Raw genomic sequence first — 57,671 nt, forward strand, 5'->3', positions numbered from 1 at the left:
GGCCGCCATTACAGACCCGACTCCTGAGTCTTGAGCGCGGCGGCATTGGTCGTATCGCGGTTCGTGAACGCGTCCGCGACAGCGGTCAAGTTCGAACTGGTGGTACCGAAAGCATCGATCGCGGCCTGGATCGCGTCGATGCCATCGGTCTCGACCGCATCCACGAACAACGGACCCAGAAACGCACACAGCTTCCCGAACGCATCCGACGGGGCCGAAACAGCCTGGGCCGCTTCGAGGGCTTCGGTCAACCCCGAACCAGCCGAGGTGACATTGGTGGCGTGAGTTTTGATCTTGTCCGGGGAGATGCTCAGTTCCCCGCCCGCACTGGTCATCTTCGGTACCCCGCCCTCGTGTGATGCCACCCCGGGTCGGCGGGCACTCCCTGCCCGCGACCTGTGGTGTCGAACCTGATCGACCAGGCCGTAGCCACCGGAAGATCCGGTGCGTCAGACCTGCGGCACGCAGTGCCAATGGTCGAGCGTAGCGGATACGGCAGGGTCGGTAGGCGCGGTGAAATCGATGGAACCGGAACCGGCTTCGGTGCGTCCAATGGTGTAGAGCAGTGCCATCTTCGTGGCCGATTGTGCGTGATGTGCAGCGAGGTGAGCAGCGGTGCTCGGCCAGGTGGCGTGCTCTATCGTGCGACACCGTGGGTTGCCGACGAGGGTCGGCAGAACTCTGACACGGCGGAACTCGTTGGGGTTGTGGGGGTTTCATCAGGCAGGGGCAGTGAGGTGAATTGAGCGGGGCGGTGTCGTAGGCTGTGCGGAACGACGGGGTGGCCGATCGCGGGGAGCGTTCGGGCGACTGTGGGGTTGGTGCGGGCTCGGCCGGACGGTGTGGCTCGGTGATCGGGGAAGACGGAGGATGCTCGTGCGGCGAAGGTCTGTAGTGCTGACGACGGTGTTGTGCGGAGCGCTTGCAGTGGGGGGATGTTCCACCACTGAGACCGGGAACGCGCAGCCCAGTTCGACGACGGACTTGTCGGCGGCTACTGCGGCGTTGTGGGACCCATGCAGTCAGATCCCGGATTCGACGCTGCGGAGCCTCGACATCGATCTTGCGTCGAAGCGTTCAGGCATCCTCGGAGCGGAAGAACCGGGATGGAAGATCTGCCTGTGGGAAGAAGCCGATTTTCCGCCGAATTACGGAATCAGCGTCGCTACGACTATTTACACTGTCGACCAAGTCCGTGCGAAGCCCAACAATGTCGATTTCAAAGACATCACGGTCGCCGGCCGCTCCGGCGTGCAATTCCGCCAGAGCAACTATGACGTAGACGAGGAGTGCAACCTCGTATTCCCAACTGCTTCGGGATCGGCTCAGTTCGGCGTAATCAACACCACTTCAAAATCTAAGAGCATGGCGCCTTGCGACCGGATACGAAAAGTAGCCGAGGCGATCCTTCAAGATATTCCCAAGTAGGACACGGAGAAAGGGGGGTCGGCGGTGGCTCCATCCGACGAGAAGAGTCGATGGCAGTATCTCAACGAAGAGGCCAAGGCGGGCAGACTGTACTTGGACCCGTCGGTGGCCACGAGCTGCCGCGACGCCAGCAATAAACAGATAGCGCTGTTCGGACAGCTCAAGAACGACCTGCGGATATTGTCCACTGTGACCGGACTCGGCCGGTTCACTGCCGCAGACGAACTCGCCAAGATGCTCGGCATGAAAGCCATTGGCGGAGAACGTGACTTCGACACAGCTTTCAAAGAGCACATCGAAGTCCTCACGCTCATCCGCGACACCATCGAGATCTCGGTGAAGAAGTACGAAGATCAGCAGATTGCCCAGGCGCAAGCGCTGACGTCGCAGGGCGCGAATATCCCCAGGAGTAACTGATGTCGTTCACGGATGCCCTCGGCAGGGCCGTCGTCAGTTCCATACCGGGCGGCAGCAGCTACCTTGCCTTGAAGGATTACGCCGACGGCAGCAAGCCGACCCGGTCGACGGACGAGAGCCCGGACGCGTCCGTGGCACGGAATCGCTTGACGCAGTTGGAATCCACGTTCGACGGCACCTATCAGAAGTCGAAGGTTCTTCCGGCCTCCTACGAGGATCCCAGCGGGTTGTCCGACCTCTACGAGCGGGTCTCCGCGATGTCGATGAGTGATGTGAACACTCTGCACACCCGCTGGGAGACGCTGCGCAACAAGCTCGAAGAAGGATTCAAGACCTATGACGCCGAGATCGCGAAGGCGATCTCGGAGAAGTGGACCGGTAACGCCGCGGCCAGCGCCGGCAAGGGGATTCAGGAGTACGTCGAGAAGTCGGGCAATCTGCTCGGGTCGGCGCAGATGATGGCCGAGAAGGTGAAGCTCGTCGAGTCGGCGATGCAGATCACCAAGGACCGGGTGAAGCCGCACGAGGGTTCCACGATCAGTGGGATCGCGAGCTATATTCCCGGGCCCACGTGGAAGATGGACAGCCACAACGCCGACACCGCTAAATCCGAAGGGGCGGAAGTGGTCAGGGGCGTTTACTACACGGCGATCGGCGAGGCGGATACGAAGGTCCCGCTCGTCCCCCAGCCGTACAACCCCCTCGACACAAGCTCGAAGCCGGGCGACGACCCAGGTAGCAAGGGCGACACCACGAGCACGAAAACGACCACGCTACAGCTCACAACTGAACAACCCACCACCGAGCAGCCCACGACCGAACAACCGACCACCGAAGAGCCGACGACGGAGGACCCGTCCGACGACGACACCGGGGACGACACCACACCGTCGAGCACGGAGCCCGCGGCGACCACACCGCAGTCCGCCGTGCCGACCACGCCGGCCGGGACCACTCCCGCGTCGACGACGCCGATGGGAACCGGTGGCTCTCCCGGTGGAGGTTCGCCTGGATCAGGGACGCCTGGCTCCGGTGTTCCGGGGGCGGCCGTTCCGGGTACACCGGGTGGCGCGACCGCGGGCAAGGGCGGTGCCGGTACAGCAGGCGCGGGTTCCGGCGGTTCCGGCCGTGGGATGTCGGGCATGGGCGGTATGGGTGCCGGTGCGGGCAAGGGCGGCAAGGGCGACGACGAGAAGGAATCCGGGACGAAGGACTATCTGATCAATCAGGAGAACGGTGAGGAACTCACCGGGCTCAGCGAGGATCAGCGAGCCAAGACGGTGCCGCCGGTGATCGGCGCATGAGCCAGGGACAGTGGCAGTTCAGTGCGCTCGGGTTCACGGTGCTGTGGCGTGCGGCGGACCGCGATGTACTGCCGTATCCGCTGCAGACGCACGCCGACGCGGTGACCGTGGACGACTACGACCGGCTGTGGCAGAACGAGGCACAGCGGATTCTGCCGACGTTCGATCACTCGTTGGAAGCGGCCTTGCGGATTCTGCTCGAGCCGGAAGCGCGGTTCGAGCTCGCCGGGTACGGCGACGGGGAGAAGCTGCGCTCGTTCGCGGCGGTGCGGGAAAAGCAGGCAGTGCTGGTGGAACAGCAGCGGGTGCCGCTCGACCACGAGGGCGGCGATATCCGGATGAGCGTGCTCGAGATCGAACAGCTGCCCGACAAACTCCTCGCCCGGCTGCCGAAGACGGCGGCGGCGGGCGGAGAGGTGTTCTCGATGAACAGCAATGATCTGGACGAGGAAACACCCTACGATCCGTGGGCGGCCGATCGCCGCACGCCGCAGCAGAAGGCGGACGAGTTCTTCGGCCGGGCACGCTCGACGCTGGTGTATGTGGCGGGGTATCCGGGAGCCGCGGTGGACAACCGGCCGCAGCACGGCCAGGGCTTCCATGTGATGGATTTCCCGGAGGGGCGCTACCTGGTCACCGAACGCGGCTCGATGATCGAGGCGCGCCCGGGTGATGCGAGTGACGCGCGAGGGTCGTTGGTGCGGTTGATGAAGTCGGCGCTCGCGATCTATCGCGAGGACAACGAACCGGCCTACCGCTGAACGTGCACTGACCCTGCCGCGCGCTATGGCAGGGTCAGTCGAGCGGTGGTTCACGGGGCGTAAAACCAGTCGACCCGATGTGCGGTGCGGCACTAGCGTTGGTACTCGCCAACATATCGTCGTCGAAGGGTCACGCCGTGCTCGAAGCCGAAGCGATCGCCGACAACCGCGCGAACTGGGATGATCGCGCCGATGTCCACGCGCGCTCGCGGATGTACGACGTCGATGCCTTTCTGACCGACGCGGACACGATTTCCACTGTCGTGCGTAACGATCTCGCGGTCCTGGGCCCGCACCTGCCGGAATCCGGAATTCGGGGACGGTCACTGCTGCATCTGCAATGTCATATCGGCACGGACACGGTGTCGTGGGCGCGGTTGGGCGCGGTCGAGGTACACGGACTCGATCTGTCACCGAACTCGCTGCGGCACGCGGCGCGGATCGCCGAGGCCGACGGTCGCGACATCACCTGGGTCGAAGGGGACGCACGGTTCGCCTCGACGGTACTCGACCGGCGCTTCGACACCATCGTGACCAGTACGGGAACCATTGTCTGGTTGCCGGAGCTCACCGCGTGGGCACGGTCGATCCATGACCTGCTCGAACCCGGTGGGGTGTTCGTGATCCGCGACGACCATCCGATTCTGGGCGCGATGCAGTACGAACCGTGGGAGATCGACGACGATTACCTCGGCGGCGGCGGTGCGCGCAGCTACTCGGACTCGGGTACCTACACCGAGGAATCCGAGGGGCAGATCGCGCACACCGCCAATCACGAGTGGCACCACGACCTGGAGGAAATCGTCACCGCGCTACTCGGCGCCGGGCTCGTTATCGAGGCGTTGCGGGAACTGCCCTATATGGACTGGCGCGCGTTCGCCGATCTCGTACCCTGTGAGCAGGGGTGGACGTTGCCCGAGAGCGCGCCACGCATCCCGTTGAATTTCGCCGTCGTCGCCCGGCGGCCTCGCCACTAGGCACGTTCGTCGCAGGCGTTCGCACCGAGGGCGTGCGGGATCCTCGCCGGGCAGGCACGCCTCGCTCGTCATTGCTGTAGGCGACGGCTCCAGCCGGACAACGCGCGGCGGGCGTTGTCCGGCTCCGATCAGCGAGATCGCAGCCAGCCGCCGATTCGCTGGGCGATGGCGTCGGGGGTGAGGCCGAGTTCCTCGAGGATCTCGTTGCGGGAGGCGTGGTCCAGGAATTGCTGGGGCACACCGAGATCGCGGGTGGGGACGTCGAGGCCCGCGTCGCGCAGGCGGGCGGAGACGGTGGAGCCGATGCCGCCGTGCAGGCCGCCGTCCTCGACGGTGACGACGAGGCGGTAGTTCTCCGCGAGCTTGACCAGGGTGTCCGACACCGGGATGACCCAGCGCGGATCGACGACGGTGACCGAGATCCCTTGCGGCTCCAGGAGTTCGGCGACCTTCATCGCGGTGTCGGCGAAGGGGCCGACAGCCACGATCAGCACATCGCCGTGCTGGGACTGCGCGGAACCGGCGCTGGGCACGGCGAGGCGGAGCACGTCCAGCCCGTCGAGTCGTTCCACCGCGGTGATGTCTTCGGCGACACTGCCTTTCGGGAACCGCAGCACGGTCGGCCCGTCGGAGACAGCGAGCGCTTCGGCCAGTTCCTCCCGCAGCGTGGCACCGTCGCGGGGGGCGGCGACGCGGATGCCGGGGATGATGCCGAGCAGCGAGAAGTCCCACATGCCGTTGTGGCTGGCGCCGTCGGGCCCGGTGACGCCCGCGCGGTCGAGCACGACCGTCACCGGCTGCTTCAACAGGGCCACGTCCATCAGGAGCTGGTCGAACGCGCGGTTGAGGAACGTGGCGTAGATGGCGACCACGGGGTGCAGGCCACCCAGCGCCAGCCCGGCGGCCGAGGCCATGCCGTGCTGCTCGGCGATGCCGACGTCGAACATGCGCTCGGGGAAGCGTTCACCGAACGCGGCCAGGCCGGTGGGGCCGGGCATGGCGGCGGTGATGGCGACGATGTCCTCGCGACGCGAGCCGTGTTCGATGAGCTCCTCGGAGAACACCGCGGTCCAGCCCTTGGCCTTCTTGCCCGCCAGCGGGCGACCGGTGAGGGGGTCGATCGGGTCGCAGGCGTGCATCTGGTCGGCCACGTGGTTCTCGGCGTGCTCATAACCGTTGCCCTTGCGGGTGACCACGTGCACGACGACCGGACCACCGAAGTCCTTGGCGCGCCGCATCGCCGCTTCCAGGGCGAGCAGATCGTGACCGTCGACCGGGCCGACGTACTTCATGCCCAGATCGGAGAACAGTTCCTGCGGACTCACCGCGTCCTTGATCCCGGCCTTGAGCGCGTGGACCATCGAGTAGGCCGAATCCCCCACGCCGGGAATGCTTTTCAGAATGCGTTTCCCGGCGTCGAGCGCGTGCTCGTAGGCGGGCTGGGTGCGCAGGGCGGTCAGGCGGTCGGCGAGTCCACCGATCGTGGGGGCATAGGAACGACCGTTGTCGTTGACCACCACGACCACCGGGCGATCGGGTGCGCCCGCGATGTTGTTGAGCGCCTCCCAGCACATGCCGCCGGTGAGCGCGCCGTCACCGACGATCGCGACCGGGGTGCGGTCCTGATCGGTGAGCGCGAACGCTTTCGCGAGGCCGTCGACGTAGGACAGCGCCGCCGACGCGTGCGAGGACTCGACCCAGTCGTGCTCACTCTCGGCGCGGCTCGGGTAGCCCGACAGACCGTCCCGGCTGCGCAGCGAGTCGAAGCGGTCCTTGCGACCGGTGAGGATCTTGTGCACGTAGGCCTGGTGACCGGTGTCGAAGATCAGCGGATCGGCCGGCGAATCGAAAATCCGGTGTAGGGCGATGGTCAGCTCGACCACCCCGAGATTGGGGCCGAGATGGCCTCCGGTGGCGGCTACCTTCTGCACCAGGAACTCGCGGATCTCGTCCGCCAGTTCCCGCAGTTGCGGCACGCTCAGCCGGCGCAGATCTTCGGGTGAATCCACCCGCGACAGCACTCCCACCTGAACTCGCTCCCTCCGGACTACAGTGTGATCAGCCCAGTGTATTTGCCCGCGTGACGGGCACAGGCTCGCGGGCCCTTCCCAGCACGGGCGCGGCGAGGTCGACAGTTTCGACGACGATACCGCCGCATGCCCGATGAACAGGACGCGCGGCCCGAAATCGGGTCCGACCAAGGCTTACCTCACCACGTTCTCGGCTGTGAGGACAATCTCCCCCGCGCGTCCAGGACCGGGCCCCCTCGCGCCGACCTACAGTGACGCTGTGACCTCACCGCACGACACGACGCGCACGATCGACCCCGGTGTGGTGGCGGGAATGCTCGACGAGGTGTACGCGGTCTGCCGCGACGACACCTCCGGCGCACCCGCCGACTACATCCCCGAGCTCGCCGCCGTCGCACCCGATTCGTTCGGCCTGTGCCTGGCGACCGCCGACGGACTCGTCTACCAGGTCGGCGACACCGATATCGGATTCACCATCCAGTCCATCTCCAAGCCGTTCACCTACGCGCTCGCACTGGCCGACCGCGGGCTCGACGGGGTGGCCGAGCACATCGATGTGGAGCCGTCGGGCGAGCCGTTCAACGAGATCAGCCTCGAACCCGACACCCAGCGTCCGAGCAATCCGATGATCAACTCCGGGGCCATCACCGCGGCCTCGCTGATCGCCGGGCGCGACACCGCCGACAAGTTCGAGCGGGTGCGTCGCTGCTATTCCCGCTTCGCCGGGCGCGAGTTGACGATGAACGAGGCGGTCTACGAATCCGAGGCTCGCACCGGGTACCGCAATCGGGCGATCGGTTACATGTTGCGCTCGGTCGGCATCATCGATGTCGATCCGGATGACGTGGTCGACCGGTACTTCCGTCAGTGCTCGATCGAGATCACCTGCGCCGACCTGGCCGTGATGGCGGCGACGCTCGCCGACAACGGGGTCAACCCGAAGACGCGCGAACGGGCGCTGTCGACCGCGCTCACCGAACGAGTGCTCAGTGTGATGACCACCTGCGGCATGTACAACGCCGCAGGCGACTGGGTGACCACGGTCGGGCTGCCCGCCAAGAGCGGGGTCGGCGGCGGGATCATCGCCGTGCTGCCGGGCCAGCTCGGGATCTCGGTGTACTCACCGAGGCTGGACGGACACGGCAACAGTGTGCGCGGGGTCGCGGCGTGCCGGGAGCTGTCGCGGCGGCTCGAATTGCACTTCTGTCACGTGACCCGATCGGCGCGCACCGCGATCCGCGCCGACTACTCGGTGGCACAGCTGCCGTCGCGACTGCGCCGCACCCCAGAGGACGCCGAGGTACTGGCCGCCCACGGGGACCGGGCGCGGGTCTACGAGCTGCACGGCGACCTGTTGTTCGCCGGTGCCGAGCGAGCGGTCCGCGCGATCGAGGGCAATGCCGACGAACTCGACGCGTTGGTGATCGACGTGCGCCGGGTCGGTGAGGTGAGTCGGGTGGCTCGCGGCATGATCGAGCAGTTGCAGACCGGACTGGTGCGCCGGGGCAGCCGGGTGGCACTGGTCGACCCCGACGCGAAGCTCGGTCACGAGACGTCGAGTCTGGATCCCGACGATCCGAGCGGGCGGGTGTTCGTCGATCGCGACACCGCGACCGAATGGTGTGAGGACATCGTGCTCGACCGGCATCGGCCGCCGGGACAGCGCGTCGCTACCTCGATCGACCTCGACGAGCATCCGCTGCTGGTGGGGCTCGCCGCCATGGATCGCGACCGGCTGTGCGCGGATTTCGTGGCCCACACCTTCGCCCGCGGTGAGGTGATCGCCGAGCGCGGCGATCCACGGTCGGGGCTCTACCTGATTCTCGCCGGGCGGGTGCGGGCCACGTTCTCGGGCACCGACGGGCGGGTGCACCGGTTGGTGACGTTGTCGTCGGGGATGTCGTTCGGCGAGATCCCGATGCTGACCGGCGAGAAGTTCGTCAACGACATCGTCGCCGAGACCGAATTGCGAGTGGCGGTGCTGAGCGCGGCCGTGTTCGACGAACTCGCCCAGCAGCACCCCCAGCTGAAACTCGCTCTGCTGCAACGACTCGCGGCCGGGGCGTACGCGCAGATGGAAGCCACGGTCCGAACCATCTCGGGCAACGCCGAGAACTACTGACGGAACCCGGTTCGACCGCGAGACGTTGAGCAGCACAGCAGCCTTCGACCGACAGGAGTATCGCGGTGAGCAAGAAGTCCTGGCAGGCGAGCACGACCACCTTCGGGCGCGGCGTGGTGCGCGTGATCCCCGATCTGATCCGGTTGACGTTGTCGGTGGAATCGAGAGCCGACACCGTCGCCGGGGCCTACGGACGTGCCGGTGATCGGGTGAGCGCCGTCGTCGCGGCGCTGCGCACCGCCGGGGTGAGCGACGCGGACATGGCGACCAGTGGCCTGAGCGTGCGCACCGAGACCGTCTACACCGACAACGGGCGCACCGAGATCGCCGGGTATCTGGCATCCACCGGCCTCAGCGTGTCGCTGCGCGAGGACACCGGCGCCGACCCCGCCGCGACGGTCGCCGCCGCGGTGAACGCCGGCGGTGACGATGTCCGCCTCGGCGGCCTGACCCGGGGCATCGCCGACCCGGCTCCGCTGCTCGAGCAAGCCCGCGACGCGGCCTTCGACGACGCGAAGGCGAAAGCCGAGCAGTACGCGACCCGCGCCGGAGTGAGCCTGGGCGCCGTCCTGCAGATCACCGAGGACACGGCCGCCCCCGCCACCCGCGCCTACGACATCAGCGCGGAGATGGACTCCGCCCCCATGCTGATGGCCCGGGCCGGCTCCCCCGTTCCCGTGGTCCCCGGCGAAACCGAAGTCGCAGCGAGCGTCCGCGTCACCTGGGCCCTCGACTGACGTTCTACTCGGGCAGCGCGAGCAGCGCCTCGACGGCGCGTTCGGCGCTCTGGATGGCGCTTTCCATCGTGGCGGACCAGTCGGTGGCAGTCCAGTCGCCGGCCAGCATCAGGTTCGGTACCGACGTGCGCTGATCGGGGCGCAAGTTGTCGGTGCCGAGAACCTGGGAGAAGGTCGCCTTCGGCATCTTCACCACATGGCCGGTGACAACCTCGGCGTCGGCGGCTTCCGGGTAGTAGCGGCGCAGCAGATCCATCTGCTCGGCGACGATCTCGCTGTTGCTCCGGTGGATCTGCTCGTAGGCGCCGCTGGTGGTCAGGCAGTACAGCCAGGTGCCATCGGGGGTGCGCTGGTGCATGCGCTGGCGGTCGAAGACCTGGTCGATCACCCCGCCGCCGCCGATCAGCGCCTCCATGGCCGACTTCGTTTTCAGCGGCCGGTCCAGGTACAGATTCGTGCTCACGATCGGGGTCACGCCCAGTTTGTCCGCGGCAGCGTAGATTTCGGCGTGTTCGGGCAGGTCGTCGAGGAGCCCGCCGATCGTGGAATTGGGGACCGCGCAGATCACCGCGTCGGCCTCGATGGTCGAGCCGTCGGCCAGCAGTACCCCGGTCGCCTTCCCGTCGGCGATGACGATCTTGCGAGCCACCGCCCGGTAGCGCACGTCGACGCCGTGGCGTTCGAAGACCTTTTCGGCACCGGTGACGAAAAGGGTGTCCAGATCCACGGTGGGATAGCCGATCGTCACGCCCTTCCTGGTCCGCGCGCCGATCCGGACTCCGGTGGCCAGCACATCGGCGAACACCTTCGCCGACTCCTTGTCCACCGGTTCCGCGGCGATGCCGAGCGCGAGCCAATCCCACAGGGCCTCACGCGCTTTCGCGGGCATCGCCAGGCGCCGGAACCATTCGTCGGTGGTGATGTCGGCGAGGTACGCCGGTTGCCACAGTGCCTGCCGGATCATCATCAGCGCCGCACGCAGCGCGCGCAGCCGCTCCAGCGGTCCCGCGTCGGGATGCGCGCCCATCAGCGTGCGCAGGGCCCGGAAACCCTTGGTATGCAACATGACTGTGCGACCGCCCGGCCAGCGCAGACTCCCGGCGCCGGGGAACTCGATGTGTCGCAGCGTGCCCACGCTCTCCAGATACCGCCACATACTGCCGTACCCGCTGGCCACTACGTGCTGACCGTTGTCGGCGAGGTCGTTCACCTCGGCGACCCGCATGGCCTGCGTGCGGCCGCCGAGCCGACCGCGTCGTTCCAGCAGGGTCACCTGTACACCGGCCTCCGCCAGCCATACGGCGGCGGCCAGTCCGGCCAGCCCACCTCCGATGACTACGAACCGGCGAGAGTCGCTCACGTCCACCATTGAGACAATGTAGCGCGAACTCTCTCTTTCTATCGGCCGAATCGTCAGGGACTGCCGAACGGTCAGCGGTCGAGCAGTGCCACGCACTCCACATGGTGCGTCGCCGGGAACGCGTCGAAGGCCCGCAATTGCGCCAGGTGATATCCGGCGTCCAGGTACAAACCCACGTCACGAGCGAATGCCGCTGGGTCGCAACCGATGTGAACGATCCGGCGCGGGTCGGCATCGGCGACGGCGGCGACGACATCCTTGCCCGCACCCGCCCGCGGCGGGTCGAGCACCACGACATCGGGCCTGCCGGAAGCATTGCGCGCCCACCGCTCGACCCGCTCGCTACGCAGTTCCAACCACGGCAGATCCCCCAGCGCCGCCACCCCGTCGACCACCGCCGACCGCGCCGATTCGACGCCGGTCACCGCACCGGTCTGGCCCGTCTGCTCGGCCAGGCGGGCAGCGAAGACACCCACACCGGCGTAGAGATCCCAGCCGGAACCACCGGGAGCGAGCCCGGACCACTCCGCGATCAGATCCGAATAGCATTGCGCCGCACCATGATGCGCCTGCCAGAACCCCGTCGCCGACAACTCCCAGCGACGCCCGGCCACATACTCGACGACGCGACCCGAACCCTCGACCACACACTCCTCACGCGGCGCGTTCATCGCCGACTTCCGCGATGCCGCGCGGTCCCGGATCGCCCCACGCTCGTCGACCACCGGCGGCGCCGACTCGCGACGACGCCCCGGACGCTGCCCACGACCACGGCTCGCACCGCGCGGGGTCTGCGGCCGCCCGGGTGGCCCACCGGCCGCGGTCTCGGCCAGTTCCACGATATGACGTACCCCGTCGCCGTCGATCGCGACGACCAGATCGGCCCCCGGCGTCCACACCCGATCCGCGACGCCGTCGAGCGCACCGTCGACCGGCTGCGGGCAGCGCAGATCCGTGATGACCTCGGTACTGCGGTAACGGTGCACGCCGGCCCGTCCGGCGCCGTCCACGACCAAGCGCACCCGGGTGCGCCAGCCGCCGGTGACCACACCCGAATCGCCGGCGATCGGCTCGACCGTCACCTCGCGCTCGATCTTGGCCAACCGACGCAGTTGCTCTTCCACCACGGTGGCCTTGAGCGCACGCTGCGCCGCGGGGGTCGCGAAGGAGAAATCACAGCACCCCGCACCGCCCGGCCCCGACACGGGGCAGGTGGCGGGCACCCGGTCCGGGGACGCCTCGATGATCTCGACCGCGTCGGCGCGGAAGAACGACCCGCCACGATCCTCGGTCACCCGCGCCCGCACCAGCTCGCCGGGCAACCCGTGTCGCACGAACACGACCCGGCCCTCGTGGCGCCCGACGATGAACCCGCCGTGCCCGGGCGACCCGAGGCGAACCTCGAATTCCCGTCCGCTCCCATCACTCACGGCCACACCCACTCTCACCTTCGACCGGCGCGCCGCTCATCGGCAGCGTCCTGGTCATTCGAAACCTCGGCGCACCGAACCCGGTGCGTTCCCCTCGGCCGCCTGCTTGGCCCTGGTGGAGGAGCTGAGCTGCCACGGCACGCTCGTCACCATCACCCCGGGCTCGAACAACAACCTGCCCTTCAGCCGCAGCGCGGACTGGTTGTGCAGCACCTGCTCCCACCAGTGGCCGACCACGTACTCGGGGATGAAGACGGTCACCACGTCGCGCGGGGCATCCTTGCGGACCCGCTTGACATATTCGAGCACCGGTTTGGTGATCTCGCGATAGGGCGATTCGATCACCTTCAACGGCACGTTGATCTCGCTGTTCTCCCATTCGCGCACCAGCTTGCGGGTGTCGGCGTCGTCGACGTTGACCGTCACCGCCTCCAGGGTGTCCGGGCGGGTGGCGCGGGCGAAGGCCAGCGCGCGGCGCGTGGGCAGATGCAGCTTGGACACCAGGACCAGCGAGTGGGTACGGCTGGGCAGCACACCGTCCCAGTCGGATTCCTCGAGTTCACGCGAGACCGAGTCGTAATGCCTGCGGATCAGTTTCATCACGACGAAGATCGCCACCATCGTGAGGATCGCGATCCAGGCTCCGGCGAAGAACTTGGTGACCAGCACGATCAGCAGCACGGCGCCCGTCGCGGTCAAACCGATCGCGTTGATCACCCGCGAACGCGTCATGTGCCTGCGCTGTGCCGGATCGGTCTCGGTGCGCAGCAGGCGCGTCCAGTGCCGCAGCATGCCGGTCTGGCTCAGTACGAACGAGACGAACACGCCCACGATGTAGAGCTGGATCAGCTTGGTCACCTCGGCGCCGAAGACCACCACAAACGCGATCGCGGCACCCGAGAGGAACAGGATGCCGTTGGAGAACGCGAGCCGGTCGCCGCGAGTGTGCAGCTGACGGGGCAGGTAGCGGTCCTGTGCCAGGATCGAACCGAGGACGGGAAAGCCGTTGAACGCGGTATTGGCGGCCAGCACCAGGATCAGCGCGGTGACGATGGTGATGAAGAAGAAACCGATCGGGAAGCCGTGGAACACCGCTTCGGCGATCTGCGCTATCAGGGTCTTCTGGTGATAGTCGGCGGGCGCGCCGATCAGATGCGCCGGGTCGTGCGCGTACACGACGCGGATCTTCTGCGCCAGGATGATGATGCCCATCAGCAGCACGATCGCGATGGAACCCAGCAGCAGCAGGGTGGTCGCGGCATTGCGGGACTTGGGCTTACGGAACGCGGGCACCCCGTTGCTGATCGCCTCGACACCGGTCAGCGCCGCACAGCCGGAGGAGAAGGCGCGCGCGATCAGGAAGGCGAAGGCCACGCCGTAGAGGTGCTCGTCTTCGGCGTTGAGCCCGAAACCGGCGGACTCGGCCTGGATGTCGTCGCCCAGCACGTACGTACGGAACAAGCCCCAGGCCAGCATCGCGAACATGCCGAAGATGAACGCGTAGGTGGGAATCGCGAAGGCCGTCCCCGATTCGCGGATGCCACGCAGGTTGATCGCGGTGAGGATCGCGATCGCCACGACCGCGAACAACACCTTGTGCGTGGCGACGAACGGGATGGCCGACCCGATATTGGACGCCGCCGAGGAAATCGACACCGCCACGGTGAGCACGTAATCGACCAGCAGCGCGCTGCCGACCGTCAAACCCGCGTTGGGCCCGATGTTCTTGGTCGCGACCTCGTAGTCACCGCCGCCGGACGGGTAGGCGTGCACGTTCTGCCGGTAGCTGGCGACGACCACCGCCATCACCAGTGCCACGGCGAGACCGACCCACGGCGCGTACACGTAGGCCGAAATGCCCGCCGCCGACAGCACCAGGAAGATTTCCTCCGGAGCATAGGCGACCGACGACATCGCATCGGAGGCGAAGACCGGAAGAGCGATACGCTTGGGCAACAACGTGTGGCCGAGCGAATCGCTACGGAACGGCCTGCCCAGCAGCACTCGCTTGGCTGCCGTCGTCAACTTGGACACCGGGCTGAGCATAGAGGAGTTCACCAGTACCTTCGCGCGCACGTTCACCGGCGTCACGGCGATGTCCGGATTGTTTGCCCCGCGTCGGCGCGGGGAAAATGGGCGATGGGAGCATCCGGCGGGTACGGTCCTTGCCGGACGCCACGGGTAGGCAAGGAACGAGGGTGCACGGTGTACGTAGTGATCATGGGGTGCGGGCGTGTCGGCTCGTCACTGGCGCGTGCGCTGATCCGGGTGGGTCACGAGGTCACGGTCATCGACCGCGATCCCACCGCGTTCCGCCGCCTCGGTGAGGGCTTCACCGGGCAGGAGGTGATCGGCGTCGGCTTCGACCGCGAGGTGCTGACGCGGGCGGGGATCGAGCGCGCCGACGCCTTCGCCGCGGTGAGCTCCGGTGACAACTCCAACATCATCTCGGCGCGGGTGGCCAGGGAGATGTTCGGCGTCGAACGTGTCGTCGCCCGTATCTACGACGCCAAGCGCGCCGAGGTGTACGAACGGCTCGGCATCCCGACCATCGCCACCGTGCCGTGGACCACCGATCGGTTCCTGCGCACCCTCATCGGCGACAACTCGACCACCACCTGGCGCGACCCCACCGGCGCGGTCGCGGTGACCCAGCTGACCCTGCACGAGGACTGGTCCGGGCGCACAGTGCGCGACCTGGAACGCGACCTGCAGGTGCGGGTGGCGTTCATCCTGCGCTTCGGCCAGGGCCTGCTGCCCGAATCCAAGACGATCGTCCAGGCCGACGACGTCGTCTATGTCGCGGCCACATCCGGCACAGTCGGCGAGGCGATCGCCCTGGCCGCCAAAGCCCCACTGAGCGAGGACTGAACACATGAAGGTCGCCATCGCCGGAGCGGGCGCGGTCGGGCGCTCGATCGCCAGGGAACTGCTACGCGGCGGGCATCGGGTGATGCTGCTCGAACGCCAGCTCGATCACATCGACCCGGCCGCGATCCCCGACGCCGTCTGGGTCCATGCCGATGCCTGCGAGCTGTCGCTGCTGGAGAACGCCGACCTCGAGACCTACGAGGTGGTGATCGCGGCCACCGGCGACGACAAGGCGAATCTGGTGCACGCCCTGCTCGCCAAGACCGAATTCGGCGTGCGCCGGGTAGTGGCGCGGGTCAACGATCCGCGCAACGAATGGCTGTTCAACGAGTCGTGGGGCGTCGACGTGGCGGTGTCGACGCCGCGGCTGCTCGCCTCGCTCGTCGAGGAGGCCGTGTCGGTGGGTGATCTCGTGCGGCTGATGACGCTGCGTCAGGGGCAGGCCAACCTGGTCGAGATCACCCTGCCCGCCGACACCCAGCTGGCGGGCAAGCCGGTGCGAACCTTGAAGATGCCGCGCGATACCGCGCTGGTGACGATCCTGCGCGGCGGCCGGGTGATCGTGCCGCAACCCGACGATCCGTTCGAGGGTGACGACGAACTGCTGTTCGTCACCTCGGTGGAGGCCGAAGAGGATCTGCGGCTGACGCTGGCGACGCACGGCGTGCGGCCGTAAATCCCTACGCCACCTTCAGTTCCGCGCGCAGCTTGTTGAGCGCGCGGTGCTGCATCACCCGGACGACGCCCGGGCTGGTGCCAATGGCCTCGGCGGTCTGGGCCGCGCTCCAGCCGAGCACGATGCGCATGTGCAGAACCTCACGGTGATTCGGCGCGAGCACCTTCATCAGTTCAAGGGTGGCGGCGCGACGTTCGAAAGCGAGCACCCACTCCTCCGGGCCCGCCGAGGTACTGGCGGTGTCGGGCAGTTCGGCCGTCGGGTAGGCGGTGTGCATGCCGCGACGGAACGCGTCGGAGACCTTGTTGGCGGCGATGCCGTAGACGAAGGCCAGGAACGACTTACCCTGATCGCGGTAGCGCGGGATGGCGGTGACCGTGGCGATCAGCACCTCCTGGGTGACATCGTCGGCGGTGACGGTGAGGTGTCCGGTGGCGCCCATCCGAGCCGAGCAGTACCGCCGGACCACGGGGTGCACCAGACGCAGGATGTCGGCGACGGCCTCGCGGTCACCGCGGGCGGCAGGCCCGATCAACGCGTCGAGTTCGGCGCCGATGCGCTTGCTCTCCGACAGCGCGGGCGCCGGGGTCTTGGCGGCGGCGCGGCGTGCGGTGGTGGCCGGTCGCTCATTTCGGTGCTCGGTTGCCATCATGGTCGCCGGTCCTCTCACGATCATCGCGTATTTCCTACGCATTGATCGTGCGACGAACCGGCCGTCGCGACCAGATACCCCAGGGTGGGTACTTACCCACCTCCGGCGGAGGCACTGCCCACCCTACGAGGGCGCGGGTTCCGTTCCGGCGCCGGACTTCTCGGCGGGCAGATGTCCGGCGCGGCGCACCGCCCACACGGTGACCACCAGCGCGAGGGCGGTGAGCGGCCAGCCCATGCCGATCCGTGCCACGGCCAGCCAGGTGGTGTGGTCGGTGTCGTAGAGCTGGGACTGCACCAGGTAGCGGGCGCCGAACACGACCACCCAGACGCCGGTGGCCAGGTCGTAGAGCTTGCGGATGCGCTTGTCGGTACGCCAGCGGTGGCCGTGACCGTTGAGCGCACCCCAGATCACCCCGACCAGCGGTCTGCGCAGCAGGATCGACACCGCGAACACACCCGCGTACACCAGGCTGGTGTAGATGCCGAACAGGAAGAAGCCCTTGGCCTCCCCCACCCGCTGGGCGATGAGCGCGCACAGGCCGACGCCGAGGAAGCCGGAGACCGCGGGCTGGATGGGGCTGCGCTGCACCAGCCGCCAGATCAGGATGGCGGCGGCGACGCCGAGGGCGGCCCAGATGGCCACGGTGAGGCCCGCGAAGGTGTTCACCGGGACGAAGACCAGTACGGGAAGGGTGGAGTAGATCAGGCCGCTGAAACCGCCGAGCTGCTCGAGCAAGGTCTGTTCGGCCTTGCCGACCTCGGTATCGATCTCCGGGTCCACCCGGTCATCGGTGACCACGGGCAACGCCACGGTGGCTTCGGGGTCCGCGGCAGTGCGGTACTCGTTGCTGGAGGGCATACGTCAGCTGTTCCCGCGCAATTCGTAGTAGGGGTTGAAGATCACTTTGCGGCCGTCGCGGTCGCCGACGCGACCACGGACCAGAATGCGCCTGCCCGGTTCGATACCGGGAATGCGCCTTCGCCCGATCCACACCAGGGTGATGGCATCGGTGCCGTCGAAGAACTCGGCCTGCACGGTAGCGCCCGCCGCCTTGGGACACGCCTCGACACTGCGGAGTCTGCCCAGAATCGTCGCCTCTTCGCCGCGACAACAATCCTTGGCCCGCCGGGCACCGGACGCATCGGCCGTCTCGGCTAATTCCTCGGCGTCGAGCTGGTCGATATCGGCGGTGAGACGACGACCGAGTCGACGAAAATATCCCGAGTCCGGACCCGATCCCGACTTGTGTCCGCCCGTGGATGACGACATGTCACGCTTCTCCCGCTAGTTGGCCGTACAACGCCACTGTAGATGGGCAAACGCCCGGCCGCTACGCTCGGTCGGTGTTGCGCACCCCACCCCAGGTCACCGTGGTCGCCCTGCCGGGGACCGGCTCCGACGCCGATTTCGCGGCCCGCGCGTTCGGGCCCGCCGCCCGCGCGCGCGGACTCGCCTTCCACGCCGTCGAACCGGACCCACAGGCCGTGATCGCGAGCTGTACAGCGGCGTTGAACGCCGCCGCCGCGCGCGGTCCGGTCCTGGCCGCAGGCATCTCCCTCGGCGCCGCGATCGCACTCGGCTGGGCAGCCGAGCACCGCACCGCGGTGGTCGGTGTCATCACAGCATTACCCGCCTGGACGGGTGCCGAAACCGCCGCGTGCCCGGCCGCGGCGAGCGCCGCGGTTACCGCCGAGCAACTGCGAGCGGACGGTTTGGAGGCGGTGATCGAGCGGATGCGCGCCTCGAGTCCGCCATGGCTGGCCGACGCGCTGACCCAGTCGTGGCGCGGGCAGTGGCCGCATCTGCCCGCGGCCCTGGACGAGGCCGCCGGATACGCGTGGCCGTCGCAAGCGGAACTGGCCGCCACCGACGTTCCGGTGGCGGTGGTCGGCGCGATCGACGACCCGATCCACCCGATCGCGGTCGCCGAGGAATGGGCGGCAACTCTGCCGTCGGCCCGACTGCACCGGGTGACACTCACCGAGCTCGGCGCCGACCCCGCAATACTCGGACATGCCGGATTCGCGGAGTTGAGCGCGTTGCTAGCGGCGACCACACAGGCAACGAACAGCCTTGCCGGACAACCGATTTCGCAAGTACACGGGTAACTCGCCGGGCCCCGACACCGGACCCACCTCGAACCGCGGGCCCGGCCACCAGCGAAACCGCCTCCCCACGACCGGCAGAAGTCGCGGAGAGGCGGACGAGCCTAGTTCAGGCCGAGTTGCTGCATGGCCGAACCGTCCGCGCCGCGCCGCGGCTCGTCCGGCAGCTTCGGCGGCAACGCCGAGGGCGGCGGGGCGGCCGCCGCGGCGGCCTGCGCCTCCAGCGCGTCCTGCTGGGCCTGGACCTGCTGCTGGTGGGCCGCGGCCAGCTGTTCGGCGAGTTCCTGGGGCAGAACCACCGGAAGCGGGTCGCGCACGGGCAGCGGGTCGGTGCCGCGGCGCACCACGGCGTCGGCGAGGACGGCCCGCGCGGCGGTGATCAGCGGGCTGCGGTCGTCGACCGCGCCCTTGGGACCCGCGGCGACCAGCCGGATCATCCAGCGCGGGCCGTCGACGCCGATGAAGCGCAGATCGGCGCCCTCGGTGATCGCCTTGACCTCACGGCCCCACGGGCCCTTCTCGACGGCCACGCTCGCGCCGTCACCACGCAGCGACTCCGCCAGATCCGCGGCGACCGTGCGCCACTGACCCGCCGACTTGGGCGCCGCGTAGGCGGCGACGGTGAGCCTGCCGTGCTCGGTGGCCAGGTGCACCGCCTGCGGCGTGCCGTCGGGACTCATCTCCACCTGCAACTGCCCGCCCTGCGGAACCGGGATGAGCACCGAACCCAGGTCGAGGCGCCGCGCGATGGCCTCGTCGGAGACCTCGCTGATGTCGTACGGGCCGGCGGCCGCATCGGGGGCATGGTCGAAATTGCCGTAGATGCGCTCGTCGGTCGGCGCGTCGTCGAAGTCGAGGCGCGCGAAGTCGGGGCGCTGGAACTCGTCGGTGTCGTAGTCGTCGGAGTCGGCGTCCAGGTCGTAGTCCGCCTCGTCGTACTCGACCTCGTCGTATTCGACGTAGTCGTCCTCGCGCGCGCGCTTCTTCTTACCGAACAGACCCATCACGCCTCCTTGTCGGCCAGGCTGGCATGCCCGCCGCTCGACCCGTACCCGCCGGTGCCACGGGCGGTGTCGTCGAGATCGTCGACCTCGGCGAAATCGACCAGCTCGACCCGCTGCACCAGCAACTGCGCGACACGGTCGCCGCGACGCAATTCGATGGCGGTACGTGGGTCGTGATTGATCAGGCACACCTTGATCTCACCGCGATAGCCCGCATCGACCGTGCCCGGCGTGTTGACCACCGACAGACCCGCCTTCGCGGCCAAGCCGGACCGGGGGTGGATCAAGCCGACCGTGCCCATCGGCAACGCGATCGCGATCCCGGTACCGACCAGCACCCGCTCGCCCGGTTCGATGATCACATCCTCGGTGGTACAGAGGTCGACGCCCGCGTCACCCGGATGGGCACGCGTCGGCACAGGGATGCCGGGATCGAGCCGCCGCAGCGGAATCGGTGCAAGTGCGTTCACATCGGTCGAGACTACGCGGTCGAGGCCGGACCTTCTCGTCGCAGCCCTGGTGCGGTGACCTAGTGTTGAGGGGTGCCCGACCAGCCCCATTCCCCGACGACCGCGCCTACCGACACCGACCACCCCGCGCCGAGCGCGCAGGGTCCCTCGCCCTACTCCGAGCGCCTGTGGGTGCCGCTGTGGTGGTGGGCGATCGGCTTCGGAATCGCGGGACTGCTCGCGGCCGAGATCCACATGGGCGCGCCGGGGTTGCGGGCGTGGCTGCCGTATGTGTTGATGGCGCCGGTCCCGGTCTGGATTCTGTTGTGGATGAGCAGGCATCGTCTCGATGTCACCGTGTCGGACGACGGCACAGCGGAACTGCGCGTCGACCGTGCCCACCTACCGGTGAGCTTCGTCGCGCGCGCCACGTCGGTCGCGCCGACGGCGAAGAGCGCGGCCCTGGGCCGACAACTCGACCCCGCCGCCTATGTGCAACATCGGGCCTGGATCGGTCCGATGGCATTGCTGGTACTCGACGATCCGGACGACCCGACGCCGTACTGGTTGGTCAGTACGCGACGGCCGGACCTGGTCTTGGCCGCGCTCGGACTCCCGAGCGCGGGCTGACCCTTCCTCGCTGATCCCTACGGATCAGTGTGCGCGAGCCCGTGCGGGTCGATGACCGCACGGTGGGCGCGCACCGCCTGCTTCTAGAGCGCGCAATCCATGCAGATGAGCTGTCCACCCTTCTCGGTGGCCAGTCGGCTGCGGTGATGCACGAGGAAACAGCTCGAGCAGGTGAACTCGTCCGCCTGCTTCGGGACCACCCGAACGCTGAGTACCTCGTCGGACAAGTCCGCGCCGGGAAGCTCGAACGATTCCGCTGTATCGGATTCGTCGATGTCCACGACGGCGGACTGCGCCTCGTTGCGGCGGGCCTTCAGCTCCTCGAGCGAATCCTCCGACACCTCGTCGGATTCGGTGCGCCGCGGTGCGTCATAGTCGGTTGCCATGTCGTCTTCCCCTCAGTCCTTACTCCGTATATCCCGGATCAGTCGATTGCCGTAACCCTGCAGGGTTCCGGCGTTCGTACCGCCCCGCCGGTGGTGCACCTCACACGTGCACCGGTCGTCTATCAGGTTCGATCGGTGAGCGATCTACTCCGACAGCGTTCGGTAAACGCAGGACATGCCCTTGTTGTTCCCGCGACCGACCACCGTTTCACCGGTAAATATTCGATCTGGGCGGCCAGACAATAGCGGACCGATGAGCGAAAGTCGCAATCACACCCACGCCGAGCCGAAACCGACGACGAATCGTCACCTGCCGGGAAACTCGCGGAGACCTCCCCGACTCGCGGACCGCCGCGGGACTCGTAGAGTGAGCGCGTGGTTTCACTGATCACCGAAGGTAGCGCGACTGATCGCGACGGCAAACCCTTTCCGCGGCGGCGGCCCGAGCTCTGGCTCGCGCTCGTCCTCGTGCTGGCTCTGGTGAGCCTGTTCGTCTGGATCACGGCGTTCCGAACCCGTGACGACAGCAACGAACCGATGGCGTGCAACGCGCCGAGCACACCGACGGCGACCAGCGCGCCACAGCCCGCGGCCCTCGGTACCCGGGTGGGCCAGACGCGACTCGCGGAGGTCGACCCGGCGGCCCTGTCGGAGTCGCGCGTGCGGGTGTTCAACGCCAACGGCAAGAGCGGCCAGGCTGGCAACATCGCCTCGGCACTGGCCGACCTCGGCTTCGCCGGCGCGCCGGGGACACAGGTCGGTAACGATCCGGTCTACGTCAGCGGCGACCTCACCTGCGCCGGGCAGATCAGGTTCGGCGTGAACGGTCGACCGGCCGCCGCCTCGGTGCAGCTGATCGCGCCCTGCGCCGAGCTGATCGAGGATCCGCGCACCGACGACACTGTCGATCTGGTCCTCGGACAAGCCTTCGGCGAATCGCTGCGCCCCGGCGCCGACGCCGAGGCCGTGCTCCGGTCGCTGAAGAACCTGGCCCCCGGCGCGAGTTCGTCGTCGATCGACCCGGATCTCCTCGACGCCGCGCGCGAAGTCAAGTGCTGAGGATCTAGTCCGGTAGCGCCGTCGGCGCGCCGACCCGGTCGAGCAGATCGGTGAGGTCGGCGGCGATGCCGGGAGCCGCGACGACCGTCAGTTCGCCCGCGGCGCCGCCGACGGTGACCGGGGGAACGCGCACGACGGCACCCGCTTCGGCGGCGATGAGAGCGCCCGCGGCCCAGTCCCAGGCGTTGAGGCCGTGCTCGTAGTAGGCCTCCAGCCTGCCCGAGGCGACATGGCACAGATCCATGGCCGCGGCGCCGAGGCGGCGGATGTCGCGGATCCTGGGCAGAATCTCGGTGAGCAGCTGGGCCTGGCGGGCGCGACGCGCGCTGCCATAGGCGAAGCCGGTGGCTACCAGGGCCACCGAGAGCGAATCCTCACGACTGCAGCGCAGTGTCACCCGGGTCCCGTCCGGTCGCACAGCGTGCGATCCAGCGCCCAGTGCGGCGCTGTAGGTGGTCGCGGCGGCGACGTCGACCACCGCGCCCGCCACGGGCTCGCCATCGACCACCGCGCCCACCGAGACGGCGTAGCCGGGCAGCCCGTAGAGGAAGTTCACGGTGCCGTCGATCGGGTCGACGACCCACGTGACCGCGCCCGGCGCGGTGGCGCCCACATCGCCGCCGCCCTCCTCCCCCAGAATCGCGTCGTCGGGCCTGCGCTCGGCAAGCAGCCCTCGGATCAGCTGCTCGGATTCGGTGTCGACGACCGTGACCGGATCGGTGATGTGTCCCTTGGTGGCCACCGCGCCCGCGACGGGTCCGTCGTCGGCGAACACCTCGGGCCTGCGGGCGCGCACATGCGCGGCGGCCGCTTCGGCGAGCTCGACGGCGAGGCGCCGCAACTGCTCGTAATCGGCGGATGTGGCGGGGGCAGTGACAGTCTCGGGCTCGGTGTATTCGGGCACCCACCCATCGCATCACATGTCGTGGCTCGTCGCGCGCGTGGTGACTACCGCTACTCTTCTCCCTGGTGTCTGCCAGGCACATCGACCACGTCAGCAAGGGGTTGAATCATGTCCACTCGGGGGCACGCATTCGGTATCGATATCGGCGGCAGCGGTGTGAAGGGCGCCGAGGTCGATCTGGCCACCGGCCTGCTCACCCATGACCGCATCAAGATCGCGACACCGCAGCCGTCGACGCCCGCAGCCGTCGCCGGGGCGGTCGCCGAACTGGTCGCGCAGGCGGGATGGGAAGGTCCGGTCGGCATCACCATGCCGTGTGTGGTGCTCGACGGCCACACCAGAACCGCGGCCAACATCGACCAGGCATGGATCGGCACCGACGCCCACGCGTTGTTCGCGAAGGCGCTGGGCGGGCGCGATGTCACCGTGCTCAACGACGCCGACGCGGCGGGCCTGGCCGAGGACTCCTACGGCACCGCGCGCGACCTCGACGGGCTGACCCTGCTGCTCACCTTCGGCACCGGTATCGGCTCCGCGCTGCTCTACAACGGCGTGCTGGTGCCCAACTCCGAGCTCGGCCATCTCAAGATCGAGGGCGTCGACGCCGAGGATCTGGCAGCGGCCTCGGTCAAGGACAACGAGGACCTCACCTACCCGGAGTGGGCGCAGCGGGTGAGTCGCGTGTTGCGACACATCGAGGATCTGTTCTGGCCGAAGGTGATCGTGGCGGGCGGCGGCATCAGCCGTGATCACGAACAGTGGATTCCCCTGCTCACCAACCGAACTCCCGTGATTCCGGCCGTATTGAAGAACACCGCGGGTATCGTCGGCGCGGCGATGGCCATCGACGCGGGCCTCGCGCCGTAGTCCGGCGCGGCGGGCGACGCAACGCCTGGGTGGCATCGTGCCATGAGTACCCTGGTTGGATCGTTACAATGGAACACGTCCGGCGGTGAGCCGGTGAAACCTTCCGGCTGCGGCCGGTCGCGAGAAGGTCGGTGAACCAGCGCCGACTTCACCCGGCCGCCGCATCGCCGGTGCAACCCGACCGACCGCTCCGCCGGAAAACCACTCTGGCGTGACGCCGCACGAGACCGTCACGAAAGGGCGTACGTGGTAGCCACGAATACCCGTCAGACCGCCGACTCGGCCTCCGACGCCGATGCCGACGACGCCGTAATCCCGGCCAAGAAGGCGCCGGCTAAAAAGGCCGCCGCCAAAAAGGCGCCGGCGAAGAAGGCTGTAGCCAAGAAAGCGCCTGCGAAGAAGGCCGCCGCCAAGAAAGCTCCGGTCAAGAAGGCCGCCGCGAAGAAGGCGACCTCGGGCGAGGGCGGCGAGGACCAACTCGACGACGAGTCGGTCGAGGTCGACGATCTCGGTGATCTCGAAGTCGGCGAGGACGAACTCGTCGGCGAGGAAGTCGTCGTCGAGGACGTCGCCGAGGACACCGCCGAGGTCGCCGACACCGCGGAGCCGTCCGAGAAGGACAAGGCTTCCGGCGATTTCGTCTGGGACGAGGAGGAGTCCGAAGCGCTGCGTCAAGCGCGCAAGGACGCCGAGCTCACCGCGTCCGCCGACTCGGTGCGTGCCTACCTCAAGCAGATCGGCAAGGTCGCGCTGCTCAACGCGGAGGAGGAGGTCGAACTCGCCAAGCGGATCGAGGCCGGCCTGTTCGCCGCCGAGAAGATGCGCGAGTTCGCCGAGGCGGGCGAGAAGCTCTCGGTCACCACGCGCCGCGACTTCAACTGGATCGTGCGCGACGGCAACCGGGCCAAGAACCATCTGCTCGAGGCCAACCTGCGACTGGTCGTCTCGCTGGCCAAGCGCTACACCGGTCGCGGCATGGCGTTCCTCGATCTCATCCAGGAAGGCAACCTGGGTCTGATCCGCGCGGTCGAGAAGTTCGACTACACCAAGGGTTACAAGTTCTCGACCTACGCGACGTGGTGGATCCGCCAGGCCATCACCCGCGCGATGGCCGACCAGGCCCGCACCATCCGTATCCCGGTGCACATGGTCGAGGTCATCAACAAGCTCGGCCGTATCCAGCGTGAGCTGCTCCAGGACCTGGGCCGCGAGCCCACGCCGGAGGAGCTCGCCAAGGAAATGGACATCACGCCGGAGAAGGTCCTCGAGATCCAGCAGTACGCGCGTGAGCCGATCTCGCTCGACCAGACCATCGGCGACGAGGGCGACAGCCAGCTCGGTGACTTCATCGAGGACTCCGAGGCGGTCGTCGCGGTCGACGCGGTGAGCTTCACCCTGCTGCAGGATCAGCTGCAGTCGGTGCTGGAGACGCTGTCCGAGCGCGAGGCGGGCGTGGTGCGGTTGCGCTTCGGCCTCACCGACGGTCAGCCGCGCACCCTCGACGAGATCGGCCAGGTCTACGGAGTCACGCGTGAGCGTATCCGGCAGATCGAATCGAAGACGATGAGCAAACTGCGCCATCCGAGCCGTTCGCAGGTTCTGCGCGACTACCTCGACTAGCGATTCCCGGAAAAGGTCGGCACCACCGAATCGGTGGTGCCGACCTTTTTTTCGTTTCGCTTACTACATTCCTGGCGGTCTGTTTTATCCAGTTGACGATGGTCTAATCTTTTCGTGATCAACCACACACTGCTTGATTGCACTGTGGAGGACACGAATTGGCGAACTTCACCGTATCGTCACACCCAGTTTTTCGTTCTACCGCCTCAGGTCCGCGGTATCGGCATTGAGAGTTTTTCGCGCGTGCTCGATATTTATCACTTCAGCTACGGCTGGATCACCCCTGTCCTCGCCTACTTCATGTCCGTCACCGGCTGCCTGCTCGGGCTGCAGTGCGCGGCTCGCGGTCGCAATGCCACCGAAGGACGGGTCGGCTGGCTCATCGGCGCCGCTATCGCGATCGGCGGTACCGGGATCTGGGTCATGCATTTCATCGCCATGCTCGGCTTCACCATCCGCGGCACCGAGATCCGCTACGACATCCCGCTGACCCTGTTCAGCGCGGTCACCGCGATGGTGGTGGTCGGAGTCGGGCTGTTCATGGTCAACAAGCCGCAGCCCACCCTGCGCTCGCTGCTCTCCGGTGGCACGATCACCGGCCTCGGCGTCGGGACCATGCACTACACCGGCATGTACGCGATGAAGTCCAGCGCGATCGTCCGATACGACGCGGCGATGGTGGCCCTGTCGATGGTGATCGCGGTGGTGGCCTCGATCGTGGCGCTGTGGTTCACGTTGCGCGTCAAGGGTTTCCTCGCCACCGTGGGTGCGGCACTGATCATGGGCGTTGCCGTCTGCGGCATGCACTACACCGGCATGGCGTCGATGCACGCGCACACCGGGCATCAGACCGCCCCGGGATCCGGGACCCAGGCGATGGAACTACTGGCGCCGCTGATCGGGGTGAGCAGCATCGTCACCATGCTCGTGTTGATCAGTGTGTGCCTCACCGAGATCGAGAACGAGGAAGCGCTGCCGCGCATGTGGCTCACCTCGCGGCATCGTCCGCAGCCGCTGCCGGCCGAGCCCGCGCAGCCCGTCGCGCGCTACGCGCCGAACATCGAGCACGAGTACCGCACCGAGGAACTGAGCTACGACGGCGTCGGTGCCTGGCCACGCCGGGTCGTCGACTGATCAGGTCGTCGTGACTCCCGCACGGCGCCGAACGAATTCCACGACCGGCTCGACGACCCGGGCCGCGATCGGTCCGAGGATCGCCATCAGCAGCACATAGGCCGAGGCCAGCGCGGCCAGTCGCGCGTCGGCCTTGCCGTAGGCGACCGCCAATCCGGCGATGACGATGGAGAACTCGCCGCGCGCCACCAGTGCCGCGCCTGCCCGGGCCCGGCCCATCCGCCGGATTCCCTGCCTGCGCGCCGCCCACCACCCGACCGCGATCTTGGTACCGGTGGTCACCACCGCCAACCCGACCGCCCAGCCGAGCACCGGCGGGATCGCGGTCGGGTCGATCGACAGACCGAACGCGACGAAGAAGATCGCCGCGAACAGATCACGCAGTGGCTCCAGCAGTTTCGCGGCTTCGCGCGCGGTGGACCCCGAGATGGCGATGCCGAGCAGGAACGCGCCGACCGCCGCCGAGACATTGAGCGCCGAGGCCGCTCCGGCCACCAGCAGCGCGGCGCCGAGCAACTGGAGCAGGAACACCTCGCGATCGGCGCTGTCGAGCACCGCCGAGACCACCCGCCCGAAGCGCAGCGCGACCACGAGTACCACCGTGACGGTCGCCAGCGCGACCGCGAGCGAGATCAATCCGCTCAGCAGGCTCAACCCGGCCAGCATCATGGTCAGGATCGGCAGGTACACCGCCATCGCCAGGTCCTCCAGCACCAGGATCGACAGCACCACCGGGGTCTCGCGGTTACCGAGGCGGCCCAGATCGTCGAGCACCTTGGCCACGATCCCCGACGACGAGATGTAGGTGACCCCGCCGAGCACGACCGCGCCGAGCACACCCCAGCCCATGATCAGCGCCACCGCGACACCGGGCAGCGCGTTGGCCACCAGATCCAGCATTCCGGCCGTCCAGGAGCGCCGCAGGCCGGTCATCAGCTCGGGGGCGGTGTACTCGAGCCCGAGCAGCAACAGCAGCAGCACGACGCCGATCTCGCTCGCCATGTGCCCGAACTCGGTGGCGGCACCGAGGTCGATGAATCCGCCGCGGCCGAACGCCAGCCCACCGAGCAGGTACAGCGGAATCGGCGACATCCCGAACCTACCCGCCACCCGTCCGCAGATCCCCAGCGCGAACAAGATCACGCCGAGCTCGAGCAGCGCCAAGGCCTGCGAGGTCACGGCGGTCAGCCGTGCAGGAGAATCTTCGCGGCCGCGTCCAGGCCGTCCGGGGTGCCGACGACCACGAGCAGATCGCCCTCGGTGAAGGTGAAGTCCGGGCCGGGTGAGGGGTGGAGCTGACCGGCGCGCATCACCGCGACGATCGAGGTCTTGGTGCGGGTGCGCATGCCGGTCTCACCGAGCGTTCTTCCCGCATAGGGTGATTCGTCGACGATGCCGAGTTGGCGGGTGGTGATGCCCGGCAGATCGCGATGGTCGTCGTTGAGTTTGGCGACCAGTTGCGGCGCGCCGAGCAGGTTCGCCAGCACCGACGCCTCGTCGGAGGACAGCGGCACCTGCGCGGCGATGGCGTCCGGGTCGTCGGGTTTGGACACGATCAGGTCGATGTCACCGTCGCGGTGGGCGACCACCCCGACGCGGCGCCCCGACCTGACTTCGAAATCCTTGCGCACTCCGATGCCCGGTAGCGCTGTGACGTCGACGTTCACCCTGTCAACAGTAGCCGGGTCGGACCTCGATTGTGGTCTACGCCACTCCCTCGCGGCGCGGTGTACCGAACACGCCGTCGGAGTCGGGCAGATACGGCTGCGCGGCGAGCACGGCGGCCACCGGCAGCGGCGCGTAGAGGTGCGGGAACCGCATCGACGACGGGTCGCTCGGTACGCCGGATTCCCACTTCACCTCGCCGGTGAACGCCGTCGGGTCCAGCCACAGCACGACCATGTCCTCGCGCCCGGCGAAGAGCCGGTTGGCGGGCAGGTGGACCTGCTCCCGGGTGGACAGGTGCACGAAGCCTTCTTCGGCCAGCGAAGGCGGTCTCCGTTCACCCGCGCGGCGTGCTTGGTCCCATTCTTGGGAAGAACACAGGTGAACAAGCGTGTGAGTGTCGGAGGTCACGGGTAATCTTCCGGGTAGACAACATGTTCGGACGATCTAGACCCTGTCACAACTCGATCCTGTTCGGCCCGGTTCGGTGCTCGGCTCCGTAGGTTACGAGCAACACCGCAGCGAGCGACATGTCGGTGCGAGACGTCGGTCCAGGGGGAGGTGGCATCAGCGCTCCGCGGGTGATCGATGGTGTTCGAAACCGCCTACCAGCGCATGTTCGCTTTCAGCGAAACCGCAGGTCTGTTATCGAAAACACAAAGATTCACCTCCGGGAACAAAGCCTGAACCCCGAACGTCTGACAGAGTAGTCGTACCCCTGCTGGGAAGTAGCGGACGCGAGCCCCGTGGAGTGACCACGAGGCCCACACCTAGGCGAACGGCCACGCAGCGCCGGGAGCCGGGACGGAGGAGTCATGCCAGGAACCCTGACCAGCACCCCACTGACCGCGATCGATCGTTGCGATCGTTGCGGGGCGGCTGCCCGAGTGCGTGCCGTGCTTCCCGCGGGTGGCGAGTTGCTCTTCTGCCAGCACCACGCGAATGAACACATGGACCGCTTGCGCGAACTCGAAGCCGTGATCAACACGGACGACGCTCCCGCGATCTGACCACTCCTCGCGTCCGAAACAACCACATCTGACAACAGAAAACCCCGACAGCGGGCGACCCGGACAGGGCGCCCGCTGTTGCTGTATCCGGGTATCGCCGCTGTTCGGCGCAGCTCGGAGCGGACAACGCTTCCGTGTCCGGCACCTAGCGGACGTCGGCGAGAATGCCGTCGACGAGCAGAGCGACGCCGTAGTCGAACGCACCCTCCGGGTCGGCGGGGGCCTGGTAGTGCTCACCGACGGCCGTGCCGACCCGCCCTGCGAGCGGGAATCGGTCGGCGGGCATCACCCTGGCCAGCAGAGGACCGACGACCTCCCACCACCGCGCGTCGCTCAGCTGCGCGGCGGCGGCCGCGGCGGCAACGGCGAGGCGGGCATTGCCGGTGGCGAAGTCGGTGAGGACGGCGATCGCGCGGTCCATGGCCAGATCGCTCAGGCCGACACCCTCGATCGCGGCCAGCTGATGTTCGTAGCGACGCGTCCGGGCGGGGCCGAGCGTCTGACGCCACGGGGACACCTCGAGCAGCCAGGGATGCTCGATCAGTTCGGACCTGATCCGGGTGGCGACGGCGATCATGCGTTCGCGCACCGGTAGGTCGGCCGGGATCGGGGGGTCCGTGGCGGCAACGGCGTCGACCATGAGCACGATCAGGGCGTCCTTGCTGGGGACATAGGTGTAGAGGCTCATCGCGCGCAGCCCGAGTCGCGTGGCGACCGCGCGGATCGTCAGCTTGGCGAGGCCGTCGCAGTCGGCCAGGGCAACAGCCGCCGCCACCACGTCGTCGACGGTGAGCGCGGGCTTCGGGCCGCGCGCGCCGGGCTTCGACGGCAGGGATTCTCGCCACAGCAATTCGAGGATCCGCGCGGCCTGAGCTGTGGACTCCCTGTCCTGGTCAGCGGGCACTCGCCATCCTCTCCTTCGATCGTTTCGAGCGTTCGGGAACAAACTCAGTACAGTGTACGTTGTTCGAGTGTTCGTGCTGCCCGATCAGAGGAGAACGTTCTGCCCGCCACTCAGGCCACCTACCTCCCCGACCGCCACCTGTTCGCCCTGTGGACGTGGACCGGGCACGACACCGGGCCCGCGCCGACCGGGATCGGCGATCCGGAACGGCTCACCCTCGCACTGCCCGTCGGTGAACGCGGCGCGATCGAACCCGTCGAGGTGGCGACCGCGGTGGTCACCCCCGCCGAACTGGCCGAGGTCGCCCTCGACGACCTCGCCCCGTCCGCGCTGGCCTGGCGCGCGTCGATGGCCGACGGGCTGTCCTTCGCGTTGCCCACCGCCGCGCACGCCGTCCCCGACGCGGTCGGCACCGCGATCGTGTCCGCCGAGCGCGCGGCGCGGGTGTTGCGCGAGACGCGCACGCTCGACACCGAGCTCGCGCGGGTTCTCGATGCCACGCTGCGGCCGTATCAGGTGCGCGGGGTGGGGTGGTTGCGTGAGACCGTGTCGGCCTACGGCGGGGCCGTACTGGCCGACGAGATGGGACTCGGCAAGACGGTGCAGACCATCGGATTCCTCCAGGGGCGGGCCGCGGGGCCGCAACTGGTGGTGTGCCCGACCTCCCTGGTGGGCAACTGGGTGCACGAGATAGCACGGTTCGCGCCGGGGTTGACGCCGGTGTCGTGGCGTGGCGGCGCGGTGCCCACCGCGGCGGGGACGGTCGTGGTGACCGGGTATCCGACCCTGCGGCTCCACGGGGCGGCGTTGACCGGTGAGCAGTGGGCGACGGTGGTGTTCGACGAAGCGCAGGCGTTGAAGAACCCACGCACCCAGGTGTCGCGGGCGGCGCGCGCGGTGCCCGCCGACGCGAAGGTCGCGCTGACCGGAACGCCGGTGGAAAACCACCTCGACGAACTGTTCGCGCTGCTCAACCTCACCGTGCCGCGACTGTTCGCGCATCGCACGCAGTTCCGGCGCAGGTTCGTGCGCCCGATCGAGGAGGGTTCGACCGCCGCCGCGGCCCGGCTGCGAGACGCCGTCGAACCGGTTGTGCTGGGACGCAAGAAAATTCAGGTGGCGGCGTCACTGCCCGCGAAGATCCACAGTGACCTGCTGTGCGATCTCACCGCCGAGCAGGAACGGGTGTACGACGCGGTGCTCGCCGCCGCCCTCGACGAGGGCTTCGGCTCGGGCCTGCAACGACAGGGGCGGGTACTGGCCGCGCTCACCCACCTCAAGCAGGTGTGCAACCACCCCGGACTGGTCTCCGGCGATCTCGGCGAACTGGCCGGGCGCTCCGGCAAACTCGACCTGTGCGCCGACATCGTGGCGACCAACCTGGAAACCGGTGACCCCACCCTGATCTTCACCCAGTACCGCAAGACCGGCGACCTGCTGGTGCGGCATCTGGCCGAGCAGTTCGACATCGAGGCTCCGTTCTTCCACGGCGGGCTCGACGCCACCCAGCGCGGCGATCTCGTCACCCGTTTCCAGGCGCCGGACGGACCGCCGGTGCTGATCCTGAGCCTGCGCGCGGCGGGCACCGGCCTCACCCTCACCCGCGCGGCCGATGTGATCCATTTCGATCGCTGGTGGAATCCGGCGGTGGAGGCACAGGCCTCGGACCGGGCGCACCGGATCGGGCAGACCCGCACCGTCACCGTCACCACCCTCACCAGCGCCACGACGGTGGAGGAACACATCGCGGCGATGCACACCCGCAAGTCCGCGCTGACGGATCTGTCCGATGCGGCGGGCATCGCCGAACTCGCCCGCCTCGACGACGACGCGCTCGTCGACATCCTGCGCCGGAAGCGAGAGAACTGATGGCCGACAACGAATTCGGATACACCCCGTGGGGCATGGACTGGGTGCGCTTGGCCGAACCGCTGCGCCAGACCCGCCCGGAACCACTACTGCCCCGTGCCCGCAGCATCGCGCGCAACGACGGTGTGCGTGTCGAGATCGAGGGGCGAACGGTGCGCGCGCACCTGCATCGCGGCGGTCAGGCGTCGGTAGCGCACGTCGAAGTGGCCCCGCTGACGCGGGCGGCGGTGCTCGCGATCGGTCGGACGATCACCGACCCGACCGTCCTCACCGACGAGACGCACCGGGCATTGCTCGACGCGGGTCACTCCCCCGCGCCGACCCTGGCGAGCACCGATTGTTCCTGCTCCGCGCGGACCGCTCGCTGCGTCCACGTGTTCGCGACGCTGTACACGATCGCCCGCAGGGTCGACGAGAATCCGCGCGTCGCACTGGAACTCCAAGGGTACTTCGACGCCGACGCCGAATCCGACACTCCCGCACCGGAGCCACGTTGGACACCCCTGCACACCCTGGACCCGGGCCGCTTCTTCGACGCCGCTCGGTAAACCCGACTCGACCCGCCGGGTGATCGGCGCGGCTCAGGCGTTGGTGCCGCCGTCGACTGTGAGGATCGCGCCGGTGATCGATCGGCCCGACGGGCCCGCGAGGAAGGCCACCAGTTCGGCGACATCGGCCGCGGCGCCGAATCGACCGAGGGCGTTGAACTCTCGTTGCGTGGCGGCGTGCGCGCTGTCGGCCGGGTTCATGTCGGTGTCGGTGGGGCCGGGCTGGACGAGGTTGACGGTGATGCCGCGCGGCCCGAGTTCGCGCGCGAGGGCTTTGGTGAAGCCGTTGAGGGCCGACTTGCTGAGGTTGTACAGCGACAGCCCGCCGAACAGCGCGCGGTCGGACAGGTTGGAGCCGATGGAGATGATCCGGCCGCCGTCGCCGAGGTACCCGAGCGCGGCCTGGCCCGCGACGAAGGCGGCCCTGGCGTGGATGTTGAGCGCGCGGTCGATCTCGTCGAGGGTGAACTCCTCGTAGGGCTTGGCCGGGAAGATGCCCGCGTTGTTCACCAGCACGTCGAGGCCGCCCAGTTCGCGCGCGGTCCGTTCGACCGCGGCGACGATCTGCGCGGCGTCGGCGCTGTCCGCCTTGATCGGCAGCGCGCGCCTGCCGGTGGCCTCGATCTCGGCGGCGACCGCTTTCGCGGCGACCTCGTCGCGCTGGTAGGTGAACGCCACATCGGCGCCGGTGGCGGCCAGCGCGCGGGCGATGGCCGCGCCGATTCCCCTGCTCGCGCCGGTCACCAGGGCCACGGTGTTGCTGTTCGTCATCAGGCTCGCTCCAATTTTGTAGTGATCGATACACAAATAGGGAAGCGCATCGACGAACCCGTCGTCAAGAGTTTTATACCGATCGACACAGAAATAGCGAGCGGGCTCTTCCACCACCGCGAAGCGCGGTATATTTACCGATCGGCACAGAAAGGTTTCACATGGCAGAGCGTGGGCGACCCCGGGGCTTCGACCGTGACGTAGCGCTGCGCCGGGCGATGGAGGCGTTCTGGGAACTCGGCTACGACGGCGCCTCGATGAGCGACCTCACCGCCGCCATGGGCATCAACTCCCCCAGCCTCTACGCCGCCTTCGGCGACAAGGAATCCCTGTTCCGCGCCGCCGTCGAGCTCTACGGCCGCACCGAGGGCTCACACACGGCCGGGGCGTTGCGCGAGCAACCCACCGCCTACGCCGCGATCGAGGCGATGCTGCGCGACAACATCACCCACTACACCGATCCCGGCCTCCCGAACGGCTGCATGGTGGTCCTGGCCGGCGCGACCTACACCACCCGCAACGCCGCGGTGCGTGAATTCCTGGTGCAAGCCCGTCGCCACACCACCGCCGACATCCGTGCTCGCCTCGATCGGGGCGTCGTCGATGGCGATCTGGCGCCCGGCACCGACACGGCCTCGCTGGCCATGCTGTACAGCACTGTGCTCTACGGACTGTCGATCCAGGCCAGAGACGGCGTCGGCCCCGACGAACTCAGCGCCGCCGTCGACAGCGCGCTGCGCACACTCGACGCCGTGACACGCTAGGCGAGCCGAGAGGTTCGACCCTCAGAGTCGACGCAGCGCGGCGATGCGCTCGCCCAATTGATCGACGCTCGCCAATGCCGTGGGCGGACCACCACATTCGCGCCGGAGTTCGCCGTGGATCACGCCGTGGGGTTTGCCGGTGCGGTGGTGGTGCATCGCGACGAGACTGTTGAGTTCGCGGCGCAACTCGCCCAGCTTGTCCGAGGTGGCGACGCGTTCGGCGACCGCCGCCGGTGGCGCGGCGGACTCCTGGGCCGTGCGGTCGGCGAGCTGACGGGTCTGGCGGTCACGCAGCAGCGCACGCATCTGATCGGCGTCGAGCAGACCGGGGATGCCGAGATAGTCGGCTTCCTCGTCGCTGCCCGCGATGGTGGCGGTGCCGAAGGAGGATCCGTCGTAGATCACCTGGTCGAGTTCGGCGTCCGCGGCGAGCGCGACGAAGGACTTCTCGTCCTCGCCGGGCTCGTCCTTCGCCTTGTTCGCGTCCATCAGGAGCTCGTCGTCGAGGCCGTCCTTCTCGCGATGCGGCTTGCCGATGACGTGATCGCGCTGCAGCTCGAGCTGGGCGGCCAGATCCAGCAGCACCGGCACCGACGGCAGGAACACACTCGCGGTCTCCCCCGGCTTGCGGGCACGCACGAAACGACCGATGGCCTGCGCGAAGTACAGCGGCGTCGAGGCACTGGTGGCGTAGACGCCCACGGCCAGGCGCGGCACGTCGACCCCCTCGGACACCATGCGCACCGCGACCATCCACGGCTGGGTGCTCTTGCCGAATTCGCTGATGCGCTGCGAGGACTGCGGGTCGTCCGAGAGCACCACCGAGGGCCGCTCACCACAGATGTGCTCGAGCAGTTCGGCGTAGTCGCGAGCCCGTTCCTGATCGGTGGCGATCACCAGACCGCCCGCGTCGGGCATGCCGGACGCGCGGAGCTGGCGCAGGCGCACGTCGGCCGCGCGCAACACCGCCGAGATCCAATCGCCCGCCGGGTCGAGGGCCGTGCGCCAGGCTCGCGCGGTGTGTTCGGCGCTGAGCGGTTCGCCGAGCCGGGCGGTGTGCTCCTCACCCGCGCTGTCGCGCCAGTGCGCGTCACCGGAGTAGGCCAGGAACACCACCGGACGCACGACACCGTCGGCGAGCGCGTCGGCGTAGCCGTAGGAGTGGTCGGCGCGCGAACGAGGGAAACCGCCTTCGTCGGGCTCGTAGGTGACGAAGGGGATCTTCGAATCGTCGCTGCGGAACGGGGTTCCGGTGAGCGCGAGCCGGCGGGTGGCGTCACCGAACGCCTCCTCGGTCGCCTCACCCCAGGTCTTGGCGTCGCCCGCGTGGTGGATCTCGTCGAGAATCACCAGCGTGCGGCGGTTCTCGGTGCGCACCCGATGCCGGGTCGGGTGGGCGGCGACCTGGGCATAGGTCACCACGACGCCGTGATAGTCGCCGGAGGTCGCGCCGGTGGTGTTGGAGAACCGCGAGTCCAGCTGGATGCCGGTGCGCGCGGCGGCGGAGGACCACTGGTGCTTGAGGTGCTCGGTCGGGGCGACGACGGTGATCTGATCCACCGTGCGATCGGCCAGCAACTCCGCGGCAACCCGCAGCGCGAAGGTGGTCTTACCGGCGCCGGGTGTCGCGACCGCGAGGAAGTCACGCGGCTTGGTGGCCAGGTACTTCGTCAACGCGCGCCGCTGCCACGCGCGCAGCGAACCCGACAGGACACCCCCCGCGGCGGTCTCGCCCGGTGTCCCCGCTTGCTTCGCCGTAGCGGCGCCACCCGACCCAGTCACGCAGTCGACCCTAGCCGCCCGATGCGGCGTGTCGCCAAACCGACGCGGGGTGGGCGACCGGCATCACAACAGCAGCCGTGGTCACCGGCCTTTTACCTGTTACCCACCGACACGATGCCCGGCCCGCACCCCACAGACCACCGACGTACGGGATGCTTGACACCGAGATGAACAATGACCAGGCCCCGGCGGCGGACGCGGCGAGCCCGCCGCGGGCACACCCGCCCCGTGACACGCCCGCGCGCCCGTCGGCCGACGCGCAGGCCGCTCCGCAACGTCGCAGCGATCGCGCACCGTGGCGGCGATGGCTGGCCACGGCGTGGCGGCTGATGGTCCGGGTCGCGGTGAAGTGCTGGGACAATTCGATCTTCGCCAAGTCCGCGGCGGCGGCGTTCTGGCAGACCCTGTCGCTGGCGCCACTGCTGCTCGGCCTGCTCGGCAGCCTCGGCTACGTGGGCGGATTGTTCGGGCCCGACACCGTGCAGATCGTGGAGAGCAAGATCATCGCGTTCAGCCGCGACTTCTTCAGCCCGTCGGTGGTCTCGGATCTGATCGAGCCGACCGTCAACGATGTGCTCGGCCGCGGGCGCGGCGCGGTGGTATCGGTGGGTTTCGTGCTGTCACTGTGGGCCGGGTCCTCGGCGATGGCCACCTTCGTCGACGCCATCGTGGAGGCGCACGGGCAGCAGGACGCCCGCCATCCGGTCTGGCAACGAATCTTCGCGCTGCTGCTCTACGTGCAGTTCCTGGTGGCCGCGGTGCTCATCCTGCCGGTGATCGCGCTGGGCCCGACCCGGGTCGGGCGGGTGCTGCCCGAGACGTGGCGCGAGCCCGGATTGCGACTGATCGATACGTTCTACTACCCGATCGTCGGGCTGCTGCTGATCGTCGGCCTGACCACGCTCTACAAGCTGGCCCTGCACAAATCACTGCCGTGGCATCGGCTCTTCGGCGGCGCGCTGGTGGCCGGGATCTTCTTCATGGCGGCCAGCGATCTGCTGCGCCGTTACCTGTCGTGGATCACCCAGACCGGGGCGAGCTACGGCGCGCTGGCCACCCCGATCGCGTTCCTGTTGTTCACGTATTTCCTCGGCTTCGCGGTGATCCTCGGCGCGGAGTTCAACGCGGCCGTGCAGGAATTCTGGCCTGCCCGGGCCACCCGGATGGAACAGGTCAAGGAATGGATCAGCAACCAGGTACGCGGCGACGATGAGGACGAGGACGACGAAACCGCCGGGGCCCCATCGCGGGCACCGGCGTCACCGACCGAGCACTCGGCTCAGTCGCCGTCCTTGCGCAAGCCCTCGTAGACCTTCTTGCAGTCGGGGCACACGGGCGAGCCGGGCTTGGCCGAACGCGTCACCGGGAAGACCTCGCCACACAGGGCGACGACCATCGTGCCCATCACGGCACTCTCGGCGATCCGGTCCTTCTTCACGTAATGGAAGAATTTGGGGGTGTCGTCGCTGGTGGTCTCGTCGGTCGTGGTTTCCGGGCGTACCAGAGTGTCTGTACTCACGCCTTCCATGATGCCGCATCCGGGCACCGGGCCGCTGACCAGCCGCGTGTGCGCTCGATGACGTCGAGTGGAAGACTCAGGGTATGCAGTCCTACGGCGATGTACCGGGCGCCGACGAATCCGAGCCGGACCCGGAGGTGACCGTGCCCACCGAGCCCAGGTCCTCGCGTGGGTTCTTCCGGCCCGCGCCCGCCGAGCACGCCGTGCTGATCACCGAGGCCGCGCCCTCGCTCGACGACCAGCATCGCGCCAGGGTGCGCCGCTACACGTTCATCATGGCCTTCCGGATCCCCTGCCTGATCCTGGCGGCGATCGCCTACAGCGCGTTCGAGAGTCCGCTGCTGTCGATCCTGATCATCGCCGCCTCGGTGCCGCTGCCGTGGATCGCGGTGCTCATCGCCAACGACCGCCCGCCGCGCACCAAGGACGAACCCAGCCGCTGGGACGGCCGCACCAACCAGATCGCGCTGGAATCCCGACAGCACAAGACGCTGGAATAGCGGTCGCCCGTTCGGCTATCCGGCCGGTTTCGGTCTGCGGACCAGCATCGACATGACCGCGGCCATGCCGCAGAGCGCTCCCGCCACATACCAGGCGAGGTCGTAGGAGCCCTGTACGTCGCGGATGACGCCCGCTCCGGTGGCCGCGACGGCGGCGCCGACCTGGTGGGCGGCGAAGACCCAGCCGAACGCGATCGGGCCGTCGGCGCCGAAGAGTTCGCGGCACAGCAGCACGGTCGGTGGGACGGTCGCGATCCAGTCCAGACCGTAGAACACGATGAACACCCACATGCTCGGCTCGGTGTGTGGGCCGAGCAGCGAGGGCAGGATCAGCAGCGAGAGCCCGCGCAGCGAGTAGTAGCCGAGCAGCAGATAGCGCGGATCCACGCGATCGGAGAGCCAGCCCGAGGCGATGGTGCCCGCCACATCGAAGATCCCGACCAGTGCCAGCAGTCCGGCGGCGGTGGTCGGTGGCATGCCGTGATCGTGTGCCGCGGTGACGAAATGGGTACCGACCAGACCGTTCGTCGATGCCCCACAGATCGCGAAACCACCGGCCAGCAGCCAGAATCCCGGTTTGCGTGCGGCCGAGGCCAGTACCGTCAACGCCCGACCCGCACCGCCGGTGATCGGAGCTCGCAGGCCCACGTCCGAACCGGCGGGCGCCCCGTACGCGCGCGCCCCGACATCGCTGGGGTAGTCGCGCACGAACAGCCAGACCAGCGGCGCCACCGACAGCGCCACCGCCGCCACGATCGCCGACGGCAGCCGCCAGCCGTGTTCGATGGCCAGCATCGATACCAACGGCAGGAACACCAGCTGGCCGGTGGCGCCCGCCGCGGTGAGCACTCCGGTGACCAGGCCACGGCTGCGGACGAACCAGCGACCGGTGATGGTCGCGACGAACGGCATGGACATCGACCCGACGCCGACGCCCACCAGCAGTCCCCACGTCGCCACCAGCTGCCACGCCTGGGTCATGAACACCGTCAGCCCGCTGCCCGCGGCGATCAGCACCAGCGCCGAACACACCACCCTGCGGATGCCGAATCGATCCATCAGCGCGGCGGCGAACGGCGAGATCAGACCGTAGAGCAGCATATTCAGCGAGACGGCGGTGGAGATCGTCGCATGTGACCAACCGAATTCGGTGTGCAGCGGTTCGATGAGGACGCTGGGGACCGAGCGGAAGGCGGCCGCGCCGAGCAGCGCGACGAAGCCGACGCCCGCCACGATCCACGCGGGATGGAGTCCACTGCGTTCGTCGACGACCGGGGCCGGTGCGGAAACGAGGTTGTCGGCCGGATCGTCGCCGGTGGGCGGCGCGGGCGCACGGAGATCGGTCACTGGGCCAGCGTGCCGGATCGACGCCGGGCGGGCGAGTGGCCGGTGTGACATGTTTCGTCAATATTCTGCCACCGACAGGTGGTCTGAGGGGGTAGCCGGCGGCCGGGCGAGCCTCACGGGCGGTGCCGCGGCACCGGCGCCCCGCACGCCGAGCCGACAAAGACTGTCGACAGCACGAGGTCGGCGGCCTACCGTTCGAACAGGACCACCCGAACTGCCCGACAGGACAACCGAATCCGGCCGACGGCTCCCGGGTGCCCCTCATCTCGGAAGGGAGACAGCATGATTCGCTGGACCTGGGCATTTCTCGACCGGCCCGTCGACACGTTCGCCGACTGCGCGCGGTTCTGGGCGCAGGTCACCGACTCCACCGTGTCGCCACCGCGCGGCGACCACGATGAGTTCATCACGCTGCTGCCGGCGACCGGGCCCGCGTGGATCAAGATGCAAGCGGTCGACGGCGACGGCGGTATCCACCTCGATCTCGACGTCGACGATCTGCCCGGGGCGATCGCGACCGCGACCGGGCTCGGTGCCCGCGTAGTCGCCGAAACGGGCGCCTACACGGTGCTGGAATCGCCTGCCGGACAGACGTTCTGCCTCATCCCGTCCACCGCACCGGCCGGTCTCGGCCCGGCTCCGATCACGGTGTCGACCGCACCCGATGGCACGGTGACCCGCCTCGACCAGGTCTGCCTCGACCTGTCCCCCGCTGACATCGACGCTGACACCGCCTTCTGGCAGGCACTCACCGATTGGACCCACAACCCCGGCCGACGCCCGGAATTCTCCCGCCTGCGCGGCCCCGACCAGCCGCTGCACTTTCTGCTCCAGCGCCTCGACGAACCGGGCCCCGCCGGCGCGCACGTCGACCTGGCCTCCTCGAACGTCGCCGCCACCGCCGCCTGGCACGAATCCCTCGGCGCCACCCGCATCGCCGACGCCGAACACTGGACAGTGCTGCGCGACCCCGGCAATGCCATGTACTGCGTGACCTCGAGGGATCCTTACACCGGCTGAACCAGCCCCAACACAGCTCGGCCGCGAACGCAGTCGATGCGCCCCTCCAACCCAACGGCTTTCCGTCCAGCCGCGAGACGCCGCGGGCGCCGGAACATTTCGCGCGATCACATGATCCGCGCGCCCGGCGACACGCAGCGGCAGCTGGCCGTTCGCGGTGCTGGTGGTCCTGGCACAGTAGTCGGGTGCCTACGAACCCGACGATGACCGACTCCCTGCTCACCGCGCTGTGCCCGGACCTGCGCACCGCGCTGATCCGGGTCGGGTACGACGCCGACACCCTCGTCGAGGCGTTGGGGTCCGATGTGCATGCGGCACTGAGCCGTTCGGAGCCGGTCCCGGTGCGGCGGGCCGCTCGGGCGGCAGGCGAGCTCGGCACGCTGGTGCGGTTGCTGCTGCTCGGCGACGTCCTGCCCGAGCGCGACGTCGCGACCGCGCTGGCGCCGGTGCGCATCGACGCGGCGGTGGCGGCGGGTCTGCTCACCCGCGACGGTGATCAGGTGCGCGCCGCGCTGGATCTGCGACCGCTCGACGCGGGTGCGGGTACCCGGTGGATCCTGTCCGATCTCGACGATTCGATGCGGCGGCGCACGCTCACCGAGGATCACGTCCTCGGTGTCGGGCACGCGTCGCTGTCGTTGTTGCGCGCCACACCCACCGAGCCGGTCGGGACCGTGCTGGATCTGGGCACCGGCTGCGGTGTGCAAGCCGTGCACGCGGCGGGTTACGCGGGCCGGGTCACCGCCACCGACGTCAACGCACGGGCGCTGTGGCTGGCGCAGGCCACCGCCGCGCTCAACGAACTCGAGATCGAACTGCTCGAGGGGTCCTGGTTCGAGCCCGTCGCCGGGCGCCGCTTCGACCAGGTCGTGGCCAACCCACCGTTCGTGGTCGGTCCGGCACGCATCGAGCACACCTACCGCGACTCCGGACTCGCCCTGGACGGCGCCAGCGAACTGGTCATCGGGCAGGCGCCCGCGCTGCTGGCACCCGGCGGCACGGCGGCCATGCTCGCCGCCTGGGTGCACGTGGACGGCGAGGACTGGCGCCGACGCGTATCGAGCTGGCTGCCCGCCCACGGCGTCGACGCCTGGGTCGTGCAGCGCGACGTGGCCGATCCGGCCCTCTACGTCGGCACCTGGCTGCGCGACGCGGGCCTGGATCCGCGCGACCCGGCCGCCCAGGAACAGGCGACGCGCTGGCTCGACGCCTTCGAGGCCGCCGATGTCGAAGGCGTCGGGTTCGGGTTCGTCTACCTGCGCGCGATCGATGGGCCGACCGAACTCCTCGCCGAGGACCTCACCCACGGTTTCGACGACCCGCTCGGTACCGAGGTCGCCGGGTACTTCGCGCGGTCGGCGTGGCTGCGCGCGGTGGCCGCCGACGAGAACCTCGCGTGGGCATCCCGCTTCGCGCCGAGCCCGGCGACCGCGTTGGAGCGGGTGTATCTGCCCGGTGAGTTCGGCTGGACCGAGCAGGCGATCCGGCTGCATCGCGGCGACGGACCGCGCTGGCAGCACGAGGTGGACGAGTCCACGGTCGCCCTGGTCGCGGGAATGCGGCCCGAGGGGCTGCCGTTGTACGAACTGCTCGAACTACTCGCCCTCGCCGAGGGAGCAGAGCAGGTCACACCGGAATTCGCCGCGCGTGCGCTCGGCGTGGTCGCCGGGCTCGTCCGCCACGGATTGGTGCGGCCCGTCTGAACCGCTCCCGGTGGCAGCGAGTGGCGATCACGGCGCTCTTCTCAGGAACTTCTCAGCCGTTGGGGTGGGAACCAGCAGCTCAGAGCGGTTTATCGACCGCGGGATCGGGAACTTTCTCTAAGTCGGATCCGTTGATCGGGATGAGACACCACCGACAGGAGGCAAGTCATGACAAGCCCCGCCACCACTCGTTTGCGCCCCAGCGAGGCCGATATCGACGCCCAGAGCCCCGCAGCCGATCTGGTACGCGTGTACCTCAACGGAATCGGACGTACGGCACTGCTCACGGCGGCCGACGAGGTCGAATTGGCCAAGCGCATCGAGGCGGGCCTGTATGCCCAGAACCTGCTATCGACCGGTAAGCGGTTGACGGCGGCTCGTAAGCGCGATCTGGCGATCCTGGTTCGCGAGGGCTCTGCCGCCCGGTCACATCTGCTCGAGGCCAACCTGCGTCTGGTCGTATCCCTGGCCAAGCGCTACACGGGCCGAGGTATGCCGCTGCTCGACCTGATCCAGGAGGGCAACCTCGGACTGATCCGCGCGATGGAGAAGTTCGACTACGCCAAGGGCTTCAAGTTCTCCACCTACGCCACCTGGTGGATCCGTCAGGCCATCACCCGTGGCATGGCCGATCAGAGCCGCACCATCCGGCTGCCCGTGCACCTGGTCGAACAGGTGAACAAGCTCGCCAGGATCAAGCGTGAACTGCATCAGCAGCTGGGCCGCGAGGCCACCGACGCCGAGCTCGCCGACGAGTCGGGCATCCCGGTGGAGAAGATCGCCGATCTGCTCGACCACAGCCGCGACCCGGTGAGCCTGGACATGCCCGTCGGCAACGACGAAGAGGCTCCCCTCGGCGACTTCATCGAGGACTCCGAGGCCACGTCCGCCGAAAGCGCCGTGATCGCCGGTCTGCTGCACCGCGACGTGCGCAGCGTCCTGGCCACCCTCGACGAGCGCGAACAGCAGGTCATCCGCCTGCGTTTCGGTCTCGACGACGGCCAGCCTCGCACCCTGGACCAGATCGGCAAGCTCTTCGGCCTGTCCCGTGAGCGGGTCCGCCAGATCGAGCGCGAGGTCATGTCCAAGCTGCGCAAGGGCGACCGCGCCGACCGGTTGCGCGCCTACGCCAGCTGATCCGAAAACTCGACGGCCCCGCGGGGTCGTCTGCGAAAACGCCGACCGGCGACCGCGAACTCTCCCCTCCGGGTCGCGAGCCGGTCGGCGTTGTTCGTTCCCCCTGCTCCACCTCGGCCCAGGTCACCTCGGTTACCGCCGCGTGGCGACGGGCGGGGGGTCGTCGAACGTCAGGCCAGTCGGCGGGGGCCGGTGTCGAAGCGGCTCGGTTCGGGGCCGATACGGGCTCGGGCGTAGATGATCTCCGCCGATGCCGAGGCCGCGAGCACGGGATCACACGAGAGTTCCCGCAGCTGCGGAATGTCGTCGAACAGGGCCGAGATACGTTGCGCCAATTCGGCGAGAGCCGCCTTGTCGACGCCGGTTCGGCCCGGGCCCTCCGACAGCAGTGGCGCCGCGCGGGGCGCGTCGATGAGCGCGGTCGCTTCCTGCTGGGTCAGCGGCAGGGCACGATAGGCGCGGTCGCCGAGCAGGTCGATGATCATCCCGGACAGGCCGAACTGGATGACCGATCCGAACGACGGATCGTCGGTGACGCGCAGCACACACCCGACGCCCTTGGTCGCCATCCGCTGCACGTGCAGCAACGGGTCACCGCAGATCTCCACCAGATCGGTGTAGGCCTGCCGGACCGCGTCCGGTCCCCACAGATCCAAGCGCACGCCGATCAGATCCGGCCGGCGCCGCCACAGCTCCCCCGTGGCCTTCGCCGCGACCGGATAACCGAGTTCCTCGGCCGCGGCGACCGCCTGTTCGGCATCGCGCACGGCCCGGAACTCGACTACGTCGATGCCATAGCACCCGAGTAACCGCGCAGTCTGCTCGTCGGTGAGCCACCGACCACCCGATTCGGCGAGCCAGCCCTCCACCAAGGCCGCCGCGGTCACGGTGTCGATTCCGGGCGGGCGCACCACCGGCGAGACGGGTCGATCCCGCCAGCGCGCATACCGGTCGACCCTGGCCAGCGCACGCGCGGCTCGCTCGGGGTCCGGATAGGACGGGATGGACCCCCGTGCCGGCGCGCCGGCGGTGGTTCGCACCGCGAGCTGTCGCGGAATACCTGACTCCGCGACGAACGTGGTGAGCACCGGCTTGTCCGGCGCCGCCGCCGCGGCGGCCCGTAATGCGTCCCCGAAGCCTTCCATCGGCACCGGAACCGGCGGGGCGACCACCACTATCACCGCGTCGACTTCGTCGCTGCGCAAGGCAGCCAGGACGGCCTCCCGGAAGTCGGCGGGTGTCGCCTCCGGTCCCAAGTCCACCGGCCCGTCCACGATCGCGCCGCCCCCACTCCGCGCGGTCCACCCGCCACCGCTCTCCGTTCGGCTGGTCGAGTCGACCTCCGCTCCGGCCCGGTCGATCAGCCCAGCGCTGACGCTGACGCGGTCGGCCGACCCAGCGCTGCCACTGGTCCAGTCGTTCGGCCCAGCGCTGCCCTCGGCACCGTCGGCCGGCCCAGAACTGCCCCTGGTCCAGACAGTCGACCCAGCGCTGCCACTGGTCCGGTCGATTGACTTGGCGCTGTCCCCGATGCGATCGACAGATCCGGCACTGCCCCTGGTCCGGTCGGCCGACCCAGGGCTGCCCTTGATGCGGTCAGCTTGCCCAGCGCTGTCCCCTGTCCGATCGGTCGACCCAGCACTGTCCACGGGACGTTCGGTCGCGCCGACATCGTCGCCGCGACTGCCCCGCCGAGCACCGCGGAACCCCCAGGCCGTCCGCCCGGCACGATCGGCGCGCTCAGTCGGCCGAGCGCTACGCGAGTCCGGCTCCTGCGGTCGAGCTCCCTGCACGCCGTGTTCGGTGGGTCGGGCTCCGGGGCCTCGATCGACCGCGGTGGCGGGCCGATGCACCCGTAGTCCTTCGCTGCGGGCGGCGTCGATGGCCAGCCAGTTCAGCGCGGCGCTGTTGCCCACCACCGCGACCCGGGGGCCCTTCGGGAGCGGCTGACAGGCCAGCAGGGCGGCACAGTCGAACAGTTCGGAGATGGAGTCGACCTGGATGATCCCGGCCTGGCCGAACAGGTCGCGGACCACGATGCGGTCCATGTCGGCGCCGGCCGCGAGGCGACCGCTGCTCACCGCGACGATCGGCTTGCCACGGGCCACCCGGCGTGCCAGCCGGGAGAACTTACGCGGGTTACCGAAGCTCTCCAGATACAGCAGGATCACCTCGGTGTCGGCGGCGGTGTCCCAGTACTGGAGCAGGTCGTTGCCCGAGACGTCAGCCCGGTTTCCCGCCGAGACGAACGTCGACAGGCCGAGGTTGCGAGCCGCGGCCTCGCCGAGGATGGCCGCGCCGAGCGGGCCGGATTGGCAGAAGAAGCCGATTCGGCCGCGCTGGGGAAGTACCGGAGCCAACGTCGCGTTGAGCCCGACGGCGGGGTCGGTGTTGGCGATGCCGAGCGCACTGGGTCCGACTACTCGCATCCCGTGTCCGCGCGCCGCGGCGACCAGGTCGTGTTCGGCGGCCACCCCGGCCGCCCCGGTCTCGCCGAACCCCGCGGTCAACACGACCAGACCCTTGACCCCTTTGGCCATGCAGTCGTCGAGAACCGCCCCGATCGCGGCAGGCGGCACGGCCACCACCGCCAGATCCACCTCGTCGGGGATCTCGCTCACGGTGGTGTATGCGCGCACTCCACGGACCGAGCGGCGGTGCAGGTTCACCGGGAACACGGGCCCGCTGAAACCACCCGCGAGCAGATTCGCGAGAACCGCGCCGCCGACCCGGGTCCGCTCCGGCGAGGCGCCGATCACCGCGACCGAACCGGGTGCGAGCAGATTGCCGACACTGCGGGCTTCGGAGGCCGCCTCCCGCGAATCCCGCACGGTCCGAAGCGCTTCGGTGGGGTCGATGGCGAATTCGAGGTGGACCTCGGACCCGTCTCGACTGCGCTGCAGTTGGTAGCCGGCCTCCCGGAAGACTGTGATCATCGCCTCGTTCTCGGCCAGCACCTCGGCGACGAAGGCGATCACCGCGTTCTCGGCGGCGGCGCCGGCGAGATGTTCGAGCAATACCGAGCCGAGCCCACGCCCCTGGTGCTCGTCGGCGACCACGAACGCCACTTCGGCCGCGCGCGGACCCTGCCGGGCGAGCAGTTCGTAGCGGGCCACGGCGATGATCGCCGTGCCGAGCACCGCGACCAGGCCGACCCGGTCGTGGTAGTCGACATGGGTGGTGCGGTACATGTCCTTCGGCGAGATCTGCGGATACGGACCGAAATAGCGCAGATAGCGGGTGCGGTCGGACAGGCCGGTGTGAAAGGCCGCGAGCGCGCCCGCGTCGGCGGGCACGATGGGGCGCACCCGGACCACGCCGCCGTCGGCGGCGAGCACATCGCCGTACCAATGTTGGGGCGGCGCAGGCGGATTCGCGGGCGTGTCGGCGGTGTCCGGCAGCAGGGGCTCAGTCACGAGGATCCTCCGGGTCGAGCCCGAGCAGGCCGAAACTCGCCCGCCGGGTGGCGGTGATGGCGGTGTCGATCGCGCGCTGCGCGCGGATCTGGCCCGCGTCGCCGATCTCCGGTGTGCCGCCGGGACCGTCCCAGGCGCGATAGGCGGTGTCACCGCCGTCGCCCATGGTCGTCGGTGGTTCTACGCGCGGCGCCGACGCGCGCACCTGGTCGATCCAGTCGGCGGGGACCGGGGTTTCGGGGGCGAGTGGGCGGTCGAGTGCCGCGGCGAGCAGGTGGGTCCAGGCGCGCGGCACCACCCGCACCACGCCGTATCCGCCACCGCCGATGGCCAGCCACCGACCCTCGGCGAATTCGTCGGCGAGCTCGCGCATGGCCAGGAATGCCGCGCGCTGACCGTCGACGGTGAGTTCCAGATCGGCCAGCGGATCTTCACGATGGGTGTCGACACCGCACTGGCTGACGATGATCTGCGGCCGGAACGCGGCGACCGCGCCCGGCACCACCGCGTGAAATCCCCGCAGCCACTGGGCATCCCGGGTCCCCGGCAACAGTGGCAGATTGATCGAGGTCCCCTCGGCCGCCCCCACCCCGGTCTCCTCCGGCCAGCCGGTGTTGGGCCACAGCGTCGCCGGATGCTGGTGCAGCGACACCGTGAGCACCCGGGGATCGGCGTAGAACGCGCGTTGCACGCCGTCCCCATGATGGACGTCGACGTCGAGATAAGCGATGCGGTCGAAACCGTGGTCGAGCAGCCACGAGATGGCGATCGCGGCATCGTTGTAGACGCAGAACCCCGCCGCCGAATCCGGCATGGCGTGGTGCATTCCGCCGCCGATGCTCACCGCCCGCCGCGTCCGGCCCGCCGCGATCTCCCGTGCGGCGGCGAGCGTGCCGCCGACGATCACCGACGCCGCCTCGTGCATCCGCGGAAACACCGGATTATCGGCGGTTCCGAGCCCGTAGACGGCGTCCTCGGGCGTCGGCGGCCCCTGCCCGGCCCGGCGCACCGCCTCGATATAGGAGCCGCTGTGGACCCGCATGAGGTCGGCTGGGGTGGCCGCGTCGGGTGCCAGCGGCTCGACACCATCGAGAAGGCCTAAGCTTTCGGCGAGCGACATGGTGTATTGCAGACGTGCCGGCTTCATCGGATGCTCCGGACTCCAGGTGTAGCCGAGGAATCGCTCGGTCCACACGACGGTTCCACTGGTTTCGCTGTGCGGCGACGTGACCATAGTCGCCACGCTAGCCGGAAGCAGCGACCCCCGTGCGGCGTTGACATGCAGTAGAAATAGGGCCGCTGGTCCGACGGGCGGATCGGCGTTCGCGCGTGGGTAGAATCGTGCTGACGAAGGGGTATCAGGTGAAGGATCTGGTCGACACCACGGAGATGTATCTCCGTACCATCTATGACCTCGAGGAAGAGGGCGTGGTGCCGCTGCGCGCGCGCATCGCCGAACGCCTCGAGCAGAGTGGTCCGACGGTGAGCCAGACGGTCGCGCGGATGGAGCGCGACGGCCTGTTGCTCGTCGCGGGCGACCGCCATCTCGAGCTCACCGACAAAGGACGTTCCATGGCCGTCTCGGTGATGCGCAAGCACCGGCTCGCCGAGCGGTTGCTGGTGGACATCATCGGTTTGGATTGGGAGAACGTGCACGCCGAGGCGTGTCGCTGGGAGCACGTGATGAGCGAGGACGTGGAGCGGCGGCTGATCGAGGTGCTCAATCACCCGACCACCTCGCCCTACGGAAACCCCATTCCCGGTCTGGACGAACTCGGCCTCGCCGACGCGCCCGCCACCGAGGAGAAGCTGATCCGGCTCTCCGATCTGCCCAACGGCGCGCTGCACGCGGTGGTCGTGCGCAGGCTGGCCGAGCACATCCAGACCGACCCGGAGGTCATCGGGCGGTTGCGTGAGGCGGGTGTGGTACCCGACGCGCGCGTTACCGTGGAGACCAAGCCGGGTGCGGTGCTGATCACAGTGCCGGGCCACAGCGGTTTCGAACTGTCCGACGAGATGGCGCATGCCGTCCAGGTAAGGCTGGTCTGATTCGTGAAACTCCTTGTCACCGGCGGCGCCGGCTACGTGGGTGGCGGCTGCGCCGCCGTTCTGCTCGAACAGGGCCACGAGGTGGTCGTCGTCGATGACCTCTCGACCGGCAACGCCGACGGCGTGCCGGCCGGCGCCCGGTTCGTCGACGGCGACATCGCCGTGGCCGCCCCCGATCTGCTGCGCACCGAATCCTTCGATGGCGTACTGCATTTCGCGGCGCAATCGCTGGTCGGTGAGTCGGTGGAGAAGCCGGAGAAGTACTGGCACGGCAATGTCGTGAAGACGCTGACGCTGCTCGAGGCGATCCGCGAGACCGCGACCCCGCGGCTGGTGTTCTCCTCCACCGCCGCGGTGTACGGCGAGCCCGAGCAGGTCCCGATCACCGAGGCCGCGCCCACTCGCCCGACCAATCCCTATGGTGCGAGCAAGCTGGCCATCGATCACGCCATCACCTCCTACGCGGTGGCGCACGACCTGGCCGCGACCAGCCTGCGCTACTTCAATGTGGCGGGCGCCTATGCCGGACTCGGCGAGAACCGCGTGGTGGAAACACATCTGATTCCCCTCGTGTTGCAGGTGGCACTGGGCCATCGCAAGGCCATCTCGGTGTACGGCACCGACTGGCCGACGCCGGACGGTACATGCGTGCGTGACTACATCCATATCCGCGACCTGGCGCAGGCACATCTGCTCGCGTTGTCGTCGTCGCAGCCGGGCACCCACCGGATCTGCAACCTGGGTTCGGGCACGGGTTTCTCGGTGCGCGAGGTGATCTCGGCGTGCGAGCGGGTCACCGGTCTGCCGATCGAGACGATCGACGCGCCGCGCCGCGCGGGCGATCCGGCCGTTCTGATCGCCTCCAGTGACCGCGCGGTCGCCGAACTGGGCTGGCGACCCGAACACAACGACCTCGACGAGATCGTCTCCGACGCCTGGGATTTCCTGCGTTCGCTCGGGACGAAGGCCCACAGCGCTCGCTGACAGACGAGCCCTCGCCTATCTGCCTGTCTCACCGGGTGATCGGGCCGATGCCGACTCCGAGATCGGCGGCGATCCGGTGGCCACACAGCGCGAGTCCGCGCAGCCGTTCGGGCCGCAGTCCGGTCTGGAGTGAGGTTTCCAGCAGCACCGCCATCGCGTGCTCGGGATCGGCCTCGACCGCGGCGGCGAGAGCGACGCCGGCGAACGGTCCGTCACCGCGCAGATAGGCGCTGAAACCGAGCAGGGCCGCCGCCTCGGCGCGGTCGGCACCGGGTGTCGCCCTGGCCAGCTGCGCCCACAGCCGCTCGGCGGCCTCGGCGTGATCGCCCACCGCGAGCCCGTATACGGCGTCGCGGATCGGCCGGTCACGCAGGGTCGCGGCCAGCCGCGCGAGTTCGCGCGCGGCACGCGGTGCGCCGGAGGCGGTGTCGGCGATCTGCCACAGCACCCATTCCAGTGCCCGCCGCTGGTAGGCGATGGCGGACCCGGCGCGGGTCGCCGCCGCCAGCCCACCCCGGTATCGCGCGTCCGCCGGCGCGAGCTGGGCCCGCACCCGCGCGCACAGCAGGTCGTCGGGAACCAGCAGGGCCGTCATCTCCTGGCGCGAGCCGCGAATCTGCTTGCCTTCCAGCACCTGTGACACGGCGACGATCGAGGACGTCGGATCGGCGACCATCCCTGTCCCGACCACGCCGAACACGCTGCGGTAGCGTTCGCCCGCCGCGATCGCCGGCACCGACCAGACGCCGCGGACCGCGATCCCGTCCTGGGCCAGTACGTCGATCAACTCGGCCGTGCGCGCGACTTCCTCGCCTTCGAACTCGGCGCGATCCTCGACGAAGACGGCGAGTACCCCGGTCGCCTCTTCGCGCAGGCAGATCGACCCCAGGCAGGCGGCGAACTCGTCGAGGAGCCGGATGTCGGTGGCCACATCGAGGTCGAAACGCACCACGGCCTCGATCGCCTCGGCCGCACCGCCCGCCACCTCGTGCAGCACGGCGACGACGAGGGACCGTTCCGGGACGAAACCGAGCATCGCAGGCAGCGCGGCGATCAACTCACCGGGTTCGTCGACCCGCAGCGCGGGGTGGGGCGGCCCGCCGGGATAGCGGGGAGTGGATTCGGCGCAGCCGAGTGCGCGGGGGAACGGTCCGGTGCGGGTGGCCCGGCGGGTGGGGTTCGTCGAAGGCGTCATGGCTCCACGGTGCCCGCCGACTATCGCGCGGCCGGTGGATCGACCTGGGCTTTCATCCGCCCTGTGCGTAGCCCCGAAGCTGTGGAGTAACCCCGGTCCCGCACACGCGGCGCGGGCGAACCTGTCACCACCTGGTGGTAGGCGCCTCAGCTACCGCGGACGGCGGCCACCGCGGTCGCGAACATCTCGGCTACCGCAGCCGAATCCGGTTGTCCTGCACCGAAAGTCATCGACGTCACCGTGATACGCACGTCGCCGATCTGCCCGATCGAGGTCTGCATCGTCTGGGTCAGCCCCGCCCCACCGACCTCGGGGACCACGGTGCGCCGCAAAGCGATCGCATCGTCGGCGCCTGCGGGCGCGGCCGGCTCGAGCGTGGTCGTGACGGTGGACCCCGCGCCCGCCCGCCGAACCTGGATCAGCCCACACTCACCGAGCTGATCGCGCAGCGACGCCACCGGCTCGGCGCTCCTCGACAATTCGACGGTCAGGGTGGCCCGGGTCGCGTCATCGGTCCCGACCGCGACCGCCGCGGGCTCCCCACCGGGCTCGGCCTCGGCCGGCGTGCACTTCGCCGGGCTGACCGTCGCGCCCGCCCCCACTCCGTCGAGATCGCCCGCGGCCGCCGCCGCCGCTTGCGCGGGCAGCACAACCGCCGGATACCGGGCCGGAAACCGCGACGGCGCGGGCAGTAGCTCGGCCAGCGAACCATCGATCTCGCGCACCGCCACCGCGCTCTCGGCGACCGGGGTCCCGCTGACGCTCTGCGCACAGCCGGTGAGCGCGCACGACACCACCAACAACACCGGCCACCAGCGGCGCAGGCCGGGATCACCCGGGTGGATCGGTGTCGCCTGCGCCACATTCACACCCTCCACTGTGCCCCACAGCCCCGATCGCCCCGGTCGCGCCACGCCGGACCGAATACGCGGCACCGCTCGGTCGCGGCGGCGGGGCGGGAATGCGCGGGGTGTCCATGCTGTTGTCCGACAGGACGAGCCGTCCCCGGCCGTGTGTGACGACACTGCTCGCGTGGGGGACAATGGAGATCCGCTTCCCCACCCCGCGAGCGATGGTGGACCGCGCAGGAAGGAGAAACGCGATGGATGACCAGTCGCATATGTACGAGCTGGAGTTTCCGGCGCCGCAGTTGTCCTCGGACGACGGCGCGGGCCCGGTGCTGGTGCACGGTCTGGAAGGTTTCACCGACGCCGGACACGCCGTGCGGTTGGCGACCACCCATCTGCGCGAGAGCCTCGAGTCGGAGCTGGTCGCGTCGTTCGATGTCGACGAGTTGCTCGACTACCGATCGCGACGCCCGCTGATGACGTTCAAGACCGATCATTTCTCCGACTACGCGGAGCCGGAGCTGAACCTGTGGGCGCTGCGCGACTCCGCGGGGACCCCGTTCCTGCTGCTCTCGGGCCTGGAACCGGACCTGCGCTGGGAGAAGTTCACCACGGCGGTGCGGCTGCTGGCCGAACAGCTCGGCGTGCGCCGCACGATCGGTCTGTCGGCGATTCCGATGGCGATCCCGCATACCCGTCCGCTCGGGGTCACCGCACATTCCTCGGATCGCTCGCTGATCGGTGATCACCAGCGTTGGCCCGGCGAGTTGCAGGTGCCGGGCAGCGCTTCGTCGCTGCTCGAGTACCGGATGGCTCAGCACGGCCACGAATCGCTCGGATTCTCGGTGCATGTGCCGCACTACCTGGCCCAGACCGATTATCCCGAGGCCGCGCAGACGCTGCTGGAGAACTTCGCCGACAACGCCGGCCTCGACCTGCCGCTCTCGGCGCTGGGTGAGGCGGCCGCGCGGGTGCGCGAGCAGGTCGCCGAGCACATCGCGGGCAACGAGGAGGTGGAGACGGTCGTCACAGCGCTGGAGCGCCAGTACGACAGTTTCGTCACCGCGCAGGAACAGCAGTCCAGTCTGCTCGCCGCCGACGGCGACCTGCCCAGTGGCGAGGAACTCGGCGCCGAGTTCGAGCGCTTCCTGGCCGAGCAGGGCGGCTACGACGACACCTCCGACGACGGCAAGGACTGACCCCACCGGCACCGGGCGTACCTGTGCGTCGGCCCCGCGCGGCCGACGCGGGCGTCGCTCGCCGCGCACACTAGGGTTGTCGGAGTGGATCTGACCGACCTACTGGAAATTCCCGGGACCGACGCCGACGCGCTCTACGAGTCGTTCGCGGCGTGGGCTGCCGAGCAGGGCACCACCCTGTATCCAGCGCAGGACGAGGCGCTGATGGAGTTGGCGTCGGGGTCCCATGTGATTCTGGCGACGCCGACCGGCTCCGGCAAGTCGCTGGTGGCGGTCGGCGCGCACCTGTTCGCCATGGCCAACGGGCAGCGCAGCTACTACACCGCACCCATCAAGGCACTGGTCAGCGAGAAGTTCTTCGCGCTGTGTGAGGTGTTCGGCGCGGAGAACGTGGGCATGGTGACCGGTGACGCGGCGGTCAACGCCGACGCCCCGATCATCTGCGCCACCGCAGAGATCCTGGCCAACCTCGCGTTGCGCGAGGGCGCGGCGGCCGAGGTCGGCCAGATCGTGATGGACGAGTTCCATTTCTACGCCGACCCGGACCGCGGCTGGGCGTGGCAGGTGCCGATCATCGAGCTCCCGCGCGCCCAATTCCTGCTGATGTCGGCGACATTGGGCGAGGTGGATTTCTTCGCCGCCGATCTCGAGGCACGCACCGGCCGCTCGACCACGGTCGTCGCGGGCACCGAACGTCCTGTCCCGCTGACGTTCTCGTATGTGCGCACCCCGATCACCGAGACCCTCGAAGAGCTGGTGACCACCCACCAGGCGCCGGTCTACGTGGTGCACTTCACCCAGGCCGCCGCGCTGGAACGCGCGCAGGCGCTGACGAGCGTGAACTTCGCCTCCCGCGCCGAGAAGGACGCGATCGCCGCCGCCATCGGCGAGTTCCGGTTCGCGTCGGGCTTCGGCAAGACGCTGTCGCGGCTGATCCGTCACGGCATCGGCGTGCACCACGCGGGCATGCTGCCCAAGTACCGCCGCCTGGTGGAAAAGCTCGCACAGGACGGCCTGCTGAAAGTGGTGTGCGGCACCGACACCCTCGGCGTCGGCATCAACGTCCCGATCCGCACGGTGCTGCTCACCGGCCTCACCAAATACGACGGTGTGCGCACCCGCAGGCTCAAAGCCCGTGAGTTCCACCAGATCGCCGGGCGCGCGGGTCGCGCGGGTTACGACACCATGGGCACCGTGGTGGTGCAGGCCCCCGAGCACGAGGTCGAGAACGCCCGCCTCATCGCCAAGGCGGGCGACGACCCGAAGAAGCAGCGAAGAGTGGTGCGCCGCAAGCCGCCGGAGGGTTTCGTCTCGTGGAGCGAAGAGACCTTCGATCGCCTGATCGCCGCCCCGCCGGAGCCGATGGTGTCGCGCTTCGCGGTGACGAACTCGATGCTGCTCAACGTGATCGCCCGGCCAGGGAACTGCTTCTACGCCATGCGTCATCTGCTCGAGGACAATCACGAGCCGCGCCCGGCACAGCGCAAGCACATCCTGCGAGCTCTGCGGCTCTACCGGTCGCTGCGCGATGCCGGTGTGGTGCAACAACTCTCCGAACCCGATGCCAAGGGCAGAATGGCGCGGCTCACTGTCGATCTGCAGCGCGATTTCGCGCTGGATCAACCGCTGTCGCCGTTCGCGCTGGCCGCGTTCGACCTGCTCGATCGCGAGAGTCTCACCTACACACTCGATGTCGTCTCGCTGATCGAGGCCACCCTCGAGGACCCCCGCCAGCTGCTGATGGCCCAGCAGCACAAGGCCCGTGGCGTGGCCGTCAACGAGATGAAGGCCGACGGGATCGAATACGAGGAGCGCATGGAGCTGCTCGAGGAAGTCACCTGGCCCAAGCCGCTGGCCGAGCTGATCGAGCCGATGTTCGAGACCTACCGGGCCGGGCACCCGTGGGTGTCGGAGTTCGCGCCGTCACCGAAGTCGGTGGTGCGCGACATGATCGAGCGCGCGATGACCTTCGCCGAGCTGATCTCGCACTACGAGCTGACCCGCTCCGAAGGCGTGGTGCTGCGCTATCTCGCCGACGCCTACCGCGCCCTGCGCCGCACCGTGCCCGACGCCGTGCGCACCGAGGATCTCGACGACCTCACCGAATGGCTCGGCGAACTGATCCGCCAGGTCGACTCGAGCCTGCTCGACGAGTGGGAGCAGCTCACCAACCCCGGCGCCGAGAACGACGCCGAGCAGGTCGCGTTCGGCGCCGAGACCGTGCGCCCGATCACCGCCAACGAACGCGCGTTCCGGATCATGGTCCGCAATGCCATGTTCCGCCGCGTCGAGCTGGCGTCGCGCCGTCGCTGGTACGACCTCGACCAACTCGGCACCGGCCCCGACTGGGCGCAGGACCTTGCCCCCTATTTCGACGAGTACGCCACGATCGGCACCGGCCCCGACGCGCGCGGCCCGCGATTGTTCGCCGTCGAGCAGCGGCCCGGTTTCTGGCATGTACGCCAGGTGCTCGACGACCCAGCCGGTGATCACGGCTGGGCGATCACGGCGATCGTGGATCTCGAGGAGTCCGATGCCGCGGGCGAGGTCGTGTTCGACGAGGTCACAGTCATAGCGGGTTGAGTAATACCGTTCGCCTATGACGAATATGACGAATGTTTGACGGATTCGTTGTCGGGTAGGCGCCGCTGATAGTCTCTCTCGGCTGCCGACCGAAAGTTCACCTGTGCCCGAATCGCCGTACCTTGTCATCGACCCCGAGCGGGTGCGTGCCAACTACCGAACCCTCGACGCCGCCGTCACCGTCGGCACCCGGATCAGGTACGCGGTCAAGGCGGCACCGGTGGCGGAACTGATCACCCTGCTCGCCGCCGAGGGCGCCGAATTCGACGTGGCCAGCATCGGCGAGATCGACCAGTGCCTCGGGCTCGGTGTCGCGCCCGAGCGGCTCTGCTACGGCAACCCGATCAAGAAGAGCGCCCACATCGCGCGCGCCTTCGCCCTCGGCGTGCGCCGCTACGCCTTCGACACCGAGGACGACCTCGACCGCATCGCCGAGTTCGCCCCCGGCTCCGAGGTCGAATGCCGTTTCCTGTCGAGCGCGCCGCAGTCACGCACCCCGTTCGGCACCAAGTTCGGCTGCGCGCCCGCCGAGGCTCTCCGGCTGCTGGTGCGCGCCCGCGATCTGGGCCTGGAGGTCGGCGGCCCGTACTTCCATGTCGGCTCCCAGCAGCTCGACCCGGCCGCCTGGCGGATCGGCATCGAGCAGGCCGGTGAGATCGTGAAAGCCCTGGCGGACAAGAACATCGCTGTCGGCGCTGTGAACGTCGGCGGCGGTCTACCGATCTCCTACGCCGATGCCGCCCCCGAACTCGACGCGATCGCGGCCGCCATCAGCGGCGCCGCCGCCGAGTTCCTGCCCGCGGCCACCGGCCTGATCGTGGAACCCGGCCGCGCGCTGGTGGGTAACGCGGGCACTGTGCACGCCGAGGTCGTCGGCGTGCGATTCGCGCCGGATGGCCGGCGCTGGGTGTATCTCGACATCGGCCGATACAACGGTATGGCCGAGACCGAGAACGAGTACATCGCCTACCGTTTCGTCACCGATCGCGACGGCGATCCGGTGTCGGAGGCGGTGGTCGCGGGTCCGACCTGCGACGGCGACGATGTACTGTATCAACGCACGAAGGTCCTTCTGCCGACCACGTTGCGAGCCGGTGACCGGATTCAGATCCTGCACACCGGCGCCTATACCGCGAGTTACTCGTCGGTGTCCTTCAATGGTTTTCCGCCCTTGACCGTTCATGTCTCGGGCGCTGAGCGAGAGTGAGTTGCCCCATGACGGCGGAATTCACCGGTTGGCACGTGCTGGCCGAGTTCGGTGGCGTCGACACAGCCCTGTGTGACGATCTCGAACGACTCGAATCGGCGTTGCGTGAGTCTCTGATCGCGGCGGGCGTCACCATCTGCGAAGTCGTTCACAAAAAGTTCGATCCGCAGGGGGTGACCGTCCTCGCGCTGTTGTCGGAGTCTCACGCCTCGATTCACACTTATCCGGAGTCCGGCGACATCTTCGTCGACGTCTTCACCTGCGGCAGCATCGGTGCGGGCGCGACGAAAGCCGTCGAACTGCTCCGAGACAAGTTGTCCCCCACCACAGTTCGGATGCAGACGGTCCAGCGTGGCCACGGCGCCGAGAAGATCTACGAACCGGTGGGCGACGGCCTGACCCGGATCTGGGATCTGCACGAGGTGATCGTGGATACGAACACCCCGTTCCAGCACATGGTGATCGCGCGGACCGATCAGGGCATCTCCCTGTTCTCCGACGACGATCGTCAGTCCACCGAGTTCTCCCAGGTCACCTACCACGAGGCCATGATGGTCCCGGCGTTCGTGCTGGCGGAGAAGCTCGACCGGGTGCTGATCATCGGTTCCGGTGAGGGTGTGGCCTCGCAGATGTCGGTGGCGGCCGGGGCGACCCTGGTCGACCACGTCGATATCGATCAGCGCGAAGTGGAGCTGTGCGCCGAGCACCTGCCCTACGGCTACACC

At 68.6% G+C, this 57,671-nt stretch carries 55 protein-coding genes (1 of these 55 running past the window's edge); 30 read left to right on the plus strand and 25 right to left on the minus strand.

The features are described 5' to 3' along the window. Positions 1-8 precede the first annotated feature (8 nt). Entirely contained in the window at positions 9-335 is a 327-nt protein-coding gene (locus tag NA12_RS29275; protein ID WP_067458714.1) for a type VII secretion target, read from the minus strand. Between the two features lie 114 nt (positions 336-449). After that, the gene (locus NA12_RS34775) at positions 450-572 is read right to left on the minus strand and encodes a hypothetical protein (protein ID WP_255284111.1); all 123 of its coding nucleotides are present in this window, start codon (positions 570-572) and stop codon (positions 450-452) included. A 322-nt stretch (positions 573-894) separates the two neighbouring features. Here NA12_RS34775 and NA12_RS33350 point away from each other — a divergent pair, with 322 nt between their 5' ends. From NA12_RS33350 to NA12_RS29295, 5 genes are all read left to right on the plus strand, one after another. Next, positions 895-1,428: a DUF3558 domain-containing protein gene (locus tag NA12_RS33350; RefSeq protein ID WP_165914892.1), complete on the plus strand. Its 534-nt coding sequence runs from the start codon at positions 895-897 to the stop codon at positions 1,426-1,428. Between the two features lie 24 nt (positions 1,429-1,452). Continuing rightward, positions 1,453-1,845, plus strand: coding sequence for a hypothetical protein (locus tag NA12_RS29280; RefSeq protein ID WP_067458717.1), 393 nt, complete (start codon positions 1,453-1,455; stop codon positions 1,843-1,845). After that, positions 1,845-3,149: a hypothetical protein gene (locus NA12_RS29285; protein WP_067458720.1), complete on the plus strand. Its 1,305-nt coding sequence runs from the start codon at positions 1,845-1,847 to the stop codon at positions 3,147-3,149. Before NA12_RS29280 ends, NA12_RS29285 begins: the two co-directional genes overlap by 1 nt. Further along, positions 3,146-3,910: an ESX secretion-associated protein EspG gene (locus NA12_RS29290; protein ID WP_067458723.1), complete on the plus strand. Its 765-nt coding sequence runs from the start codon at positions 3,146-3,148 to the stop codon at positions 3,908-3,910. Before NA12_RS29285 ends, NA12_RS29290 begins: the two co-directional genes overlap by 4 nt. 137 nt (positions 3,911-4,047) lie before the next feature. After that, complete coding sequence (locus NA12_RS29295; protein ID WP_067458887.1) at positions 4,048-4,887, plus strand: class I SAM-dependent methyltransferase; 840 nt, start codon at positions 4,048-4,050, stop codon at positions 4,885-4,887. 128 nt (positions 4,888-5,015) lie between these two features. Here NA12_RS29295 and dxs read toward each other — a convergent pair whose 3' ends face one another. After that, complete coding sequence (gene dxs, locus NA12_RS29300) at positions 5,016-6,914, minus strand: 1-deoxy-D-xylulose-5-phosphate synthase (protein ID WP_067458726.1); 1,899 nt, start codon at positions 6,912-6,914, stop codon at positions 5,016-5,018. A 316-nt stretch (positions 6,915-7,230) separates the two neighbouring features. On the opposite strand from dxs, the gene glsA reads away from it, so the two are divergent. Together glsA and NA12_RS29310 are read left to right on the plus strand one after the other, a co-directional pair. Then, complete coding sequence (glsA, locus tag NA12_RS29305; RefSeq protein WP_067458890.1) at positions 7,231-9,039, plus strand: glutaminase A; 1,809 nt, start codon at positions 7,231-7,233, stop codon at positions 9,037-9,039. Between the two features lie 65 nt (positions 9,040-9,104). Beyond that, positions 9,105-9,776, plus strand: coding sequence for an SIMPL domain-containing protein (locus tag NA12_RS29310; RefSeq protein WP_067458729.1), 672 nt, complete (start codon positions 9,105-9,107; stop codon positions 9,774-9,776). A 4-nt stretch (positions 9,777-9,780) separates the two neighbouring features. On the opposite strand, the gene hpnE is transcribed toward NA12_RS29310, so the two are convergent. The 3 genes from hpnE to NA12_RS29325 form a co-directional block, all read right to left on the minus strand. Next, on the minus strand, positions 9,781-11,145 hold the full coding sequence (hpnE, locus tag NA12_RS29315) for a hydroxysqualene dehydroxylase HpnE (protein WP_067458732.1): 1,365 nt from the start codon (positions 11,143-11,145) through the stop codon (positions 9,781-9,783). Positions 11,146-11,207: 62 nt separating this feature from the next. Next, positions 11,208-12,566, minus strand: a complete 1,359-nt coding sequence (locus tag NA12_RS29320) for a class I SAM-dependent RNA methyltransferase (RefSeq protein WP_067458893.1) — start codon at positions 12,564-12,566, stop codon at positions 11,208-11,210. Between the two features lie 54 nt (positions 12,567-12,620). Further along, entirely contained in the window at positions 12,621-14,600 is a 1,980-nt protein-coding gene (locus tag NA12_RS29325) for an APC family permease (protein WP_067458896.1), read from the minus strand. 171 nt (positions 14,601-14,771) lie between these two features. Here NA12_RS29325 and NA12_RS29330 point away from each other — a divergent pair, with 171 nt between their 5' ends. Further along, positions 14,772-15,437 (plus strand): potassium channel family protein, encoded by a 666-nt coding sequence (locus tag NA12_RS29330; protein ID WP_067458735.1) that lies wholly within the window; start codon positions 14,772-14,774, stop codon positions 15,435-15,437. A gap of 4 nt (positions 15,438-15,441) precedes the next feature. Continuing rightward, entirely contained in the window at positions 15,442-16,113 is a 672-nt protein-coding gene (locus tag NA12_RS29335; protein ID WP_067458738.1) for a potassium channel family protein, read from the plus strand. A 4-nt stretch (positions 16,114-16,117) separates the two neighbouring features. Here the strand turns inward: NA12_RS29335 and NA12_RS29340 are convergent, their stop codons facing one another. From NA12_RS29340 to NA12_RS29350, 3 genes are all read right to left on the minus strand, one after another. Continuing rightward, positions 16,118-16,789 (minus strand): sigma-70 family RNA polymerase sigma factor, encoded by a 672-nt coding sequence (locus tag NA12_RS29340; RefSeq protein ID WP_132370437.1) that lies wholly within the window; start codon positions 16,787-16,789, stop codon positions 16,118-16,120. Between the two features lie 99 nt (positions 16,790-16,888). Further along, positions 16,889-17,626, minus strand: coding sequence for a DUF3159 domain-containing protein (locus NA12_RS29345; protein ID WP_067458741.1), 738 nt, complete (start codon positions 17,624-17,626; stop codon positions 16,889-16,891). Between the two features lie 3 nt (positions 17,627-17,629). Next, positions 17,630-18,037 (minus strand): OB-fold nucleic acid binding domain-containing protein, encoded by a 408-nt coding sequence (locus NA12_RS29350; RefSeq protein WP_067458744.1) that lies wholly within the window; start codon positions 18,035-18,037, stop codon positions 17,630-17,632. A 74-nt stretch (positions 18,038-18,111) separates the two neighbouring features. Here NA12_RS29350 and NA12_RS29355 point away from each other — a divergent pair, with 74 nt between their 5' ends. Continuing rightward, a complete protein-coding gene (locus tag NA12_RS29355; protein WP_067458747.1) occupies positions 18,112-18,876 on the plus strand; it encodes an alpha/beta fold hydrolase in 765 nt (254 codons plus the stop codon). A 101-nt stretch (positions 18,877-18,977) separates the two neighbouring features. Here the strand turns inward: NA12_RS29355 and NA12_RS29360 are convergent, their stop codons facing one another. Together NA12_RS29360 and dut are read right to left on the minus strand one after the other, a co-directional pair. Beyond that, positions 18,978-19,871 (minus strand): DUF3710 domain-containing protein, encoded by an 894-nt coding sequence (locus tag NA12_RS29360; protein ID WP_067458902.1) that lies wholly within the window; start codon positions 19,869-19,871, stop codon positions 18,978-18,980. A 5-nt stretch (positions 19,872-19,876) separates the two neighbouring features. Next, the gene (gene dut, locus NA12_RS29365) at positions 19,877-20,347 is read right to left on the minus strand and encodes a dUTP diphosphatase (protein ID WP_067458750.1); all 471 of its coding nucleotides are present in this window, start codon (positions 20,345-20,347) and stop codon (positions 19,877-19,879) included. 72 nt (positions 20,348-20,419) lie between these two features. Here dut and NA12_RS29370 point away from each other — a divergent pair, with 72 nt between their 5' ends. Continuing rightward, positions 20,420-20,956, plus strand: coding sequence for a DUF3093 domain-containing protein (locus NA12_RS29370; RefSeq protein WP_084473199.1), 537 nt, complete (start codon positions 20,420-20,422; stop codon positions 20,954-20,956). A gap of 83 nt (positions 20,957-21,039) precedes the next feature. Here NA12_RS29370 and NA12_RS29375 read toward each other — a convergent pair whose 3' ends face one another. Then, on the minus strand, positions 21,040-21,342 hold the full coding sequence (locus tag NA12_RS29375; RefSeq protein ID WP_056811237.1) for a DUF4193 domain-containing protein: 303 nt from the start codon (positions 21,340-21,342) through the stop codon (positions 21,040-21,042). A gap of 375 nt (positions 21,343-21,717) precedes the next feature. Here NA12_RS29375 and cei point away from each other — a divergent pair, with 375 nt between their 5' ends. Beyond that, positions 21,718-22,401 (plus strand): envelope integrity protein Cei, encoded by a 684-nt coding sequence (cei, locus tag NA12_RS29380; protein ID WP_067458753.1) that lies wholly within the window; start codon positions 21,718-21,720, stop codon positions 22,399-22,401. Positions 22,402-22,405: 4 nt separating this feature from the next. Here the strand turns inward: cei and NA12_RS29385 are convergent, their stop codons facing one another. Continuing rightward, positions 22,406-23,305, minus strand: coding sequence for an inositol monophosphatase family protein (locus tag NA12_RS29385; protein ID WP_067458756.1), 900 nt, complete (start codon positions 23,303-23,305; stop codon positions 22,406-22,408). Positions 23,306-23,413: 108 nt separating this feature from the next. Here NA12_RS29385 and ppgK point away from each other — a divergent pair, with 108 nt between their 5' ends. The 3 genes from ppgK (at position 23,414) to NA12_RS29400 (ending at position 26,926) form a co-directional block, all read left to right on the plus strand. Then, complete coding sequence (ppgK, locus tag NA12_RS29390; protein WP_067458759.1) at positions 23,414-24,172, plus strand: polyphosphate--glucose phosphotransferase; 759 nt, start codon at positions 23,414-23,416, stop codon at positions 24,170-24,172. A gap of 246 nt (positions 24,173-24,418) precedes the next feature. Then, entirely contained in the window at positions 24,419-25,792 is a 1,374-nt protein-coding gene (locus NA12_RS29395) for an RNA polymerase sigma factor (protein WP_067458762.1), read from the plus strand. 243 nt (positions 25,793-26,035) lie between these two features. Then, positions 26,036-26,926: an MHYT domain-containing protein gene (locus NA12_RS29400; RefSeq protein ID WP_084473200.1), complete on the plus strand. Its 891-nt coding sequence runs from the start codon at positions 26,036-26,038 to the stop codon at positions 26,924-26,926. On the opposite strand, the gene NA12_RS29405 is transcribed toward NA12_RS29400, so the two are convergent. The 3 genes from NA12_RS29405 to NA12_RS29415 are packed head-to-tail and all read right to left on the minus strand — an operon-like array spanning position 26,927 to position 29,002. Further along, a complete protein-coding gene (locus NA12_RS29405; protein ID WP_067458765.1) occupies positions 26,927-28,105 on the minus strand; it encodes a cation:proton antiporter in 1,179 nt (392 codons plus the stop codon). A 5-nt stretch (positions 28,106-28,110) separates the two neighbouring features. After that, on the minus strand, positions 28,111-28,593 hold the full coding sequence (locus tag NA12_RS29410) for a cation:proton antiporter regulatory subunit (RefSeq protein ID WP_067458768.1): 483 nt from the start codon (positions 28,591-28,593) through the stop codon (positions 28,111-28,113). 37 nt (positions 28,594-28,630) lie between these two features. Next, on the minus strand, positions 28,631-29,002 hold the full coding sequence (locus NA12_RS29415; protein ID WP_067458771.1) for a DUF952 domain-containing protein: 372 nt from the start codon (positions 29,000-29,002) through the stop codon (positions 28,631-28,633). A gap of 404 nt (positions 29,003-29,406) precedes the next feature. Here NA12_RS29415 and NA12_RS29420 point away from each other — a divergent pair, with 404 nt between their 5' ends. Then, a complete protein-coding gene (locus NA12_RS29420) occupies positions 29,407-29,601 on the plus strand; it encodes a DUF7455 domain-containing protein (protein WP_067458774.1) in 195 nt (64 codons plus the stop codon). A gap of 145 nt (positions 29,602-29,746) precedes the next feature. On the opposite strand, the gene NA12_RS29425 is transcribed toward NA12_RS29420, so the two are convergent. Beyond that, positions 29,747-30,505 carry a TetR/AcrR family transcriptional regulator gene (locus tag NA12_RS29425; RefSeq protein ID WP_067458777.1) on the minus strand — a complete coding sequence of 253 codons (759 nt, stop codon included), beginning with the start codon at positions 30,503-30,505 and terminating at the stop codon, positions 29,747-29,749. A 138-nt stretch (positions 30,506-30,643) separates the two neighbouring features. On the opposite strand from NA12_RS29425, the gene NA12_RS29430 reads away from it, so the two are divergent. Both NA12_RS29430 and NA12_RS29435 read left to right on the plus strand, forming a co-directional pair. Beyond that, the gene (locus tag NA12_RS29430; RefSeq protein WP_067458780.1) at positions 30,644-32,374 is read left to right on the plus strand and encodes a DEAD/DEAH box helicase; all 1,731 of its coding nucleotides are present in this window, start codon (positions 30,644-30,646) and stop codon (positions 32,372-32,374) included. After that, positions 32,374-32,922, plus strand: coding sequence for a hypothetical protein (locus tag NA12_RS29435; protein WP_067458783.1), 549 nt, complete (start codon positions 32,374-32,376; stop codon positions 32,920-32,922). Before NA12_RS29430 ends, NA12_RS29435 begins: the two co-directional genes overlap by 1 nt. A gap of 33 nt (positions 32,923-32,955) precedes the next feature. Here NA12_RS29435 and NA12_RS29440 read toward each other — a convergent pair whose 3' ends face one another. After that, a complete protein-coding gene (locus tag NA12_RS29440; protein ID WP_067458785.1) occupies positions 32,956-33,693 on the minus strand; it encodes an SDR family NAD(P)-dependent oxidoreductase in 738 nt (245 codons plus the stop codon). 161 nt (positions 33,694-33,854) lie between these two features. Between NA12_RS29440 and NA12_RS29445 the strand changes: the two genes are divergently transcribed. Continuing rightward, the gene (locus NA12_RS29445; RefSeq protein ID WP_067458788.1) at positions 33,855-34,457 is read left to right on the plus strand and encodes a TetR/AcrR family transcriptional regulator; all 603 of its coding nucleotides are present in this window, start codon (positions 33,855-33,857) and stop codon (positions 34,455-34,457) included. 21 nt (positions 34,458-34,478) lie between these two features. On the opposite strand, the gene NA12_RS29450 is transcribed toward NA12_RS29445, so the two are convergent. Continuing rightward, complete coding sequence (locus tag NA12_RS29450) at positions 34,479-36,167, minus strand: DEAD/DEAH box helicase (protein ID WP_067458908.1); 1,689 nt, start codon at positions 36,165-36,167, stop codon at positions 34,479-34,481. 401 nt (positions 36,168-36,568) lie between these two features. Between NA12_RS29450 and NA12_RS29455 the strand changes: the two genes are divergently transcribed. Beyond that, a complete protein-coding gene (locus NA12_RS29455; protein ID WP_243655169.1) occupies positions 36,569-37,549 on the plus strand; it encodes a YihY/virulence factor BrkB family protein in 981 nt (326 codons plus the stop codon). Here NA12_RS29455 and NA12_RS29460 read toward each other — a convergent pair. Next, positions 37,519-37,758, minus strand: a complete 240-nt coding sequence (locus NA12_RS29460) for a DUF3039 domain-containing protein (RefSeq protein ID WP_056815556.1) — start codon at positions 37,756-37,758, stop codon at positions 37,519-37,521. The genes NA12_RS29455 and NA12_RS29460 overlap by 31 nt on opposite strands. 83 nt (positions 37,759-37,841) lie before the next feature. On the opposite strand from NA12_RS29460, the gene NA12_RS29465 reads away from it, so the two are divergent. Continuing rightward, a complete protein-coding gene (locus tag NA12_RS29465) occupies positions 37,842-38,258 on the plus strand; it encodes a DUF3099 domain-containing protein (protein ID WP_084473201.1) in 417 nt (138 codons plus the stop codon). A gap of 15 nt (positions 38,259-38,273) precedes the next feature. Here NA12_RS29465 and NA12_RS29470 read toward each other — a convergent pair whose 3' ends face one another. Beyond that, complete coding sequence (locus NA12_RS29470; protein WP_371856028.1) at positions 38,274-39,605, minus strand: MFS transporter; 1,332 nt, start codon at positions 39,603-39,605, stop codon at positions 38,274-38,276. A 282-nt stretch (positions 39,606-39,887) separates the two neighbouring features. Here NA12_RS29470 and NA12_RS29475 point away from each other — a divergent pair, with 282 nt between their 5' ends. The 3 genes from NA12_RS29475 to NA12_RS29485 all read left to right on the plus strand — a co-directional run bounded on the left by NA12_RS29475 (position 39,888) and on the right by NA12_RS29485 (position 43,465). Continuing rightward, positions 39,888-40,625 carry a VOC family protein gene (locus NA12_RS29475; RefSeq protein ID WP_067458794.1) on the plus strand — a complete coding sequence of 246 codons (738 nt, stop codon included), beginning with the start codon at positions 39,888-39,890 and terminating at the stop codon, positions 40,623-40,625. Positions 40,626-40,828: 203 nt separating this feature from the next. Then, complete coding sequence (locus tag NA12_RS29480) at positions 40,829-42,328, plus strand: DUF7782 domain-containing protein (RefSeq protein WP_067458797.1); 1,500 nt, start codon at positions 40,829-40,831, stop codon at positions 42,326-42,328. Positions 42,329-42,496: 168 nt separating this feature from the next. Continuing rightward, positions 42,497-43,465, plus strand: coding sequence for a sigma-70 family RNA polymerase sigma factor (locus NA12_RS29485; RefSeq protein ID WP_067458800.1), 969 nt, complete (start codon positions 42,497-42,499; stop codon positions 43,463-43,465). Positions 43,466-43,635: 170 nt separating this feature from the next. On the opposite strand, the gene NA12_RS34780 is transcribed toward NA12_RS29485, so the two are convergent. Beyond that, a complete protein-coding gene (locus tag NA12_RS34780) occupies positions 43,636-46,881 on the minus strand; it encodes a GNAT family N-acetyltransferase (protein ID WP_243655166.1) in 3,246 nt (1,081 codons plus the stop codon). After that, the gene (locus tag NA12_RS29495; RefSeq protein ID WP_067458804.1) at positions 46,874-48,115 is read right to left on the minus strand and encodes an acetoin utilization protein AcuC; all 1,242 of its coding nucleotides are present in this window, start codon (positions 48,113-48,115) and stop codon (positions 46,874-46,876) included. Before NA12_RS29495 ends, NA12_RS34780 begins: the two co-directional genes overlap by 8 nt. A 128-nt stretch (positions 48,116-48,243) precedes the next feature. Here NA12_RS29495 and NA12_RS29500 point away from each other — a divergent pair, with 128 nt between their 5' ends. Both NA12_RS29500 and galE read left to right on the plus strand, forming a co-directional pair. Then, positions 48,244-48,930, plus strand: coding sequence for an iron-dependent transcriptional repressor DtxR (locus tag NA12_RS29500; RefSeq protein ID WP_067458917.1), 687 nt, complete (start codon positions 48,244-48,246; stop codon positions 48,928-48,930). A gap of 3 nt (positions 48,931-48,933) precedes the next feature. Next, positions 48,934-49,914 carry a UDP-glucose 4-epimerase GalE gene (gene galE / locus NA12_RS29505; RefSeq protein WP_067458807.1) on the plus strand — a complete coding sequence of 327 codons (981 nt, stop codon included), beginning with the start codon at positions 48,934-48,936 and terminating at the stop codon, positions 49,912-49,914. Positions 49,915-49,942: 28 nt separating this feature from the next. On the opposite strand, the gene NA12_RS29510 is transcribed toward galE, so the two are convergent. Both NA12_RS29510 and NA12_RS29515 read right to left on the minus strand, forming a co-directional pair. Further along, positions 49,943-51,109 (minus strand): DUF4192 domain-containing protein, encoded by a 1,167-nt coding sequence (locus NA12_RS29510; RefSeq protein ID WP_084473202.1) that lies wholly within the window; start codon positions 51,107-51,109, stop codon positions 49,943-49,945. A gap of 146 nt (positions 51,110-51,255) precedes the next feature. Continuing rightward, a complete protein-coding gene (locus NA12_RS29515; RefSeq protein ID WP_243655165.1) occupies positions 51,256-51,978 on the minus strand; it encodes a sensor domain-containing protein in 723 nt (240 codons plus the stop codon). 233 nt (positions 51,979-52,211) lie between these two features. On the opposite strand from NA12_RS29515, the gene NA12_RS29520 reads away from it, so the two are divergent. From NA12_RS29520 to speD, 4 genes are all read left to right on the plus strand, one after another. After that, entirely contained in the window at positions 52,212-53,156 is a 945-nt protein-coding gene (locus NA12_RS29520) for a proteasome assembly chaperone family protein (RefSeq protein ID WP_067458809.1), read from the plus strand. Between the two features lie 84 nt (positions 53,157-53,240). Next, positions 53,241-55,739, plus strand: coding sequence for a DEAD/DEAH box helicase (locus NA12_RS29525; protein WP_067458812.1), 2,499 nt, complete (start codon positions 53,241-53,243; stop codon positions 55,737-55,739). Between the two features lie 103 nt (positions 55,740-55,842). Continuing rightward, the gene (locus tag NA12_RS29530; RefSeq protein WP_067458815.1) at positions 55,843-56,946 is read left to right on the plus strand and encodes a type III PLP-dependent enzyme; all 1,104 of its coding nucleotides are present in this window, start codon (positions 55,843-55,845) and stop codon (positions 56,944-56,946) included. A gap of 8 nt (positions 56,947-56,954) precedes the next feature. Further along, positions 56,955-57,671 carry the 5' portion of an adenosylmethionine decarboxylase gene (gene speD / locus NA12_RS29535; RefSeq protein ID WP_067458818.1) on the plus strand. Its footprint extends 486 nt past the window's final position, so the window shows 717 of its 1,203 coding nt (coding positions 1-717); it begins with the start codon at positions 56,955-56,957; the stop codon falls past the right edge of the window.

Source organism: Nocardia alba NBRC 108234, from assembly GCF_001612665.1.
Classification (GTDB): domain Bacteria; phylum Actinomycetota; class Actinomycetes; order Mycobacteriales; family Mycobacteriaceae; genus Nocardia; species Nocardia alba.

Bases quoted from the DNA above. Each gene is read 5' to 3' on its own strand.
- NA12_RS29275 (WP_067458714.1), bottom strand. From the start codon at position 335: ATGACCAGTGCGGGCGGGGAACTGAGCATCTCCCCGGACAAGATCAAA.
- NA12_RS34775 (WP_255284111.1), bottom strand. From the start codon at position 572: ATGGCACTGCTCTACACCATTGGACGCACCGAAGCCGGTTCCGGTTCC.
- NA12_RS29285 (WP_067458720.1), top strand. From the start codon at position 1,845: ATGTCGTTCACGGATGCCCTCGGCAGGGCCGTCGTCAGTTCCATACCG.
- NA12_RS29290 (WP_067458723.1), top strand. From the start codon at position 3,146: ATGAGCCAGGGACAGTGGCAGTTCAGTGCGCTCGGGTTCACGGTGCTG.
- glsA (WP_067458890.1), top strand. From the start codon at position 7,231: ATGCTCGACGAGGTGTACGCGGTCTGCCGCGACGACACCTCCGGCGCA.
- hpnE (WP_067458732.1), bottom strand. From the start codon at position 11,145: ATGGTGGACGTGAGCGACTCTCGCCGGTTCGTAGTCATCGGAGGTGGG.
- NA12_RS29335 (WP_067458738.1), top strand. From the start codon at position 15,442: ATGAAGGTCGCCATCGCCGGAGCGGGCGCGGTCGGGCGCTCGATCGCC.
- NA12_RS29340 (WP_132370437.1), bottom strand. From the start codon at position 16,789: ATGATCGTGAGAGGACCGGCGACCATGATGGCAACCGAGCACCGAAAT.
- NA12_RS29345 (WP_067458741.1), bottom strand. From the start codon at position 17,626: ATGCCCTCCAGCAACGAGTACCGCACTGCCGCGGACCCCGAAGCCACC.
- NA12_RS29350 (WP_067458744.1), bottom strand. From the start codon at position 18,037: ATGTCGTCATCCACGGGCGGACACAAGTCGGGATCGGGTCCGGACTCG.
- NA12_RS29375 (WP_056811237.1), bottom strand. From the start codon at position 21,342: ATGGCAACCGACTATGACGCACCGCGGCGCACCGAATCCGACGAGGTG.
- ppgK (WP_067458759.1), top strand. From the start codon at position 23,414: ATGTCCACTCGGGGGCACGCATTCGGTATCGATATCGGCGGCAGCGGT.
- NA12_RS29420 (WP_067458774.1), top strand. From the start codon at position 29,407: ATGCCAGGAACCCTGACCAGCACCCCACTGACCGCGATCGATCGTTGC.
- NA12_RS29435 (WP_067458783.1), top strand. From the start codon at position 32,374: ATGGCCGACAACGAATTCGGATACACCCCGTGGGGCATGGACTGGGTG.
- NA12_RS29440 (WP_067458785.1), bottom strand. From the start codon at position 33,693: ATGACGAACAGCAACACCGTGGCCCTGGTGACCGGCGCGAGCAGGGGA.
- NA12_RS29445 (WP_067458788.1), top strand. From the start codon at position 33,855: ATGGCAGAGCGTGGGCGACCCCGGGGCTTCGACCGTGACGTAGCGCTG.
- NA12_RS29455 (WP_243655169.1), top strand. From the start codon at position 36,569: ATGGTCCGGGTCGCGGTGAAGTGCTGGGACAATTCGATCTTCGCCAAG.
- NA12_RS29465 (WP_084473201.1), top strand. From the start codon at position 37,842: ATGCAGTCCTACGGCGATGTACCGGGCGCCGACGAATCCGAGCCGGAC.
- NA12_RS29475 (WP_067458794.1), top strand. From the start codon at position 39,888: ATGATTCGCTGGACCTGGGCATTTCTCGACCGGCCCGTCGACACGTTC.
- NA12_RS29480 (WP_067458797.1), top strand. From the start codon at position 40,829: ATGACCGACTCCCTGCTCACCGCGCTGTGCCCGGACCTGCGCACCGCG.
- NA12_RS29485 (WP_067458800.1), top strand. From the start codon at position 42,497: ATGACAAGCCCCGCCACCACTCGTTTGCGCCCCAGCGAGGCCGATATC.
- NA12_RS29495 (WP_067458804.1), bottom strand. From the start codon at position 48,115: ATGGTCACGTCGCCGCACAGCGAAACCAGTGGAACCGTCGTGTGGACC.
- NA12_RS29510 (WP_084473202.1), bottom strand. From the start codon at position 51,109: ATGACGCCTTCGACGAACCCCACCCGCCGGGCCACCCGCACCGGACCG.
- NA12_RS29520 (WP_067458809.1), top strand. From the start codon at position 52,212: ATGGATGACCAGTCGCATATGTACGAGCTGGAGTTTCCGGCGCCGCAG.